The organism is Pseudomonas sp. JUb42, from assembly GCF_024807945.1.
GTDB lineage: Bacteria > Pseudomonadota > Gammaproteobacteria > Pseudomonadales > Pseudomonadaceae > Aquipseudomonas.
Genome location: NZ_JANUFD010000022.1, coordinates 1 through 57,341 on the forward strand (window position 1 = coordinate 1; position 57,341 = coordinate 57,341).

Sequence of the window (57,341 nt, forward strand, 5' to 3'; positions counted from 1 at the left end):
GCGGCGATCACCCGGGGGTGATGCTGACCTGGACCAGCGTCAAGGCCAGCGAACGCCTGTACGGCGACTTCGCCGGTACCTGGGGCCTGATCCGTCTGCTGGAAAAAGCCAAGGTGACCACACTGGACGACGGCGACAGCCGCTACCGCGTGGAAATCACCGCCCCTGATGGCCTTAACCTGACCTGGCATTTGCGCACTGAATTGGGCGCGGGGCCGTTGGCGTTGCTCAAGCTGCGTGGGTTCAAGTTGCCCCGGCAAGTTTTTCTATAAACACCGCGCCCGAGCGCTGAACGTCATCGTAATAAGGAGTTTTCATGAGCAAGGACAATAAGACGCGAGAGTACTTCGACGGCGAAATGCGCTACCTGCGCGAAGCGGCCAAGGAGTTCGCGGAGTTTTTTCCGCAGCAGGCGGCGCAGCTGAATCTGAATAAACCGGGGCCGAACGATGCCGCTGTCGAGCAACTGTTTCAGGGCTTTGCCTTTCTCATGGGGCGCATGCGCGAGAAGCTCGACGACGACCTGCCGGAGTTGAGCGAGGGTTTGGTGGACATGCTCTGGCCGCAGTACCTGCGCTCGATCCCGTCGCTGTCGATTGTCGAGCTGATGCCTGATGTGCCGCAGATGAAGGCCAGCGAAGTCATTGGCAAGGGCTTTGAAGTGCTGTCCCAGCCGATCGGTTCACAACAGACGCGCTGCCGCTACAGCACCACCCAGGATGTGCTGCTGCGACCGCTGACCCTGGAGTCCCTGCAACAGACCTATGAACCCGATGGTCGCTCGCTGTTGCGTCTGCGTTTTGCCTTTGGGGCCATGGCTGACCTGAGCCAGATCGACCTGAGCGCCATCACGCTGTACCTGAATGCCGATGCCCCGTTGGCCAATGCCCTGCATCTGGCCCTTACCCTGCATCTCAAAGGGCTTTACGTGCGTTTACCGGGGGCCGAACGCCAGCCGTTTCAAGGCCGCTTCAGTGTCAAGGGGTTTACTGATGATGATCGCCTGTGGGCCAAGGAGGACAGCGTCTTCAGTAACTATCAGCTCATGCTGGAGTACTTCACTTTCCGCGAGAAATTCATGTTCGTGACGCTCCGTGGCCTGGAGCAGATCAGTATCGCCCCCGGCACGCCGTGGTTCGAGGTAGAAGCCGTACTGAGCAAGCCCTGGCCCGGTGATTTCAAGCCGAGCGCCGAGCACATGCGCCTGCATGCGGTGCCGGTGATCAATCTGTTTGCCCTGGAATGCGACCCGCTGATCCTGAACCCGGCGCAGTCCGACTACCTGCTGCGCCAGCAGGATGGCCATACCGAGGTGTATTCGGTGGATCAGGTCATGACGACCAAAGCCGCCGAGCAGCAGGATTACGTGCCATTTACCAGTTTTCAGCACAAAGGCGGCATGTTGCGTCACCAGCAGCCTGAGCGCTATTTCCATACCCGCCTCAAGCCCGGCGTCGATGGTCGACACGAGACCTGGCTGATCCTGGGGGGCGACGGCCTGAGCGAGGACCAGCAAAATAAACACACCAGCCTGATACTGAGCCTGACCGGTACCAACGGCATGCTGCCGCGTCACGGGCTGCAAGAGACGCTGCTCGACAGCTGCGGGAAAACCGCCCGGACGGACCTGCGGGTGCGCAATCTGTGTGCACCGACCATGCCGTGCTACCCACCCAATCGCGACCGCTTTCACTGGCGTATCTTTAGCCACCTGGGTTCAAACTTCCTGCCCATGATGGATAACCCCGAGGTGCTGCGCGCCACGCTCGCCTTGTACGACTGGACAGGCAGCGAGGCCAATCGCCGCCTGGACGCCATCGTCGACGTCAATCACTACCTGCTGGAACGCTTCGAGAAAGGCTTTCTGCTGCGCGGGGTGGATATCCAGGTCACCCTGGATCGCAACGGCTTTGCCGGCGACGGCGATATCTGTCTGTTTGGCGAAATGCTCAACCGCTTCTTTGCCCTGTATGCCGACATTCATCTGTTCAACCAACTGACGTTGATCCTTCAGCCTGATGAAAAGCGCCTGAGCTGGGACGAGAATCACAGTCGACGGATTCCGGGATAATCGGCAGCCCCCCCTCATGCATCAAACTCCATGTTGAGAACTTCGACCAAACATGGAGCTTTGCGCTGCGCCCGCTCATTAATCAGAACGAATAATCCGCACTCAAGGTCGCACCACGCCCTGCCCCCGGCACGCCATAACCACGGCCGTTGTATTCAGCCCAGTAATGCTTGTCGAACAGGTTATTCACGTTCAAACGCACATCCACATCCTGAGTGGCTTTCCAGCTGACCATGGCGTCATGCAGCACATGGCTGGGCACGGTGGTCTGGCCGGCACTGGTCAGTACCGAACCCTGGCCCTTGTAGATCTTCACGTCGTCGACGTACTGCACACCGTAGCTGGCGGCAATGTCGTAGGGCAGCTTGTAGGTGGTCCAGACGTTAAAGGCATTCTGCGGGGTATTGGCCAGTTGCAGGCCCTGTTCGGAGCCGTTGTAGGCTTTGATCAGCTTGCTGTTCTCGTGGATGTAACCGGCATACACCGACCAGTTGCGGGTGATATTGCCGGTGCCGGACAGCTCGAGGCCGCGCACGCGTTCTTCACCGCCGGTAAAGGCCGTGCCCTGGGTATCGTCGACATAGGTCAGCTGGCGCTTGGTCTCGAATACGTCGCCGTTCAACTCCAGCGCACCGTCGAACAACTCCCATTTGGTCCCCACTTCATAGGTCTTGCCGGTGTCGCCCTTGGTCGAAGCAATGCTGCCGGTCTGCGCCACCGCCAGTACGCCGGACGGTTGCCGGGCATTGGCGTAGCTGACGTAGAAGCTGCCGTTATGCACCGGTTTGTAGACCAGGGCGGTATGCACACTGGTGAGCTTTTCCGACTGATCGGAATCGCCCAGGTCGGTCCAGGCAGCGGTCTGGCTGGCACGGCTTTCGTTATCCAGCACGCGGGTATCGAAGTGGTCCTGACGCACGGCCAGATGCAGCTGCCAGTGCTCGTCGAACTTCAGGGTATCCAGGGCATAGAAGGCTTTATCGACCTGCTCCACTGACTGCTTGGCAGACGTGTAACTGTTGGCACTGTAGGGATATTTCGACCAGTCGTTGCTCGCCACTGGCAGGTTGCCCTGGGCGGTGCGGTCGGCGGCTGTAAGGGCACCGGTCTTCGAATCCAGCGTCTGCTTGCTGATATCGAAACCGCCAACCAGGGTATGACCGATGCCGAAGGTGTCGAAACGCCAGGTCAGGTTGCTCTGGTTGCTGAACGTTTCGTTGGTCTGTTCACGTCCCGGCGTGTTGACGTTACGCCGATACAGGCCTTTGCTCACCTGCAGCCCCGGTGCGCCGGAGTTGGCGTCGCCGCCCGGCGTAGTGACAAAGTAGTCGTGGTCCAGGTGGAAGTAAGTGAACTGGGTGTCGAAACTCAGCGCATCGCTGAAGTCATGGGCGAACTTCATGTTCAGGCGATGGGATTCGTTGTCTTCATAGTTGAGGTTGCGCCAGCCCCAGTAACTGTTCCAACTGGCCCCACCGGCGCGGCTCGGGCTGCTGCCGTTGCTGCCGTTGACCGTGGGGATGCCGTAGTCCGGATCGCTGTTATCATGAATATATTCATAGCCAACGGTGAAGCGGGTATCGGTGCCCAGCCCCAAAGACAGGGTCGGTGCAAAGCCGTAGCGCTCGTCTTCGACCCAATCGCGGCCATCGACGCCAGATTTGTTGCCCATGATATTGACCCGGAACGCCGCACCTTCGCCGAGTCCGTCGAGGGTGTGGTTGATATCCAGGGTGCTTCGCCGATAGTTGGCGGTGCCGACGCCTGCGCTCAAATGGTTGAAGTCATCCAGTTGCGCCGCCTTGGTCACCAGGTTGACCGCTCCGCCGGTAGCGCCGACGCCCCAACCTGCGGAACTGGAGCCCTTGAGGATTTCCACCGAGTCGGTATTGAAGAAGTCATTGCGCGAGTATTTGGCCGGATCGCGCACGCCATCGCGGTAGATATTGCCATCAGCGTTGAAACCGCGAATGGTCAGGCTGTCACCTACCCCGCCACCGCCTTCGCCGGAATTGAAGGTAATGCCCGGCACGTTGCGCAGGGCGTCCTTGAGGCTCTGGGCATTCTGCTCCTTGATCAGTTGCTGGGAGATCACCGTGACGCTCTGCGGGGTATCGAGCAGCGTTTCGGTCATCTTCGCCGAGCTGGCGCGGTCAGTCTTGTACGCCGCTTCGCCTTCGCTTTCGATGGTGGTGGCCGGCAGATTGGTCACCCCTGGGGTCGTATCGACCGAGGTATCGACCGCGCCATGGCTGGCAGCCCAGGCCGACATCGGAATGGCCATGAACGTGGCCAGGCCGACGGCAGGCGCGAGGGTATAGGCACGCAGGGGCACGGCCCCATCAAGGTCACGGCGCTGGAGATTGAGAGTGGTTAAAGAGGAAGACATCGGATAGCCCTTGCGAAGGAGAACGGGTCGTATTCACAGAGGCAAAAGTCTATCAATCCGGTTCCCCGACCAACGGCGAGTTTTGTATTGCAACTGCCCTGTGCGCAGCACTCAACACAAACCATTACATTTCCAAGACGCCAGCGCCTTCAGGAGGTAGCATGGCCGTCGATTGCCATCCATCGTTCAAGGCTCTCAACGCTCGCGCATGAAAGACGTCGCTATTGTTCTGTACCCCGATTTCCTGTTACTCGACATGGCCGGTCCTGTCGAAGTGTTTTCCATCGCCAACCGTTATCTCGACCCGGCCCATCAATACCGATTGACCACTATCGGCACCGGGCCGAGCCTGATGCGCGCCTCCAATGGTGTTTCGGTGCAGGCCGATACCTGCATCGACAGCGACCAGGGCAACTATGACCTGCTGCTGGTGCCCGGTGGCCCAGGCGCCTATAACGAGCGCCACCCGGCCCTGCAAGCCTGGCTCAACACGGCGGTACCCCGATCCCGGCGCTACGGCTCGATCTGCACCGGGGCCTTTATTCTTGGCCACGCAGGCCTGCTCGATGGTTTTCAGGCCACCACCCACTGGAACTACATCGACCGCCTGACCAAGGCCTTTCCCAAGGCCCTGGTCGGCACAGACCAGATCTATATCGAAGACCGCCAGTTGATCACCTCCGGCGGTGTCACGGCCGGCATCGACCTGGCGCTGGCCGTGGTGGCCGAAGACCACGGACGCAAGGTCGCGCTGTCGGTGGCCAAGGTGCTGCTGGTGGCCATGAAGCGCCAGGGCGGCCAGGCCCAGTTCAGCCCGATGCTGGCGGCGGTGTCCGCCGAGGACTCGCCCATCACCCGGGTGCAGAACCATGTGCTGGATAATCTGCAGGAAGAATTCAATATCGAATGCCTGGCCCATCTGGCGCAGATGAGCACCCGCCACTTCACCCGCATGTTCGCCAAGGAAGTCGGTAGTACCCCCACCGAGTTCATCCAGAGCGCGCGCATCGACCGCGCTCGGCAACTGCTGGAAACCACCGACCTGCCCCTCAAGACCATCGCCTGGCGCAGCGGTTTTGGCAGCGTGCGGCATATGCGCCTACTGTTCAGCGACAAACTGGGCCTGACACCCAGTCATTACCGGCAGCAATTTGGCTGATCGCCAAGAAGTTGTACGACGAATGGTGGCAAAATGTTTATTCGCGATTAAACCCAACCAAAACAGATGTTTAGTTGTACAACTTTTGCCTTATTGAGAAAAACCTGCTTGCCGCTCAAGGAAGAACGGCAGGATCTGATCTAACCTTCGCCCAAGCATTTGGTCACAAAAAAACCTGTGGCCCGATTATCAAATTCAAGGACGAAGTAATGCATTCGAGTTCTTCTATTTCCGACAACGTCCCGACAATCTCCAACCCTACCTTCGCCTGGTTACCCCTTCTGCTCGCCGTACTGGGCGCTGCTGCCGTCCTGCTGACGGGAGGCGTCAATGCGCAACCCCTGGGCCTGGCCGCTGGCCTGCTGGTCCTTGGAGCCCTGGCCAGCCTGTGGGGCGCCAGTCAGCAGCGTCAGCAACTGGCAGCCCTCACCAGCCATCATCACAGCGCCAGCCAGTCTTCCCGGCAAAGCGCCAGCCAATCGCAAAACAACGGCCTGGCCGCCATCTGCCTGAAGACCGTGCCGATCTGGTCCAAGCAGATCGAAAGCTCCCGGGCCCAGACCGAAACCGCCATCGTCGAGCTGAGCAACCGCTTCTACGGTATCTCCAATCGCCTGCAGGAAACCGCCAACGCCTCGCAACTGGCGGCAGGTGACCTCGCTGGCAATAGCGCCGACGGCGCCCTGCAGGTGCTGGCCCAAAGCGACGATGAGTTGTTAAAGGTGATCGATTCGCTCAAGGCCACCCAACACAGTCGCGACGAGATGCTCGCCCAGGTCAACAACCTGACCGACTACACCGGCGAGTTGCGGGCCATGGCCGCCGATGTCGCCGCCATCGCCGCGCAAACCAACCTGCTGGCCCTCAATGCCGCCATCGAGGCCGCCCGTGCCGGGGAGGCCGGACGCGGCTTTGCCGTGGTCGCCGATGCCGTACGCACCCTGTCCAGCCAGTCCAGCGAAACCGGGCAGAAGATGTCGGCCAAGGTTGACATCATTAACAGCGCCATCACTCAGCTTGTGCAGGCGGCAGCGAGTAGCGCCGGGCATGACAGCGACTCGGTGACCGAATCGGAAAACAGCATCCAGCTGGTGCTCGAACGGTTCAAAAGCATCACCCGACGTCTGTCGGAATCCGCCGGTCTGCTGCAGGAAGAAAGCGCCGGTATCCGCAATGAGATGACCGAGGTGCTGGTCAGTCTGCAATTCCAGGATCGGGTCAGTCAGATCCTCAACCATGTGCGCAGCAATATGGAGGCCCTGCACCAGCATCTGCTCGACGCCCGTCAGGACCCGGAAAAACTCGATCAGATCGACGTCAAAGCATGGCTGGCCAACATGGAGTTGACCTACGCCACCGAAGAACAGCGCCAGAACCACCACGGCAGCGCCGCCGCCTCGACGACTCACGAAATCACTTTTTTCTAGTTTCCAGGAGCGCTAACTCATGGCCAAAAACGTAATGGTTGTCGACGATTCCAGCAGTGTCCGCCAGGTCGTCAGTATTGCCCTGAAGAGTGCCGGTTACGACGTGATCGAAGCCAGCGACGGCAAGGACGCCCTGGGCAAACTCACCGGGCAGAAAGTCCACCTGATCATCAGCGACGTGAACATGCCGAACATGGACGGCATCACCTTCGTCAAGGAAGTGAAGAAGCTGGCCAGTTACAAGTTCACGCCGATCATCATGCTCACCACCGAATCCCAGGAGTCGAAGAAACAGGAAGGCCAGGCCGCCGGTGCCAGGGCCTGGGTGGTCAAGCCCTTCCAGCCTGCACAGATGCTGGCCGCCGTGGCCAAGCTGATCATGCCCTGACCGGCAGGAGCCGTTGCCATGTCGATTACCTGCCAAAGCCATGACGGCACCGCCCGGGTCAGCATCGAGGGCGAAATGACCATCTACACCGCCGCCGAGCTTGGCGCCGTACTCCTGCCGCTGCTGGCAGACATGCAGAACAACAGCGACGACCTGGCCATCGACCTGTCCCAGGTCACCGAGATGGACAGCGCCGGGGTGCAACTGCTGATGCTGAGCAAACGCGAGAGTCAGCGCGCCGGCAAGGCCCTGCACCTGGACGGGCATAGCCAGGCGGTGCTGGAGACGTTCGAACTATGCAACCTGGCGCCCTACTTTGGCGATCCGCTGATTCTCGCTCCAGATGAATGAATAGGGTGGAAACTCATATGTGGGAGCGAATTCATTCGCGAAGAGGACGGTACATTCGACAAACCCTCATCGTTTGAAACACCGCATTCGCGAATGAATTCGCTCCCACAGTGAGCCCCCGTAGCAGTCTTCATGCAGCGTTCGAACACACAAAAGTGAGTCTGGATATTTGCAGTCGTCCCGCTTTTAAAGGATGTAACCGTGGGCATTAATCTCGACCAAGCACAACAGACCTTTATCGTCGAAGCACGCGAGCTGTTGCAGGAGATGGAAGAGTCCCTGCTGCGCCTGGAAACCCACCCCGACGATCCGGACATTCTCGGCGCGATTTTCCGCGCCGCCCACACCATCAAGGGCTCGGCCGGTTTATTCGGGCTGGACGCCATCGTCGGTTTCACCCATATCGTCGAAGATGTGCTGGACCGTCTGCGCGATGGCGAGATACAGGTAAATACTGCGCTCATCGCCCTGCTGCTCAAGTGCGGCGACCATATGCTCGAACTGATCGAAGTGGTCGCCAGCCAGGGCCGCAGCCTCGACAGCACCGCGCTCGCCCGGGAAGAAAGCCTGCGCCAGGGCCTGCAGCAATACCGCAGCGCCAGCACCGCCATGACCACCCAAAGCCCCGCGCCGGTGCCTCAGAACACCGAGGTGCAGACCATCGGCGGCGATACGGTCAGCTCGGACCTGTGGCATATCTCTCTGCGCTTCGGCCCCGATGTGCTGCGCAATGGCATGGACCCACTGTCGTTCCTGCGTTACCTCAATACCCTGGGCGAAATCGTCTATATCACCACCCTGGCCGATGCCATGCCTGTCCTCGATGAGGTCGATGCCGAGAGTTGCTATCTGGGCTTCGAGATCGACTACCGCTCCAATGCCAGCAAGGCGGAGATTTCCGAGGCTTTCGATTTTGTCCGCGACGATTGCCTGATTCATATCCTCGCCCCCCACAGCCGCATCGAAGAATACCTGCAACTGATCGAAGCCCTGCCGGAGCACCCGACCCGCCTAGGCGAAATTCTCACCAACTGCGGCGCGCTGACTGTGCATGAGCTGGAACAAGGCCTGCGCACGCAACGTCAGGCTACGAGCCAGGAGGTTACGCCGCAGCCGTTGGGCGAAATCCTGATTGAGCAACGCGCCGTTGAACCAGTAGTGGTGCAGTCGGCCCTCGACAAGCAAAACGGCATGCAGGAGCAAAAAACCAAGGAGGGGCGCTTTGTCCGGGTCAACGCCGACAAGCTCGATGAACTGATCAATCTGGTCGGCGAACTGGTAATCGCCAGCGCCGGGGCCAGCCAGTTGGCCCGCACCTGCCAGAACGATCCCTTGCAGGAATCGGCCTCGGTGGTCTCGGGTCTGGTCGAGGAGATTCTCGACGGCGCCCTGGGCCTGCGTATGATCCCCATCGGCGATACCTTCAACCGTTTCCGCCGGGTGGTGCGCGACGTCAGTCAGGAACTGGGCAAGGATATCGACCTGCTGATCAGCGGCGCCGATACCGAACTGGACAAGACAGTGGTGGAAAAGATCGGCGACCCGCTCATGCACCTGCTGCGCAACGCCATGGACCATGGCCTCGAAGCGCCCCAGGCTCGACTCGCGGCGGGCAAGCCGCTCAAAGGCCTGTTACGCCTGAATGCCTACCATGACGCCGGCACCATCGTCCTGGAAATCGCCGACGACGGCGCGGGCCTCAACCGCGAGCGCATCCTGGCCAAAGCCCAGGAGCGCGGCCTGGTGCCGACGGGTGCCAACCTCAGCGACCAGGAAATCTATAATCTGATCTTCGAGCCGGGCTTCTCTACGGCCGAAGCGGTGACCAACCTGTCCGGGCGCGGTGTCGGCATGGACGTGGTCAAACGCAATATCACGGCCCTGCGCGGTAGTGTCGATCTGGACAGCCAGCCGGGCCTCGGCACTACGGTGCGCATCCGCCTGCCGCTGACCCTGGCGATCATCAGCGGCTTTCTGGTCAACGTCGATCAGGCGATCTACGTCATTCCCCTGGACATGGTGCAGGAATGCATCGAACTCAACGAAGCCGATCACCCGTCCCGGGAAAGCGGCTATCTGGACCTGCGTGGCGAGGTTCTGCCCCTGGTCAGGTTGCGTGACCACTTCGGTCACGAGGGTGAACCCGGCGGCCGACAAAACGTAGTGGTAGTGCGCAGTGCCGAACAAAAGGCCGGGCTGGTCGTGGATGACCTGCTGGGCGAATTCCAGACCGTGATCAAACCCCTGGGCAAGCTGTTCGGCGCCCTGCGCGGGATCAGCGGCTCGACCATTCTCGGCAACGGCTCGGTGGCGTTGATTCTCGACGTGCCTTCGCTGCTGACCCAGATCGTAAGCATGGAAAACCGTAACGCCTCGCTTCTTTCCCGCCCGGCTGCCAACAGCTCCCTCCAAGGAGGAATTCCTCAATGAAATGGTTCTATGACCTGAAAATCGCCACCAAACTGATCACCTCGTTCATGATCGTGCTGGTGCTGACCGCTGCCATGGGCGCCTTCGCCATCTATCAACTGAGCCAGGTCAACCAGACCGCCACAGATCTGGGTACCAATTGGATGCCTTCCATGCGCATGGCCTCGGGCATGCGTTTCTATGCGGCCAATTACCGGATCAAGGAATACCGCCACCTGGCCAGCGAATCCGCCGAGGAGAAGGCCGCCGTCGAAGTCGAAGCGGCCGATTCGAAAAAGCAGATCGATACCCGTATAGAGTCCTACGCCAAGATGCTCTCCAACCCGGACGACAAGGCTCTGCTCGACACCTTCGTCAATGACTGGAATGCCTATCAGGCGGCCAGTGCCAAGATGATCAGTGAGTCTCGGCAAAACCGCCACGAAGAAGCCACTAAGGTGCTTACCGGCGACTCCCGCCGCCTGTTCGACGCAGTGACCACCGACCTGCAAAAAATGGTCGAACTCAACGCCAGCGGCGGCAGCGAAGCCACTGATCGCGGCAATAAACTATATGCCGACTCGCGCCTGTCGATCATCGTCGTACTGATAGTCACCCTGCTGGTCGGCTTCGGCCTGGCGCTGTTCATTGCCCGGATCATTTCCCGGCCCCTGCGCGAAGCCGCCGAAGTCGCCGGGCAACTGGCCGAAGGCGATCTCAGTGCGCAGATCGAGGTGCGTTCGCGGGATGAAACCGGCCTGTTGCTGGCTGCCATGCAGAACATGATCACCAAGCTGTCGCATATCATCGGCGAAGTACGCAACACCGCCGATAACCTGGCCAGTGCCTCCGAGGAGGTCAGCGCCACGGCCCAGTCCATGAGCCAGGCCACCAGTGAACAGGCGGCCAGCGTCGAAGAAACCAGCGCCTCCATCGAGCAGATGAGCGCCAGCATCAATCAGAACACCGAGAACGCCAAAGTGACCGACGGCATGGCCAGCAAGGCCGCGACAGAAGCCACCGATGGCGGCGAATCGGTGCAGCAGACCGTGGTGGCGATGAAGAAAATCGCCCAGCGCATCAGCATCATCGACGACATTGCCTATCAAACCAACCTGCTGGCCCTCAACGCCGCCATCGAAGCCGCCCGCGCCGGGGAGCACGGTAAGGGCTTTGCCGTGGTTGCTGCCGAAGTGCGCAAGCTGGCTGAGCGCAGCCAGGTCGCCGCCCAGGAAATCGGCGAGCTGTCTTCCAGCAGCGTCGAGATGGCGGAAAAAGCTGGCAAGCTGTTGGGCGAAATGGTCCCGTCGATCAACAAGACCTCGGATCTGGTCCAGGAAATCAGTGCAGCCTCGGAAGAACAGGCCGCCGGTGTCGCCCAGATCAATACGGCCATGAATCAACTCAATCAGGTCACGCAGCAAAACGCTTCCAGCAGCGAAGAACTAGCCGCCACCGCCGAAGAAATGAGCAGCCAGGCCGAACAGTTGCAGCAGGTCATGAGCTTCTTCCGCCTCGAGGTTGGCGGCAAGGGTGCGCAGCCTTCGATTCAGGTGAAAAGCAGCGAAAACCGCAAGCCACCCAGGGCGCCACAGCCGCCGGTGGCACGGCAGCCGAACTTCGCCTATCAAACCGCCAGCGGCCCTGACGAAGCCGACTTCACCCGGTTCTAAAGGAAGCTCAAGCCATGGGTGCACTTGCCACGACCAGCCAGAAACTGCCCGCAGCCCGGGAGGAAGAGGCGCAATACCTGACCTTCATGCTCGGCGGCGAAATGTTTGCCATCGCCATCCTCGGCATCAAGGAGATCATCGAGTACGGCAACCTCACCGTAGTGCCGATGATGCCCGCCTTCGTGCGCGGGGTGATCAACCTGCGCGGCGCGGTGGTGCCAGTGGTTGACCTGTCGGCGCGCTTCGGCCGACAGAACTCGGATATCACCCGGCGCAGTTGCGTGGTCATCATCGAAGCCGCAGGCGATAACGGTCAGCCCCAGGATATCGGCCTGCTGGTAGATACGGTATCGGCGGTGATGGAGATCGCCGCCAGCGCCATCGAACCACCGCCCAGCTTCGGCGCACGGATACGCGCCGATTTCATCAGCGGCATGGCCAAAGTCGAGGGCAAGTTCGTGATTGTCCTGGACGTGGACCGGGTGCTGTCCATCGACGAGATGTCCAGTCTCGCCGCCGGTAACCTCGTCGCCGAACCGCCACCACAGGGATAAGTGGATGAACGCCATGCCGCTCAATGACAGCGAGTTCCACAGCTTCCAGCAATGGCTGCACCGGGCGGCGGGCATCAACCTGTCGCCGGCGAAGAAGGCGTTGGTTGCCGGGCGCTTGTTCAAGCGCCTCAAGCATTACGAACTGGACAGCTATGGCGAGTATTTCAAGCTGATCATGGGCGGTCAGAGCGAGCATGAATTACAGGTCGCCCTGGACCTGCTGACCACCAACGAAACCTACTTTTTCCGCGAACCCAAGCACTTCGATTTCCTGCGCCAGCACATCCTGCCCAAGGCCACGCCGGGGCGCACGTTCCGCCTGTGGAGCGCGGCCAGTTCTTCAGGCGAGGAGCCCTACAGCCTGGCCATGACCCTGGCCGAAGGCCTGGGCACCACGCCCTGGGAAATCGTCGGCTCGGATATCAGCAGCCAAATGCTGACCAAGGCCCGCAGCGGCCACTACCCGATGGAGCGCGCCGCTACCCTGCCCCAGCCCTTGTTGGTCAAGTACTGCCTCAAGGGCGTCGGCCCCCAGGCTGGCACTTTTCTGGTCAACCGGGCGCTGCGCAATCGCATGAAGTTCGTGCAGATCAACCTCAATGAAGCCTTCCCGGAGATGGGCGAGTTCGAGGTGATCTTCCTGCGCAACGTGATGATCTATTTCGACCAGGAAACCAAACGCAAAGTCATTGCCCGCATGCTGCCGCTGCTCAAGCCCGGTGGCTACCTGATGATCAGCCATTCGGAGAGCCTCAACGGTATCAGCGACGCCTTCAAGCTCGTGGCACCGTCGATCTATCGAAAACCATGAAAACGTCCCTGGCCTACCCCCGCGTCTATTTGTCCCCCGGCGACTTCCACTTCGCCACGGAGCCGACGCGCATCAGCACGGTGCTGGGTTCATGCATCGCCGTGACCCTGTGGCATCCGCAGCGGCGCATCGGCGCCATGTGCCATTTCATGCTGCCCAATCGCCGCATTCGCGGCAACCGCCTCAGCGGCAAGTACGCCGACGAGGCCTTCGAGATGTTCATGCTCGAAGTCGAATCCCATCGCACCCTGCCCGGCGACTATGAGGTCAAGCTGTTCGGCGGTGGCGAGATGTTCCCGCGCCACAAGACCGCGCTCGTCAGCGCGGTCCCCGACATGAATATCGAAGCCGCCCTGCAACTGGCCGAGCAATACCACCTGAACGTCACCGCCCAGGACATCGGCCGCACCGGCCATCGCAATATCGTTTTCGACACCTGGAACGGCGATGTCTGGGTCAAACACAAGCCATTGCATCAGTGCTGAAGGTCGTCATGAAAAAAATCAGAGTGCTGCTTGTCGACGATTCCGCCGTGGTGCGCCAGGTACTGATGGCGATCCTCGACAAGACCCCGGATATCGAAGTGATGGGCGCGGCGTCCGACCCCATTTTCGCCATCGACAAACTCGCCAGGGAGTGGCCCGATGTCATTGTCCTCGACGTCGAGATGCCGCGCATGGACGGTATTACCTTTCTCAAAAAAATCATGAGTGAACGCCCTACGCCGGTGATCATCTGCTCGTCCCTGACCGAGAAAGGCGCCGAGACTACCTTGCAGGCCCTGAGCGCCGGGGCGGTGGAAATCGTTACCAAGCCCCAGGTCGGCCTGAAGAACTTCCTGCTGGAGTCCGCTGCGATACTGGTCGCGGCCATCCGCGCCGCCGCCAGTGCCAACGTCAAGAATCTGGGCAAACGCAGCGTGCCGCGTCTGGAACCCCAGGCCAAGCTCAATGCCGATGCCATCCTGCCTGCCGGGCATAGCCAGGCCATGGTGCAGACCACCGAACGCATCGTCGCCATCGGCACGTCTACCGGCGGCACCCAGGCTCTGGAAGCGGTGCTGACCGCCCTGCCACGTGTCAGCCCCGGCATCGTCATCGTCCAGCACATGCCGGAGAAATTCACCGCATCCTTTGCCGAGCGCCTTAACGGGCTGTGCCAGATCGAAGTGCGCGAAGCCAGGAACAACGACCGCGTCCTCCCCGGCCTGGCCCTGATCGCCCCTGGCGGCAAGCACATGATGCTGACCCGCAGCGGCGCTTACTATCACGTACAGGTAGTGGACGGCCCGTTGGTCAACCGTCACCGACCCTCGGTGGACGTGTTGCTGCGTTCGGTGGCCAAGTTCGCCGGGCGCAATGCCACCGGCATCATCATGACCGGCATGGGCGATGACGGTGCCCGGGGCATGAAGGAAATGTTCGACGCTGGCGCCGACACCGTGGCCCAGGACGAGGCCTCCAGCGTGGTGTTCGGCATGCCCAAGGAAGCGATCAAACTGGGCGGCGCCAAACGCATCCTGCCCTTGGGCGAGATGCATCGAGCGGTGATGGGCCGGGCTTAGCCATCTGAGTCGTGGTAAACGCTTGTTTACCGAACGGCTGCTGCCAGACTGGTGTGATTGTGTGGGAGCGAGGCTTGCCCGCGAATCAGCCGACGCGGCAGGTCAGGAAAACCGCGTTGCTCCCTTCACGGGCAAACCGACTCCTGCGGCCCTGCGTTTACCCAGCCAACAACGCCGCATACCGCTGCAGATCGATATTGCCCCCGGTGACAATCACCCCGACCCGCTTGCCCTGCAATTGCGCCTTCAACTCCCGCACCGCTGCAAAACCCAGGCAGCCGGTAGGCTCGACCACCATCTTCATGCGCTCGGCAAAGAAGCGCATGGCCTCCACCAGTTGCGCATCGCTGGCGGTGTAGATGTCGTTGACGTCGCGACGGATGATGTCGAAGGTGTAGTTGCCCAGGTATTGCGTCTGGGCGCCGTCGGCGATGGTCACCGGGGTGTCGATATGCACGATGCTGCCGCTGCGCAGGGAGCGCTGGCCGTCATTGCCCGCTTCCGGCTCGACGCCATAGAGCTTGCAGTCCGGAGCCAGGGCACGGGTCGATAACGCAGTGCCGGACAGCAGCCCGCCGCCGCCGAGGCAGACGAACAACGCATCCAGGCGGCCAACTTCCTCGAACAGTTCCTTGGCTGCGGTGCCCTGCCCGGCGATCACATCCGGATGATCGTAAGGCGGGATCAACGTGAAGCCGTGCTCTTGAGCCAGTGTGCGGCCGATGGCTTCGCGGTCTTCGGTGTAGCGGTCGTACTGCACAACCGTGGCGCCATAGCCGCGGGTAGCCGCAACCTTCGCCGCCGGGGCGTCATGGGGCATGACGATGGTCGCAGGAATACCCAGGATCCGCGCCGACAGCGCCACGCCCTGGGCATGGTTGCCCGAGGAGAACGCCACCACCCCGGCCTTGCGCTGGAGCTCGTCGAATTTCGCCAGGCTGTTGAAAGCCCCGCGAAACTTGAACGCGCCCATGCGTTGCAGGTTCTCGCACTTGAAGAACAACTCGGCACCCACCTCCTCGTTGGCCGTGCGCGAGGTCAGCACCGGAGTCTTGTGGGCATGGCCCTCGATCCGGCCAGCGGCGGCCAGCACGTCTTCATAGGTGGGCAGAATCAGGTTTGTCACGGGTACCTCCAGCGAATGAGGGGTGGTTTGAATAACAACACAGGCGCAAATCCTGTGGGAGCGAGGCTTGCCCGCGAATTGAGCGGCGCGGTACACCAGGCACGCCGCGTCAAGGCCTTCGCGGGCAAGCCTCGCTCCAACGAATAAAAAAGCCGGGAAGCCAGACGATAATCCGCAAGTTACAATTTGTCCAGTTATGACAAAACGTCAAAACAAGCCCATCTGCCCGCCAATCAACGTACTGAAATCATCATCGACAAACGGCAGGATCGCGTCCGCCAACGGCTGTAGCTGTCGGGTGACGTAATGCTCGTAGTCGATGCCGGACTGGCGTACCTCAAGAGGTTCCGGCCCGGCCAGGGTCATGACGTAGCTGATCCAGCCACCATTCTGATACTGCCGTGGACGCCCCTGGCGATCGTTGTACTCGTCGGCCATGCGCGCCGCACGCACGTGGGGCGGTACGTTGCGCTCATAGTCGTCAAGGCGCCGGCGCAGGCGCTTGCGGTAGATCAACAGGTCATCCAGCTCGCCGTCCTGGGTACGGCGCACGTATTCACGGACATAGTCCTGATACGGCTGGCGCTTGAAGATGCGCAGGTACAGTTCCTGCTGGAATTGCCGGGCCAGGGGCGACCAGTCGGTGCGCACGGTCTCCAGGCCCTTGTAGATCATTTCCTCACGACCATCGGCCAGGGTCACCAGCCCGGCATAACGTTTCTTGCTGCCCTCCTCGGCGCCGCGCACGGTGGGCATCAGGAAGCGCTTGAAGTGGTTTTCGTACTGCAACTCCAGCACGCTGGTCAGGCCGTATTGCGCTTTCAGGTGTTCGGCCCACCAGGCATTGACCTTGGCGACCAGGGTGCGGCCGATACGCCCGGCGTCGGCTTCGTCATGGGGCTTTTGCAGCCAGACGAAGGTCGAGTCGGTATCGCCGTAGATCACCGTGTAGCCTTCGGCCTCGATCAACTGCCGGGTGCGGCGCATGATTTCATGGCCGCGCAGGGTGATGGACGAGGCCAGGCGCGTATCGAAGAAGCGGCAGCCACTGGACCCGAGCACGCCGTAGAAGGCGTTCATGATGATTTTCAAAGCCTGGGACAGCGGCTGGTTCTTCTCGCGCTTGGCCACCTCGCGGCCTTCGGCGACATTGGCGACGATGGACGGCAGGCAGTGGCGGGTCCGGGAAAACCGCGCGCCACGAAAGCCCGGCACCGAGTCGGCATCATCAGGGTGGCGCAGGCCTTCGATAAGCCCCACCGGATCGATCAGGAACGAGCGGATGATCGACGGGTACAGGCTCTTGTAGTCCAGCACCAGCACCGACTCATACAACCCCGGCCGCGAATCCATGACAAAGCCGCCGGGGCTGGCCTCGGGCATGCGCTCACCCAGATTCGGTGCAACAAAACCCTGGCGATGCATCAGCGGGATATACAAATGCTCGAATGCCGCCACCGAACCGCCGCTACGGTCGGCGGGCAAACCGGTGACGGTGGAGCGTTCCAGGAGGAAGGTCAGCAACTCGGTCTTGGCGAAAATCCGCGTGACCAGCTCGCAGTCCTTGAGGTTATAGCGCGCCAGGGCGGGCTTGTCCTCGGCGAACATGCGGTTGATTTCATCCATGCGGTGATAAGGGTTGTCGATGGCCTTGCCTTCGCCGAGCAGGGTCTGGGCGACGTTTTCCAGACTGAACGAAGGAAAGCTCCAGGTCGCCGAGCGCAGCGCTTCGATGCCATCGATCAACAGACGCCCGGCCGCTGAAGCAAAGTAATGATTGTTACGGCTGCCGTGTTCGCGCCAGCCCATGCTCTCGCCGCCACGGCCCAGGCGCAGCGGCACGTTGAGGCGCTGGGAGTGTTCGTGAAGCACGCGCAGGTCGAACTGGATCACGTTCCAGCCGATGATCGCGTCGGGGTCGTGCAGGGCCATCCAGTCATTCAGCCGTTCCAGCAATTCAGCGCGGCTGTCGCAGTAGTCGAGCTTGAAATCCACTGCTGAATCGTCGCCATTGGCCGGGCCAAGCATGTACACCTGACGCTCGCCGCAGCCTTCAAGGGCAATGGAATACAGCTCGCCACGGGCGGTGGTTTCGATATCAAGAGAAGCCAGGCGCAACGTCGGGCGATAGGCGGGAGCCGGTTTTATCTGCGCATCGATCAGCACGCCGTTTTCATCCGGGGTGCCGTCAAACTGCACCGGGGCGGTGATAAAGCGCTCCATCAGATAACGTTCGGGCGGGCGAATATCGGCTTCATAGACATCAACGCTGGCCTTGCGCAGCAGCTTTTCGATGTCCATCAATTGCCGGTGTTGCGGGCAATACAGGCCCAGCACCGGACGATGGCGGAAGTCGCAGAGCTGCAGGGTGCGCAGCTCGACGCCCTGCTCACCGCGCAACGCCGCCTCAGCCCGCTGCCGATGCTCGGCGGGGATGAACGCCACCGATGTCTGCAGCGGCAGGCGGATCAGCCGCGGCCCCTGGTCGGTGGCCAGCCATAACTCGACTTGAGTTCCGGCCGGCGTATCGCGCCAGTGGCGGGTCAGGACAAAACCTGTGTTTGCATCCAACTTTGCAGCCTCGACACCCTATCAGGGCGTCGATTCTACGTGCATGGGCCCCGCCCGTGTGGTCTGTCAGACGCGGAACCGCTTGATCAGGCCATGCAGGTTGGCCGAAAGCCCGGAGAGGCGCTGGCCGGCATCGCTGGTCTGGTGCGCGCCTTCGGAGGTCTGCTTGGCCAGATCGCGGATATTGACCAGGTTGCGGTCCACTTCCCGGGCGACCTGAGCCTGCTCTTCCGAGGCGCTGGCGATCACCAGGTTGCGCTCGGTGATCTGGCTGATGGCATCGGTGATCTGTTGCAAGGCCTGGCCCGCCGTGCGCGCCATTTCCAGGGTGACATTGGCCCGCTCGTTGCTGTTCTGCATGGCGGTCATGGCCTGATCGGTGCCCTGCTGAATGCCGCCGATCATCTGCTCGATTTCCAGGGTCGATTGCTGGGTGCGATGGGCCAGGGCCCGCACTTCATCGGCGACCACGGCAAAACCACGCCCGGCGTCACCGGCCCGCGCCGCCTCGATGGCAGCGTTCAGCGCCAGCAGGTTGGTCTGCTCGGCCACCGAGCGAATCACATCCAGCACATTGCTGATGCCACGCACCTTCTCGGCAAGTTCGCGGACGTGGTCAGCGGTGTCATGCACGTCATTGGCCAGGCCGCTGATGGAGTCCACCGTACGATTGACCTGCTCGCGGCCTTCACGGGCGGTGCGATCCGATTCACGGGAGGCTTCGGAAGTGGCCACGGCATTGCGCGCCACCTCGTCCACGGCAGCGGTCATTTCGTTGACCGCCGTGGCCGCCTGCTCGATTTCCTGATTCTGCTGATGCAGGCCCTTGTTGGAGTCTTCGGTCACCCGGTTCAGCTCCAGGGCCGCCGACGCCACCTGATCGGAGGATTCGGCAATGCTCTGGATGGTCAGTTTGAGGCTTTGCTGCATGGTCCTGAGCGAGGCCAGCAGGCGTGCCGGCTCGTCGCTGCCGTTGGCCTCGATATCCTGGGTCAGATCACCCGAAGCCACGTTTTCCGCGGCACGTACCGCCTGGGACAGCGGCGCAACAATGCTGCGGGTCAACAGAATGGCCAGTACCCCGGTCAACACGACCGCCAGCACCAGGGCAACGATCACGCCCATCTGTGCAAAGGCATATTCACGCTCCGACAACTCGGAAAACGCCGTGGCGCTGCTGCCACTGAGCTTCATCAACTTGTCCAGTTGCACGCCCAGCTCTACCGACAACTTGGTGTAATCACCACCGAGCAACGTTTTGAGGTTAGCCAGATCGCCCGTGCCGGACAGCTGGACCAACTTCATGTGAATACCGACATAGGCATCCAGCGCCTGGCGAAAACTTTCATACTGGGCGCGCTGGGCATCGCTGTTGATCAGCGCTTCATAGTCTTTCAGACCACCCTTGAGTTGGCCGATCAGTTCATCGGCGCGGGCGATAGTGCTGCGCAATTGCGCATCTTCACGGTCGACCAGAATACGGAACGAAGTAATACGCAAACGCAACATGCGGTCGTTAATGGTGCCCAGGGCCGCATAGGTCGGCAGCGTGGTATCCATGGCAATGCGCGTCGCGCCGCGCAGGGTCTTCATCTGGGCCAGGGCGAACAGGCCCAGCAGCACCACCAGCAGGGCCACCAGGGAAAAACTGAAAAACGCCCTGGGTGCGATATTCAAGCGCCGAATAAACATGAGGGTAGCCTTATCGAATATTGAAGTTATGGTCGATTGGAGCTTTAGTTGAAATGAACGAACTTTCTCTTATCGGCATTAGTTCGAGATTCTTTAATAATGATTTAGCGTAAACCCCTCAAGAACGCGGCGTTCGGCCAGACAATACGCTTATTGGACTTATTGTCCCTGTGGGACCGGCTTTAGCCGGAAAAAGCGCCTTCCCGGCTAAAGCCGGTCCCACAGGTAGTTAAATTAACTTATCAGTTAGTTAGATAACGTCACGCCAATAATGCTGGCGAATCAACACTGCCAACGCCTGCACCGGCGCCGACAACGGCCCCGCCGCCATATGCAATTCAATGGCAAAATCCGGCAGCACCGGCAACCCGGCTTCCGCCCCCAGTATCCGCAAGTTCCCCGGCATGGCCGACGCCAGCCAGGTGGTCAGGGCCAGGTCGCTGCGCACGGTGGCGGCGGTGGCTTCGATGCTGTTGTTGTCGTACAGCACCTTCCAGCCAATATCCGCCGCTTTCAGCGAGTCATACACCGCCGGGCGAAACACGCAGCTCTGGCTGACAAAACTCAAAGGCAAAGGCCTGCGCAGATGCACATCACCAGGCCCGGCGACCCAATGCAGCCGGTCCACGGCCAGGCGCTCGCCACGGGACTCTTCCAGCACGCACTCGCGCACGATCAGGTCGGCCTCGCCGTTCTCCAGGGACTGGGACAATTCCACCGATGAGCCGGTGACAAAAAACACTTCGACGTCCGGGTACTGCTCGGTAAACGCCGTGAGGATCGGCGGGAAATGCGTGCCCACCAGGTCATAAGGTATGCCGATCCTGACCAACTCCACTGCCGCCTCACCGGTGAGTCGTGATGTCAGGCGGTCATTGGCGCCGATAAAGGCAATGGCCTCGGGCAGCAGCATCTCGCCTCGCGCGGTCAGGCGACTGCCCTGATTGCCCCGCTCCATCAACGCGCAGTCAAAGAAGGTTTCCAGGCGCTTGATGCGCTGGCTGATACCGCCCTGGGTCAGGTGCAGCAGGCGCGCCGCCGCCGTGATACTGCCGCTTTGGGCCGTCGCCACGAATGCCCGAAGCAAGCCCACATCGATATCCCGCGCCACGACTCACCCCATTAGCAACGTTAATGGCGCCACTATAAACATTCGTTATGTAGAAGAAAGTGCTTTGTTTAGGGTGATGGCTCAACCGAGAGGAGTCACTCATGTTTTCCAGCGATCACCCCGTCAACATTGCCCAGGCCTTGCAAGGTCTGACCGACTACTGGAGCCCCAAGGTGGTCGGCCAGGTCAATGACCAGTACATCAAAGTCGCCAAGCTCAAAGGCGAACTGATGTGGCATGACCATGCCGACGAAGACGAGACCTTCATGGTGATCTACGGCGAACTGAAGATCGAACTGGAAGACCGCGACATCACCCTGCGCCCCGGCGAGTTCTACACCATCCCGAAAAAGGTCCGGCACAACCCGGTGGCCGCCGAAGAATGCGGCATCCTGCTGATCGAGACCATGACCACCAGGCATACCGGCAGTGAGGTCACGGCGCGGACGGTGCCGATTGAGGCGCAACTCGGTCGCTGAAGCCCAAAATCAGGCGTTGGCCGACCCCGACCAGATCACCGAATAGCGATCGATATCCTCGCGCAAGGTCCAACCCTGGGCCGCCCAATAAGCGGCGGCCAGGTCATTGGTCTTGAGCACATCGACATGGCTCTTGTGAATGCCCAGGGCCGCCAGTTCGTTCAGGCATCGCTCCACCAGCACCCCGGCGATGCCCTGGCGGCGGTATTCGGGCAAGACGATCAGGTGTTGCAAATAACCGCGCCGACCGTCGTGGCCGGCCATCAGGCAGCCGCACAGGGCCTGATCGTCCACGGCGACGAAGCTCAGGCCGGGGTTGCGCGCCAGGTAGCGTTCGGTGGACTCCCGGGAGTCGGCATCGCGGATGGAAATCCCCGGCGTACGCTGCATCAGGCTCAGTACGGCGTCGTAGTCGGCGGTGGTCATGGGGCGCAGGGTAAAGCTCATGGCACAAACCTCATCTCAGGAGCCGCTGCCTTCGGGCAACAGGCTGCGATCGAACATAAACGGCGTATCGGACCGCGGCGTATGCAGGAACAACTGCTGCGGGCGGCCCATTTTCGGTTGATTTTTGTCGCCGGTATCCTGCACCCAGCCCTCTTCCTTCATGCGCTCCAGGCGCTTGCGGATCGAGGTGTTATTGACCCCGTAGCCCAGGCAAGCCTGCACGGCATTCAGGGCATCAAGCACGGTGAAGCGCTCCGGTGCCAGGTACAGCGGCAGGTTGCTGTACACCGCCTTGGACGCCAGGCGTTCGCAAGCCAGTTGCACCAACAGATTGTGATCGAAAGGCAGGACGATGCGGCGCTTGATGACTTCGCCGATATCGACAAAGCGCAATTGCCCACCACCGGCTTCAGCCAGCGGGCTGAGCAGTGCCAGGTAATAGGTGCTCATGGACCAGCCCCGAGGGTCGCGAAAAGCGTTGCCCTCGGTGCCGACCTGCTCCAGATGTTGCGGGCTGACCTGAGCTTTCTCGCTCAGGGCGCGGTCGGCGGCAGCGGCCAGGGTATTGTCCGGGGTACGGCCATTGACGATCACCCCCGGCAAGGCCCATTCACCCTGATGGGGTTCACGGTCACGCAGGTGCAGCAACACTTGCAGTCCCTTGTGTTCCGGGTCCAGTCGCAGGGCGACTATATCGACACTGGCCAACACTTCTACGCTACTCAATATGCACTCCCATAAACCATTAAATCCCTGCTGACTTCCGGTGGACACCATTCGGGCGGTACCGCGCGCCCCTGGCGCACCAGTGCGCGGATCGCCGAACTGTGCACGGACAATTGCTCATCAGCCACCAGCAGGCCAAATTCCTGCAACAGCTCATGCCCCCGATAAAAGCTACCGACCCGCTGACGATTGTCTTCGCCGATCACCAGGGCGGTCTCACTGCGGGCCACACCCCACCGCGCGCTAAGGGCACAGAGCAGGTCGTAGCTGTAGATCACCGCGCCGCCCTGCCCCAGCTCTCTCTCCAACGCCGAGCAGATGACTCGTTCACAGCCAAGCCGCGCGACCAGCTTGTCGATCCAGCTGCAGCGCAGGTCAAAGTCGGCCATGCGCTTGCCGTCGGCGTGACAATAGCTGGGCACAATCACCAGGTTGTCGGCGCATTCGAGCATACGCAAGATGACGCTGACGTGGCCGCTGTGCAGTGGGTCGAACGCGCCGCCGTAGACCGCCAGACGAAACCTGCGGGGCGATTCGGCTGTCGAATCCACCGCCTCACTGACCGCCTTATTTTGCTCACCAGATAAAATATGTCCAGTCACGTTTTAATCCTTCATCAAATTAAGTATTGACATACATATTACACCTGATGAATTATGTGTCCAGACCCGAACGAGGAGACACCGCCATGAAGATCGCCAGCTTTGACGTCGATGCCCAGAACGGCTTTACCGCCAACGTCCCCGCCGAATTGCCCGTCGCCGGCGGCGAACTGATTGCCCCGGCCCTCAACGAAATGGCCAGCCGCGCCAGCCTGCGCCTGGGCAGCAAGGACGCCCACGCCCCCAACGCCGCGTGGGTCGTGTCCAGCCATGCCGAGATGTTGCAGCCCCTGGCCCTGGCCAACGCCGACCTGACCTGGGTCAGCCACTGCGTCCCCGGCACGCCCGGCTTCGAATTGCTGGACGGCCTGCCCGCCCCGGTGGACTACGACTTCTTCGTCTGGAAAGGTATCGAGCCGGACATGCACCCCTACGGCGCCTGCTACCACGACCTGGCCGACAAGCGCTCCACCGGGGTCATCGAATACCTCAAGGTACAGCGCGTCGGAGCGGTGATCGTCGGTGGCCTGGCCCTGGATTTCTGCGTCAAGACCACCGCCCTGCAACTGCGTGCCGCCGGCTTCGAAGTACTGCTGTACCTGCCCGCCTGCCGGGCCATCTCCGAGGAGGGCGCAACCAGAGCCATCTCTGAAATGAGCGATGTCGACATCCGCCTCTGCGACACCCTCGACACCCTCGATGCCTTTATCAAACGGATCAAAGGACCACAATCATGAGCGAGAGCGTATTTGGCCCGGCCATTATCCAGAACCTGCTGGATACCGATTTCTACAAAATCACCATGATGCAGGCGGTGCTGCACAACTACCCCAACGCCGAAGTGGAATGGGAGTTTCGTTGCCGCAACAGCGAAGACCTGACCCCTTACCTGGCCGAGATCCGCTTCCAGATCGAACGCCTGGCCGAGGTGTCGATCACTCAGGACCAACTTGCCTATCTGGAGAAGATCCCGTTCATCAAGCCGGACTTCATCCGCTTCCTCAGCCTGTTTCGCTTCAACCTGCGCTACGTGCATGTCGGCATTGATGACGCCGGGCAACTGGCGATCAAGCTGCGCGGTCCGTGGTTGCATGTGATCCTCTACGAGATCCCGCTGCTGGCGATCGTCTCCGAGGTGCGCAACCGCTATCGCTACCGTGATGTGGTGATCGAGCAGGTGGGTGAGCGGCTGTATGAAAAGCTCGACAGGCTCAAGCGCGAAGCCTCGGCCACGGAATTGGCCGGTTTTCAGGTGGCGGATTTTGGTACCCGGCGACGCTTCTCGTACCGCGTGCAGGAAGAAGTGGTGCATATCCTCAAGCGCGATTTTCCCGGCCGTTTTGTCGGCACCAGCAACGTGCACCTGGCCCGGGAATATGACCTCAAGCCCATCGGCACCATGGCCCACGAATGGTTCATGGCCCACCAGCAACTCGGCCCGCGGCTGATCGACAGCCAGGTGGCGGCGCTGGAATGCTGGGTCAAGGAGTACCGCGGCCTGCTGGGGATCGCCCTGACCGACTGCATCGGCATGGATTCCTTCCTCAAGGACTGCGACCTGTACTTCGCCAAGCTGTTCGACGGCCTGCGTCATGACTCGGGTGATCCGCTGACCTGGGCCAACAAGGCCATCCAGCACTACGAAAAACTCGGCATCGACCCGATGAGCAAGACCCTGGTGTTCTCCGATGGCCTGGACTTCCCCAAGGCCCTGGAGCTGTACCGCCAGCTCAGTGGCCAGATCAATGTCAGCTTCGGCATCGGCACACGCCTGACCTGCGATATCCCAGGGGTAGAACCGATGAATATCGTGATCAAGATGACCGCCTGCAACGGTGCGCCGGTGGCGAAGATCTCCGACAGCCCCGGCAAGACCCAATGTCGCGACGAGAACTTCGTGGCCTATCTCAAGCATGTGTTTCAGGTTGTATAGCAAGCCCCTGCGGGAGCGAACTGTGGGAATGAACTCATAGGGGACCAGGGAAAACTGTGGGGGCGAATTCATTCGCGAAAGCGCTCTTGCAGATCAAGAAGATGCATCGAATGTGCTGGCCTCTTCGCGAATGAATTCGCTCCCACAATTCGCTCTCACAATTCGCTGCCACACAACATTTCACCCAGATCGTTATATGTCGCTTTCCAGGAGAAACCCGCATGAACAATCGCCAGACCGAAATCGCCCAGGCCCTCGACGTTGTCGCTCCGTTCACCGACGCAACCCAGGTCCAGGCCGAGATCCGCAAACGCATCGACTTCATCAAACACACCCTGAGCAACAGCGGCATGACCTCGCTGGTGCTGGGCATCAGCGGCGGTGTCGATTCGTCGACCGCTGGGCGTCTGGCGCAGCTGGCGGTGCAGGAGCTGCGTGAAGAAACCGGCAATGCCGCTTACCAGTTCCTCGCCGTGCGCCTGCCCTACAACACCCAGCACGACGAAGCCGACGCCCAGGCCGCGCTGGCCTTTGTCAGCGCCGACGAGACGGTCACGGTCAATATCGCCGCCGGGGTCGCGGGCATGGTCAGCGCCATGCCAGAGCTGGCCGTACTCACCGACGCCCGCCGCGACTTCGTCCTCGGCAATGCCAAGGCGCGCATGCGCATGCTCGCCCAATACACCCTGGCCAACGCGCGCAACGGGCTGGTCATCGGTACGGATCACGCAGCCGAAGCCGTCATGGGTTTCTTCACCAAATTCGGTGACGGCGCCTGCGACCTGGCGCCCTTGAGCGGTCTGGTCAAAGGCCAGGTACGACGCATCGCCGCCGAACTCGGCGCCCCGGCCATACTGGTCGAGAAAACCCCGACCGCCGACCTTGAAGACCTGCGTCCGGGGCTTGCCGATGAACAAGTGCATGGCGTCAGCTACGCGCAGATCGATGGCTTCCTGCAGGGTGAAAAAGTGCCGGATGAGGCGTATGGAATCATCGTTGCCGCCTACGACAAAACCAAGCACAAGCGGGAATTGCCTATCGTGCCAGCAAGCTGAGGCAAGCCTGGGATATAGCGCTACAAACGCGGCCCCCCTGCGGGCCCGGCTTCAGCCGGGCCCGCAGGTCTCATTTCAACCATTGAGTCGAGGTTCGATACACAGCGTAGGCTAGATGTCGATAGCCCAACTATTTATATTTTCGCAAAGAACTTGTACCTGGCCACCTTGGTCTGATTCTGTAACTTCTGCAAAGGAATTCAGAACTCCCATTCCGCCCCTCTCTGCTTTAAATCGCCCCCAACCTATTTTATCAATGCAGCGCCCTGCGGAGGGTTGTATCGCAGACACCTTATGGCCCGCTGAAACTTCCAAACATTATTCGCCTGTGTATTTTCTGCAAGGGATTCAGAAATGCGTGCGCTGTCGTGGGTATTGGCAATAGGGTTAAGTATTACTATATATGGCTGTAGTTTTTTCGATATAAAGCCGCGTTCGATCGCCTATAGCGACGGCGTGCATGACGGCTGCGAGGTCAGGCACAGAGGCGGTTCCTATACCGACCGGGACAGCAATGCGAGAGCGCAACTGCAGGCTGAGTATCACCGGGGCTGGAGCGCCGGTTTCGACTCATGTGGTCACTCCAGTTTTGATGACTGGCCACCGCGTTCGCATAACGAAGATAAAAAGTGCAAACATAAACATAAGCGCTGTTAGTTAAAAGTATTGCCTCTATAACAACGCAAACCAAGGTAGATGCCAACGTGTTGGCGAGGCGGCGTGCCAGAAACTCCGTCTCGCCAACACGTTTGCCCCTGCCGATTTAACTCCCACAGAGAAAGTTGCCCGGCCCCGTCGCACTACCCCCTTCCAACAACGGTATCTGTGCCTCATCTTTCAGATTCACTCCCGACAACTGCCGCACCCAGGCCTCGCGCATCAGGTAGAGCAACTTGTGCGCCGCCATGGCGTAGCTCAGGCCTTCCAGGCGGACGTTGGAGATGCAGTTGCGCGAGGCATCGTTGAGGCCGACCCTGGGCGCGTAGGTAAAGTACAGGCCGAGGCTGTCCGGGGAGCTGAGGCCTGGGCGTTCGCCAATCATGATCACCACCATGCGCGCACCGAGCAGCTGCGCCACTTCATCAGCCACCGCCACCCGGCCCTGCTCGACCACGGCGATGGGCGCCAGGCTCCAGCCCTCGGCGGCGGCCAGTTCACTGATGCGTTGCAGCATCGGCGGCGCATGACGTTGCACGGCCAGAGACGACAGACCGTCAGCGATCACCACACACAGATCGAAGCCTTTGCCATCGAGTGCCTTGAGCTGTTGCACCGAAGCCGCATCCAGACGCCGCCCCAGATCAGGACGTTGCAGGTAGGTATTGCGATCCGCCGCCGAGCTGTGCAGCGCCTGGGTGGCGTGGCCCTGAGCATGGATCAGCTCGCTCAGCCCGGCGACATCCATGGGCAGGTGCACGGCATCCCTGGCCTGAGCGTGGGCATACTGGAAGTCCAACTGCGCCGCAGTCGGCAGACTGGTCCCGGCGCGGCCTAAGGCAATCCGTGCCGGCGTGAGGGCACGCAGCTGGCGCCAGGGGTCGCCACGTTCGGGGAGGTTCTCGTCGCTCATGGAGGGTCCTTACTTCAGTTGCGCCAGGGCCTGGCTGAACAATGGCGGAACACCGGTGCCCAGGCGCAGTTGACCGTCACGCTGGTGCAGGATGTCCATGCGTTCAAGCCAGGCCTCGAACTCCGGCGCCGGGCGCAGGCCCAGAGTCTTGCGCGCATAAAGCGCATCGTGAAAAGACGTGGTCTGGTAGTTGAGCATGATGTCGTCGGAGCCGGGAATACCCATGATGAAATTGATCCCGGCCACCCCGAGCAGCGTCAGCAGCATGTCCATGTCGTCCTGATCGGCTTCGGCATGGTTGGTGTAGCAGATATCGCAGCCCATGGGCACACCCAGCAGCTTGCCGCAGAAGTGGTCTTCGAGCCCGGCGCGGATGATCTGCTTGCCGTTGTACAGGTACTCCGGGCCGATAAAACCGACCACGGTATTGACCAGGAACGGATCAAAATGCCGCGCTACGCCGTAGGCCCTTGCCTCGCAGGTCTGCTGATCGACGTTGTGATGGGCGTTGGCCGACAGCGCACTGCCCTGGCCGGTTTCGAAATACATCAGGTTCTGGCCCAGGGTACCGCGCTTGAGGCTCAGCCCTGCTTCATAGCCTTCCCGGAGGATTTCCAGGCTGATACCGAAACTGGCGTTGGCCGCCTGAGTCCCGGCGATGGACTGAAACACCAGGTCCAACGGCACACCACGCTCGATGGCTGCCACCGATGAGGTGACGTGGGTGAGCACGCAGGACTGGGTGGGAATGCCGTAGTGATTGATCACACCGTCGAGCATCTTCAGCAGTTCGCTGATGGCGCTGAGGCTGTCGGTGGCCGGGTTGATGCCGATCATGGCATCGCCGTTGCCGTACAGCAGGCCATCCATCAGGCTGGCAGCAATGCCGGCCGGATCGTCGGTGGGATGGTTGGGTTGCAGGCGAGTCGACATGCGTCCGCGCAGGCCTACGGTGTTGCGGAAACGGGTGACCACGCGGATCTTTTGCGCGACCAGTACCAGATCCTGCACACGCATGATCTTCGACACTGCGGCGGCCATTTCCGGGGTCAGACCTGGCGCCAGGGCACGCAGGCTGGCTTCATCGGCTTCATCACCGAGCAGCCAGTCGCGAAAGCCGCCGACGGTCAAGTGGCTGACCGGGGCGAAGGCGGCGGCGTCGTGAGTGTCGATGATCAGGCGAGTGACTTCATCGTCTTCGTAGGGGATCAGCGCTTCGTTGAGAAAGCGTTTGAGCGGCACGTCGGCCAGGGCCATCTGCGCGGCGGCGCGCTCGGCATCGCTGTCGGCAGCGACCTCAGCCAGATAGTCCCCGGACCGCGCCGGGCTGGCCTTGGCCAGCAACTGGCGCAGACTGTCGAAGCGCCAGGTCTGGCCACCGACGGTGTGCATGAAGCTCATGACCTACCTCCTCTTTCATCCAACGCCACATCACTGTTTGAAGGAACAGAATTATTGTGGGAGCGAATTTATTCGCGAATGCGGACTTCAGCCAACGACGATTCTGAATGTACCGACCTCTTCGCGAATAAATTCGCTCCCACTGAACTCTCCTCTGCCTTACTGGCCTGCTACGGCCACAACCTGCCCGTCACGATTACGAATGAACCGGCAGAACAACGCGCCAACAATCATCAGGCCAAGGAACACCGAGAAGATCAGCAGGTTGAACCAAATCATCGCGATCAGGCAAACCACCGCCAATACCAGCGCGATACCCGGCACGATCGGATAGCCCGGGGCGCGGAAGGTGCGTTCCAGGTTGGGTTCGGTTTTGCGCAGGCGGAACAGGCTGATCATGCTGACGATGTACATGACGATGGCACCGAACACCGACATGGTGATCATCGCTGCCGTCAGGCTCATGCCCTGCAGGTTGACTACGCCGTCGCTGAAGATCGCCGCGATACCCACCACACCACCGGCCAGAATGGCGCGGTGCGGCGTCTGGAAGCGGTTCAGCTTGGCCAGGCCTGCTGGCAGGAAACCGGCACGGGCCAATGCAAAGAACTGGCGCGAGTAGCCGAGAATAATGCCGTGGAAACTCGCCACCAGACCGAACAGACCGATCCAGACCAGCATGTGCATCCATTTCGAATCACCACCCACCACGCCTTTCATGGCTTGTGGCAGCGGATCGTTGATATTGGACAGAGTGCGCCAGTCGCCCACACCACCAGCGAAAACCATCACACCCAGGGCCAGGATCACCAGAGTGAGGATGCCGCTGATATAGGCACGAGGAATCGTGCGCTTGGGGTCCTTGGCTTCTTCGGCGGCCATGGCGGCGCCTTCAATGGCCAGGAAGAACCAGATGGCGAAAGGAATCGCTGCGAAAATACCGCTCACTGCGCCCATGGAGAAGGTGTCCGCACCGGACCAGCCGCCCAATGCGAAGTTGCTGAAGCTGAACGCTGGCGCAACCACGCCCATGAACACCAGCAGTTCCAGCACGGCCAATACGGTGACAATCAGCTCGAAGGTCGCGGCAATGCTGACGCCGACGATATTCAGGCTCATGAACACCACATAAGCACCTACCGCCGCCCAGCGTGGATCAATCCACGGGAACTGCACTTGCAAGTACGAGCCGATGGCCATGGCAATGGCCGGTGGCGCAAAGACGAACTCGATCAAGGTCGCAAGGCCGGCGATGGTGCCGCCGCCGACACCCAGGGCGCGCAGGCTGTAGGCGAACGGGCCACCGGCGTTGGGGATGGCGGTGGTCATTTCGGTGAAGCTGAAGATAAAGCAGGTATACATCACCGCGACCATCAGCGTGGTCACCAGGAAACCCAGAGTACCGGCGGTACCCCAGCCGTAGCTCCAGCCGAAGTATTCCCCGGAAATCACCAGGCCCACGGCTATACCCCACAGATGCAGGGTCCCCAAAGTCGGTTTGAGTTGCGAAACAGTCATGGCGTGGCCTCTTTGACGAACGGGCGGAATGTGCTCGTTTTTCAGGATAACCACAGCCTGCGGCGCAAGACTTGACGTTGCAGGACAGTCGTTGTCATGCGCGGTCAATTCGGCGGGCCATGCACTGGGATGGCGCGAATACAGGCTCAGTGAACGCCTGTGCACCGTATGGGAACACTGCTACCGAAGACCGCAGATGCGCAAAGTCCGGGGACTGTGAGGGTGTAGCCAAGTAACCCTATGTTTCAAGGCGTGCCAACGATGGCTCTGGCAGACGCCAAGATGAAAGCGGAACAGGTTTTGCTTGAAAACTTTTCATGTTTCTCCTTTGGCTACTGTTCCCATGTCCCACGCGATCTTCCCGTCCCCGCCCCTGAGCACACAGCCTGCCAGCAATCAGGGTGTCCTGTCGGCGGCGGCAAACGGCCTGGGCGCGTTCATCACCGACTTCGGCGGCGATCTGGACCGGATCTTCGGCCGCGCGGGAATACAACAGGAACAGCTGCTGCATCCGACCTTGAGCCTGTGCCTGTCAAACTATTGCGAAGTGCTTGAGGAGTCAGCCCGGCAGACCGGTTGCGACAACTTCGGCCTGCACTACGGCCAGCAATTCCAGCCGCAGGCCCTGGGCCTGCTGGGCTATGTCGGCCTGTGCTCGGAAACCCTTGAAGACGCCCTGGTCAATTTCGCCCAGGCCTTCCCCTTCCATCAGCACAGCACCGCGATCCAGTTGCTCGATGAAGGCGAGTGCTACCGCTTCCATTACCAGATTCGCCATGGCGCCATCGTGCAGCGGCGTCAGGATGCTGAGTTGACCATGGGCATGGCCACCAATCTGCTGCGCCATGTACTGGGCAATGAATGGGGCCCGCGCGAGGTCACCTTCGAACATGACCGCCCCGAGGACGGCCAGGTCCACCGCGACCTGTTCCAGGCCTCGGTGCACTTCTCCCAGACGGCCAACTCGATCCTGATTCCCAAGGCCGAGATCGCCGGCAAGAACATGCCGGGCCGCGATCCGGTACTGCTGATGCTGGTCAACGACGCCATCCGCCGCCTCGGTGCCAGCAGCGGCGGCGACCTGCTCGAACACGTCCGCCAGGCCATTCATAACAGCCTTGATCTGGGCGAACCGGCCCTGGACGAAATCGCCCGGCAGGTGAGTACCAGCGAATGGTCCCTGCAACGGCGCCTGCGCGATCAAGGGGTGAGCTTCAGCCAACTGGTCGATGAAGTGCGTCGCGAGGCTGCGCTATGGTATCTGCGTCAGGAGCGCCTGAGCGTTTCGGAGCTGGCGCTGGTGTTGGGTTACTCGGAAACCAGCGCGTTTTCCCGGGCGTTCCGCCGCTGGTTCGGGGTGAGTCCGCGGCAGTGGCGAACGTTAGATTAATTTAAATCCGTTTTCGTTGGAGCGAGGCTCGCCCGCGAAGAAGCAAATATAAGCAACATGTCTGGTTCTAACGGCACCTTCGCGGGCAAGCCTCGCTTCAACGTCACCGACTCACTGATAGCTCCTCAGCCCTGCTCCACCCTCCCCCCAACGCCTTGATCAGCCCGACATTGGCACTCAACTGCCGGGTCTGCAGATCCAGCACGCTGCGTTGCGCCTGCAGCGATGCGGTCTGGGCCACCACCACATCCAGATAGCCAATCGCGCCTTGTTTATAGCGTTCCAGCGACAGGTTTTCCGTGTAACGCGCCGCTTCGGCCGCTGCACGTTGGTCTTCCAGAGCGCTGCCGAGGCCGTCGATAATGGTCAGGTTATCTTCCACCTGCTCGAACGCACCCAGCACCACTGCGCGGTATTTACTCCCGGCCTCCTCGGTGGCAGCCCGGGCCGAGTCGACTTGGGCCTGGCGCGCGCCAGCATCAAACAGGGTGGTGACCAGCGCCGGTCCGACGGCCCAGAACAGATTGGGCGCGGACAGCAGGTTGGCGAACTCGTCACTCTGGTAGCCGCCCTGGGCACTCAGGCTGATGGTCGGGAACCAGGCGCTGCGGGCCACGCCGATGCGCTTGTTGGCGGCAGCGATACGTCGTTCGGCGGCGGCGATATCCGGGCGTCGTTGCAGCAGGGTCGAGGGCACGCCCACCGGCACGCCGGGCAAGGCAATCGCCGTGGTGTTGACCGGCAAACTGAACTGCGAGGCGGAAACGCCCACCAGTGCGGCAATCGCATGTTCCATCACCGCTCGCTGTACCTGATTCTGCTTGAGCTGCGATTTGGCGGAAGACAGTTGGGTACTGGCCCGGGCCACATCCAGCCCGGAGACAATGCCGCCACCGTGCAATCCTTCGGTCAGGCTGACGGCCCGGGCGAAGGCCTCAGTGGTGGCGCTAAGCAACTGGCTCTGTTGATCCAGCCCGCGCAGTTGAATATAGCTGTCGGCCAATTGCGCCTGCAGGCTCAAACGCGCAGACGCCAGGTCGGCCTGGGAGGCCTGGGCCTCGTCTGTGCCCGCAGCCACGGAGTCGCGCACCCGGCCCCAGAGGTCGACTTCATAGTCGACCTGCAAACCCAAAGTGGCGGAGTCATAGACATTCGCGGTGGTGCTGGAGCGCAATGGCCGGGTATCCGATTGGCGAATCCGCTGACCATTACCGATGCCCTTGATGGTCGGAAACAGGCCCGAGCGCACTTGGGTAACCAGTGCCTGGGCCTGGCTGTAATGGGCCAGGGCTGCGCTCAAGGTTGGGTTATTCAGCAGCAATTGCTGTTGCAAGGCATCCAGTTGCGGGTCCTGATAGATGCGCCACCAGCCATCGCGGCTGATGCTGTCGTTGGGCGTGGCGGTGCTCCAGGCGCCCTGGGTGCGGAACTCGGCCGCGACCGGGGTTTGCGGCACCTTGTACTCCGGGGCCATGGAGCAGGCGCCCAGACCGAGCATCGCCAGTAACAGCAGACTGTATTTAGCCATGGGGTTTGGCCTCGGTTGCTGCTTTTGACAGCTGCACGCTGTCGCTGTCGATCAGGCCGTCAGGCGGTGTGTCGATGACGCGATCAGAGGCCAGCAAGCCGCTGCCGATCTCTACGCTGTCGCCAAAGTCCCGGGCGATGGTCACGCTTTTGAACAGCACATGGTTTTGCTGATCGAGGGTCGCCACGCGCATGCCATGATCGTCAAAGACCAGAGCACTGGCGGGCAGGCGCAGGACGTTGCTCTGCACCGGCAGGTCAAACTGCACGCTGGTATAGGCCCCTGGCAGCAGGCGCCCGGCGGCGTTGTCCACTTGCAGTTGCACGAGAGTGGTCCCGGATGACGCCGTCACCGAGTCCGCCGAGGCAATCACCGTGGCGTTGAACTGCTCCTGTTTGTACTCAGGCACATTCAAGTGCGCCTTGGTACCGACCCGCACCTGCGGCGCGTAACTTTGCGGCACCTGCACATAGACCCGCAGGCGGCTGACATCGGAGACCGCGAACAGCTCCTGCCCGACACCGCCGCTACCGGCGTTGATCAGGGCACCGACATCGGTGGAACGCGACGTCACCACACCATCGAAGGGGGCAGTCAGGCGCTGGAAGCCTTTGGTGGCGATCAGTCGCTCGACATTGGCATTGGCGGCATTGACCTGGGCCTGGCGTGCGGCGAGGTTGCCGACGCGCTCGTCGACGTCCTGTTTCGACACCGAATCGGAAGCAAGCATGGCCTGCCAGCGCTTGGCGGTTGTGCTGGCCAGCGCCGCGTTGGCCTGGGCCGTAGCCAGATCGGCCTTGGCCTGAAGCAGTTGTTGATCAAGCTCGGGGGTGTCGATTTCCGCCAACACCTGACCGGCCTTAACCTTGGCGCCAATATCAGCTTTCCAGGACTTCAGGTAGCCGCCGACCCGGGCGAAGATCGAGGCCCGGGACCAGGCTTCCAGACGTCCCGGCAGGTTCAGCACGCCGCCTTGGGCAGGGACGCTGGGGCTGATCAGGATGACGCTGGGCAGGGCCTGATTGTCGGTCCAGGTCTTCAGCTTGCCAGATTCACTGGCCCGGACGCTGATGCCGTAGAACACGATGGCGGCCACGGCGCCTGCGCCCAGCAGCAGGACGAGCATCGCGCCGCCCTTGCCCCGGCGTGGGGCGGGTTGAGTTGGCAAAGTATCGATGGACATGTCAGAAACCTCGGGCGGTGTTCGCCGCAACAGAAACGCGGCCATGCCGGGCATGGACCAGACTGAAAATGATAGGAACGAGGAACAGCGTGGCGATCGTGGCAAAGCTCAGGCCGCCAATCACCGCACGGCCCAGGGGCGCATTCTGCTCACCGCCCTCGCCCAGGCTCAGGGCCATGGGCGCCATGCCGATGATCATGGAGATGGCAGTCATCAACACCGGACGGAAGCGGGTGAAGCCGGCTTCCAGCGCGGCCCGCAGCGGGTCGCCATGTTCAGCCAGACGTTCGCGGCAGAAACTCACCACCAAAATGGCGTTGGCCGTGGCGACCCCCATGCACATGATCGCCCCGGTCAACGCAGGGACTGACAACGGCGTATGAGTGACGAACAACATCCAGACGATACCGGCCAGCGCCGCAGGCAACGCGGTGATGATCACGAACGGGTCGCTCCAGGACTGGAAGTTGACCACGATCAGCAGGTAGATCAGCACCACCGCCCCCAGCAAACCGAACAGCAGACCACTGAAGGCACTGTTCATGGTGGTCACCTGGCCTTGCAGCGCCACTTTGGAACCCTTGGGCACGTCACTGGCGTGGGCGGCAATGATCGCCTGGATATCCGCCGTCACCCCGCCCAGGTCGCGGCCCTGGGTCGCAGTCAGGATTTCCACCACCGACTGGATATCGGACTGGGTCACCACCGAGTTGCTATGACTACGCTCCACCGTCGCCAGGCCGCCGAGGATCTGCCCGTTATTACCCTGGCCAGCGGCCGTCAGCGGCAGGTTATGCAGCGCCGCCAGAGTGTCGAGGTTGTACTGCGGAGTTTGCAGGACGATGGGATAGGACACGCCATTGGCCGTGTTCAGCCAGAAGGTCGGCGCCACCTGGCTCGATCCCGCCAGGTTGACCACCAGGCTATTGGTGATATCCCGCTCGCTGATGCCCACCAATTGCGCACGGGTGCGGTCGACATTGATCTTGAAGGTCGGCAATTGCTGGGACTGTTGCAACCGCGCATCGGCCACGCCCGGCACCCGGCGAATCTCTCGCAGCAAGGTGCTGGCGTAAGCGAAGTTGGCGGGCAGGTTGTTGCCGGTGATCTGCAGATCAATGGGCGCCGACGAGCCGAAGTTAAGGATCTGCCCGACGATATCCGGCGGCGGGAACGAAAACACCGCATTGGGGAACTCTCGGGGCAGTTGCTCGCGCAAATGACGCACGTAGTCGGCGCTGGGTTGATGGTCTTCCTTGAGACTGATCTGGATATCGCTGTCCTGGGAACCCACCGTGCCGGTGTTGTTATAGGCGGTGTTGATACCGCTGATGGACAGGCCAATGTTATCGACCACGGTGTTCAGGTCGGCCGGATCGATGATCTTGCGCACGCTGTTCTCGATATCGAAAACCAGCTGCGCCGTGCTCTCCACGCGCATGCCGACCGGCGCACGGACGTGCATGAGGATCTGCCCGGAATCCACCGCCGGGAAGAAGTTGCGCCCAAGGAACGGCACCAGCGCAAACGAGGCGATGACAAAGGCAAAGATACTGATCATCACCACTTTGCGATGGCGCAGAGCGCTGTCCAGCAGGTCGTGATAGCCGCCGCGAACCCGCTCGAAACGTGCCTCGAAACCGCGCTGGAAATTCACCAGCGGGTTGCGACTGAGCGCCTTGCCCTCACCTTCGCCATGCAGCACATGGGGCTTGAGCAGGAAGTTGGCCATGGTTGGCACCAGGGTACGCGACAGGATGAACGAGGCGATCATGGCAAAGATCACCGCTTCGGCCATGGGTACGAAGAGAAAGCGCGCCACGCCTTCGAGGAAAAACATCGGCACGAAAACGATGCAGATACACAGCAGCGAGACAAAGGCCGGGGTGACGATCTGCACCGCGCCGTCGAGGATCGCCGTCTCCACCGGCTTGCCCTGTTCCAAGTGCCAATTGATGTTCTCGATAGTCACCGTGGCGTCGTCGACCAGGATACCCACCGCCAATGCCAGCCCGCCCAGGGTCATGATATTCAGGGTTTCGCCGAGCGCCGACAGCGCGGTGATGGACGACAGGATCGCCAGGGGAATTGACACGGCAATGATCACCGTCGAACGCCAACTGCCGAGGAACAGCAGGATCATCAGACTGGTCAACGCCGCCGCGATGAGCCCTTCCCTGGCCACGCCGCTGATGGCCGAGCGCACGAACAGCGACTGGTCGCCGATCAGGTCGATATTCAGGTTATCGGGCAGCAGGCCCTTGGAGTCGGCCAGCTTGTCCTTGATCCCGGCGATCACGCCCAGGGTCGAGGCCGAGCCGGTCTTGAGCACCGGGATCAGCACCGAACGGTTGCCGTTAACGTGGACGATATTGGTCTGCGGCGGGCTGCCGTCCTTCACCGTACCGACGTCACGAATCAGCACTGTGGTGCCGTTGGCGGTCTTGATCGGCAGATCTTCGAGGTCCTTGTAGGCCGTGGGTGAGTTGTTCAGTTGCAGGACATATTCGGCGCTGCCGATCTTCTCGGTGCCCACCGGGGTAATCTGATTCTGGGTTGCCAGGGCATTGGCGACGTCCTGGGCAGACAGGCCACGGGCCTGCATGGCGGCCGAGTCCAGGTCGATCTGCACCTGCCGGGTCTTGCCGCCGAACGGATACGGCAGGGAGGCGCCGGCCACGGTGGTGAGCATCAGGCGCACGGTATTCAGGCCGATATCGCCGAGCTTCTGCTCGCTGAGGCCATTGCCGGACAGCGCCAGCTGCACGATAGGTACGGTGGAGGCGCTGTAGTTGAGGATCAGCGGCGGCACGGTGCCCGGTGGCAGGTTGCGCAGGATGGCCTGGGACACGGAGGTCAATTGGGCGTTGGCGGTACTGATATTGACCCCCGGCTGGAAGAACACCTTGACGATGCCGTAGCCGTTCAGCGATTGCGCCTCGATATGGCGGATGTCGTTGACAGTGGTGGTCAGCACGCGCTCAAAAGGCGACGTGATGCGCCCCGCCATCTGGTCCGGCGGCAGGCCGGTGTACTGCCAGATCACCGCGATCACCGGGATCTTGATCTCCGGAAATATATCGGTCGGCGTTCGCCAGGCCGCCAGCGGGCCGATGATCAGAATGAGAATTGCCAGAACAACGAACGTATAGGGTCGTCGCAATGCGACACGCACAAGGCCGAGCATAGAGGTGATCCAAGCAGAGGGAATGAGCCGCCAGGAAAAGGTGGCATATGCCACAATAATGATATTACTGGCATACGCAAGTAATTTGTTTCAGGTTATGTCTACCTGACCGCAAGGACAGAAACCGCTTGTTCGAGACTGCCTCGCGTGCATAATCGTGGCTTAATCCTGTTGTGATTGCCGACCTCGCAGCCGCAAACACAGCCCGAATTTTATTTGGAACGGGATCTGTAGGTCTGTGTTTACCGCGCGACAGCGCAGTTGATAGGAGAGCCAATACTTTTGAAACTGACTGACTCCTGCCCCGCCCAGAGCATGGCCAGCAGCTGCGCGAACGGTTCGGTACGCCGGGCTTCCCGGCGCCTGGGGCAAATCTATGACGAAGCGTTTACCGACACTGGCCTGAAAGCCACCCAGTATTCGCTGATGTCCCATATCGCCCGGGGTAACGAGCCGAAGATGCGTGATCTGGCTGATGCACTGGTCATGGACTTGTCTGCCCTGAGCCACAGCCTCAAGCCCTTGGTGCGCGATGGTCTGGTCGAAGTACTAGTGGACGAGCTGGATCGGCGCAGCCGGCGGGTGTTGCTGACCGAAAACGGCTGGGCGAAATACCGCGAGGCCCAGCAGATTTCCGAGCGGGTATCGTCGATTTTCGAGAAGGCCTTCGGTATCGAAGAGACCGTCAAGCTGCGCAGCGCCCTGGATCTGATCTCATCGGAAACCTTCGCCCAGTCGCTGCTTGAGGAGCTGCACGCGCCGCTCGAGTGAGCCTGTTCAGCCCCCGGCCAGCGCTGCTTCGGGCGCGCCAGCGGCATTGGTCGAAGCACCAGAGCGAAAGCGCTGGCGATACTCCACCGGGCTGATGGCCAGGCGTTTGACGAACACCCGGCGCAAGCTATCGGCACTGTCAAAACCGCACTGATTGGCAATTTCCTTCATCGACTGCTCGGTGGCCTCCAGGTAGCGCCGAACCGCGTCGATCCGCGCATCAGCGAGAAACGCCATGGGCGGCAAGCCGGTTTCCTTGGTGAACAGCCGCGACAGATTGCGCGGGCTCATGTGCACGCGATCGGCCAGGGACACCAGGCTGTGATTCAGATGCAGGTTGGTCAGCATGTAGTCCTGCACCGCTTCGACATGGGAGTCCACCCCGCCCTGCATGTCCAGCAAGGGACTGAACTGCGACTGGCCACCGGCACGACGCAGGTACACCACAAGGTACTTGGCGACATCGATGGCCATGCGCTTGCCGAAGTCCTCCTCGATCATCAGCAGCGACAGGTCGATGCCCGCAGTCACTCCGGCGGTGGTGTAAATCGTGCCGTCCTTGACGTGAATATGGTCGGGGTCGACATGGGCGGACGGGAACAGCTCGCTCAAATGCGTAGCGTCCATCCAGTGAGTGGTCACCGATTTGCGCTCAATCAGGCCCGCAGCGCCCAGGGCAAACACGCCATTACAGATCGCCGCGAGGCGCCGGCAGCGCTTTTCCTGGACCTTGAGCCAGTCGCACAGGGTCGAGTCGGCGTACACATCGAAAATCCCCAGCCCACCCGGCACGATGATGGTGTCGAAGTGCGGGCAAGGGTCAAAAATCGTTCGGTCGGGAATCACCGTCAAGCCACTGGACGACAGCAGCGGACTGCGCGTGGTGCCCACTGTCAGCATCTCGTATTCACACTCGCCGTTGCTCAGGACCTTGACCTGGGCGAAGGCATCCTTGGGACCGGCGATATCCAGTAGCTGGAAGCCGGGAAACAACACCATTCCCACGCTGATCTTGCGCATAAGGACTCCTGTGCAACGATTGTCGATTCAATGACCGGTCGCGTCCGGACAGGCCCGCGACCGATCGCTACTCATCCTAGTGGAGCAAATTCACCCGCAGGTACAGCTGGCGACTGACGGCGGAACCACCAGGCCGCCACCCCGCCCATGGCCGCCCAGAACACGGCATTGACCAGCAAGGTGGTCAGGCGAAACTGCGCCTGCAGCGCTTCGGGCGCCAGGGAATGGTGCTCGGCAGGTTGCGGTGCGCCGATCAGATGCGGCAACACCAGCAATACCATGGCGATCACCTTGAGGCTCCAGTGCCGGCCGAACACCAGCAGGGCCAGGCCAAGGGCCGTGGCCAATGCCGTGGCGCCCCACCAGTCCTGCCGCGAGGAAAGCTCTGCAGCCGCCGTGCCAGGCAACTCGGGCGGCAGGCCTGCTGCCGGTGCCAGGCAGAAGGTGGCGTAACCGGCCAGGCCCCATAGCACGCCCTGCCAGACCCTGGTCGGCGCCCGCAGATTGAACAACGCGGTGAGCATCAGGGCAAAACCGATGGCGACCACCAGATCACCGCCAAAAGTGGACAAGGTACGCTGCCAGCCGTCCTGCGGTGTCCAGGCTTCGGCATCGTGTTGGTGCTCATGGCTGCCAGCGGCATGGTCATGGGCAGGCTGCACCGCCACTTCGGCGTGCTCATAGGTTTCGGCCTGAAGAATCAGCGGCGTGACCCACAGGCTCTGCATCAGGGTCAGCAGCAATGCCGCGATGGCGCCTGTGTAACAGGCCGTGGTGACTATGTGTTTGAACATGCTCATGCTCCTCTGGGAACGACCATCAATGGCACGGAAAGCCCGAACTGTGGCGGGTGTCGTGGGCGGCGTTGTGCACCAGATCCAGGTGCGAGAAACCGGCGAAGTACACCAGCGACAGGCCCATCAGGATCGAGCCGAAGGTGACCAGCAGGCGGTTGCCACGGCTGTGGGTGGCGGTCTGGGTAAATACAGTGCTGCTCATGGGATGCTCCTCAAAAATCAGTGAATGTCGGGTTTCAGGGCGCCAAGGCGCATTTCCAGTTCACGGGTGTCCAGTAATGAGTGCTCGTGCAGCACCTTGATCAGGGCCTCAAGGAAGCGTTCGTAGTAGTCCCACGGCGGCTGGTTGCCACAAGGCAATTGCTCCCAGGTGGCGATGGAATCGATCAGGTTCTGGCGAAACGCCTCCCACTCGAAATGCCCCTCCTTGGACAGGGCCAGCGCCATGCCGTAAAGGCTGCGCTGCCAGTCCTGGGCGAAGTGCAGACGGCCCTGGGAGCGCGGTGGCGAGTCCTTGTGGCCGAGCATGCTGTTGGCGGCGAACTCTTCGAATCGGGTAAACATCGGCAACTCCTCAGGCGGCGGACAGTTGCACCAGAGCCACGCCCATCATCGATTCGGGGGTAACCAGATCGGCCAGTTGCGCCTCGCTCAAGTGCCCGGAATTGGCAGGACGCTCAGGCACCACGAACCAGCGGATCTGCGCACTGCTGTCCCATACCTCGACCTTGGTTTCGGCGCTCACCGGTACGCCGAATTCGCGCAGCACGGCCCGCGGCTCACGCACGCCGCGGGCGCGGAATACAGGGTCCTTGTACCAGTACGGTGGCAGGCCGAGGATCGGCCACGGGTAGCAGGAACACAGGGTGCAGATGATCAGGTTATGCACCTGGGCACTGTTGGCCACCGCCAGCATGTGCTCGCCCTCGGCACCGTCCATGCCCTGAGCCAGGTTCAGTTCGGCAATGGCCTTGGGCGTGTCGGCCAGCAGGCGTTGCTTATAGGCTTCGTCGACCCAGGCCCGAGCGACGATCTTCGCGCCGTTGAACGGCCCGGCCACGGTTTCGAAGTGGCTGAGCACGGTGTCCACCGAGTCGCTGCCGATCACGCCTTTCTCGATCAGCAAGGCCTCCAGCGCCCGGACTTTCGCCGCGCTTTGGGCCTCACGTTGTTGTTCATACTCGAAGAGCTGGCTCATGGAAAACTCCGCTGCAAGGGTTCGGTTAAACGGCTGGTTGTAGGTAGGCTTCGAACAGGTCGGCGTAGATCGTGGTGTTGGCCTCGCTCTTGCCCTCGCCCCAGATATCCGCAGCGTTAAACGCTACGCGATACACCGGCATCGGCTCGCCGATGCCATCCGGCCCGGTGTTGACGAAGTAAGCAAAGGCCCCGGCATAGACCTCGACAATGGTCCCCGGCTTGTTGCGCAGGTAACCCGGTAGACGGGTGTGGTCCACCGCCACGGGGTCGGCCACTTTCACGCTGGCGCCATTGCGCAACAGCGGTTCGCCTGCATAGGGACGCAAGCCGGAATCGCCTTCGTGCAGGTAGCGCACGATCTGCTCACGAATGGCGGGGCTGGGCTGATCCGGCAGCGGTGCATCGGGTTGTTTGCGGTAGTGCTGCGCCCTGCTCTTGAGGTCTTCGCCAGAGATATAACCCTGGTCAACGAAGAAGCCGGAAATGCCCATCAGCCACTTTTCGTAGTAGCGAAACTTGAAGTAGTCGAACGGCTGCATGCCTTCGGCGCCAGTGCGCAGGGAGGCCCAGGTCCAATCGCTTTTGAACGCAGTCGGCAGGCTGTCCACGGGGTACTTGGGCAAGGCGCCGCTCAAGTGCGCGCTCTCGGCCATCATCACGGTGTGGATGCCGAAGATGCGTTTTTCCCATTCTTCGACGAATACCTGTTTTTCGACGCTCACGGGGCCAAGGTTTTCCAGGCCGCCCAGGTAGTGTTGTAGTTTCATTCGGTACTCCGGTGTGCTGTGACAGAAATCAGGCCAGTTGTGGGTCGGGCTTGCTGGTCAGGGCGTCGCCCAGACGCTCGGAGACATAACCGAATACCGCGCCGGTGATCAGTGCCGCTGCGGCGATCAGTGCCGGGTTGGCCAGGCCGGAAGTCGTCATGGGTTTGCCGCCCACAGCCGTCGTACCCACAGTCGAGGCAAAGCCCCAGACAATCGCCGGCAGGATGCTCAGCAGCGGCACCTTGGAGGCCTGGACCATGCCCGCGCTGCCAATCCCCACCAGAATGGCGATGAAGAACGGCGCCTCACTGACCGTGGCGATGCCCAGCAGCACCAGGGAGCTGATCACCAGCCCGGTGAGATTGGAGGCGACGCTGCGGACAAACCCGGCACTGCCGCCGCCGACGATGAAGAACGACGCCCAGGCAATGAACGTGACCCACACCGGTACGGGAAACACCGTGGCCGTGATGTAGGTGTCCAGTACCGCGAGGAGGCCGATGCTGACGGTGTAGGCTTCTTGCTTTTTCATGGGACGATTTCCTGACAGGAGGTTGGCGTTGTTGTTGGCAGGCTGAAAAACAAATCAGGCGGCTTGCAGGCAATCGAGAAAGCCTTGCAGCAGGTGTTCGCTGTCCAGATCGCGACCGATGAAGACAAAGCGGTTGAGGCGTTCTTCGTCGCTTGCCCAGCGCGGCCCCGGCACCGCTTCCAGCAGCATGTGCACGCTGTGAAAATGGAAACGTCGGGCTTCGCTGGCGAAATTGAGCAGGCCTTTCATGCGCATCAATTGCTGGCCGTTGCTCTGCACCAGCTGGTTGATCCAGCGGTTGAAGCGCTCGGCATCCAGGGCACCGGCCGAAATCACGGAACAGGAGGAAATGGAGGCGTCGTGTTGGTGGTCATGACCCTCGTCGTCGAGGATGTCCGGCTCGATCATCAGCAGGTTGGGCAGAGAGAAACGCTTGGTGCCCAACAGCTCATTCACCGGCACTTGCGAATGGTTGGTCTGTACGACCGTCGCCGTACTGTTGAGCAACTTGATCTGCCGACGCAGCGCCGCCAGCCGGGCCTGACTGACCAGGTCGGTCTTGTTGAGGATCAGGGTGTCGGCGAAGGCGATCTGCTCGCGGACGATCTCATCGTCCAGTTGCCCATCCAGATGCAGGGCATCGATCACGGTGACCACCGACTCCAGCTCTACGCGAGTGCGCAGGTCCGGGTCAGCGAGGAAGGTTTGCAATACGGGTGCAGGGTCGGCCAGACCCGAGGTTTCGATGATCAGGCGATCCAGGCGATTACCCGCCAGAGCCAGCATCTCCTTGACGCTGCTGACCAGGTCGGCGCGTACCGTGCAGCATACGCAGCCATTGTTGATCTCGATAAGCGCTTGCTGCTCCGAGACGATCAACTGGCCGTCAATGCCCACTTCCCCGAATTCGTTGACGACAACGCCGATCCGGTAGTGCCGGTTCTGTTGCAGCAGATGATTGACCAGGGTGGTCTTGCCCGCCCCGAGAAAACCGGAAATGACCGTGACCGGGATTTTTCCAATCGACATGATTCACACCTTGTAGTGGCCGTGTTTGGCGCCGCCGGATTCAGCGGCTTTCGGGCTACAGGTGCGATTTCCAGTCCGGTTTTTATCGGCTGTCCACGCCGGTCACGTTGTTGTCACGTTTGGTTGGGTTATATGGCCAGAATGGTCGGCACGGGCAGAAACGGACAGCTGGCTTTTTTTGCGGAGGGCGTCAGGCGGGGGAATGTATTGATCGGGGGCACTGTTTCGGGGCGGATGCACTGATTTGAAGTCGTTGGAGCGAGGCTTGCCCGCGAACCAGGCGGCGCGGCGTGTCAGATGCACCGCGTTATCGTTCTTCGCGGGCAAGCCGCGCGACCACAGAATCACGCGGCACTGCTATTCGCTTTTAGAACACCAACTTGTAGCCAATCAAAACCAGCATCGTCGCCAGGCAAGGCCGTAGCACCTCATCCGAGATACGCCCGCTCAACTGGCTGCCCACATAGATACCCGGCAGCGAGCCCATGAGCAGGAAGCCGAGCACCGACCAGTCCATATTGCCCATGCTCGCATGGCCCAGGCCGGCGACCAGAGTCAGGGGCACGGCGTGGGCGATTTCGGTGCCGACCAGACGGCGTGTAGGCAGCAGCGGATAGAGGATAAACAGTGCCACTGTGCCCAGAGCGCCCGCGCCGATAGACGTCAGCGCAACCATGATGCCGAGGATCAGGCCGGTGACAACGGTCATCACATTGAGGCGTCGCCCGCCGGGCTGGTAGTTGCCGCCAGCGCGCTTGTGGGCGAAGGCCAGCAGGCGCTTCTTGAAGAAAATTGCCAGGGCGGTGAGCAGCAGGACCACGCCCAGGGCCTGTTTGATCACGCTGTTCAGGGCCGTCGGCGAGGTTTGCAGCTCGCTGAGGAACCACAGGGTCAGAGCTACGCCAGGCACGCTGCCCATCGTCAGCCAACCGGTAATGCCCCAGTCAATATTGTCGTTCTTGCGATGCACCAGCACGCCGCCGGATTTGGTAATGGCGGCATACAGCAGGTCGGTGCCGACCGCCGTCGCCGGATTGATGCCGAACCACAGCAGGATGGGCGTCATCAACGACCCACCACCGACACCGGTCATGCCAACGATAAAGCCCACGAGCAAACCCGCAACCACCAGACCTGTACTACCGAAATCCATCGTGATGCCTTATCTAATGCTGCTATTGCATGGAAAAACGCGCAGCAGCATAACGACTTTCCTCAATAGCCCTTAGAACGATGCGGTCTAACTTTATAACCGGGTCGACTTTCATTTGACGCAGTCTTTTGGCTGCGGGCATGATCAGTCCATGACTTTCATTCAGTTCACCTCGACCACTACCACCACGACCGCCCCTGGCGGGCCGCCGGTGTGTACGTGAGCTGAACAAACGTATTACCCAAGGCCCCGCCAGCAATGGACGGGGCCTTTTTTGTGCGCCGTCCGGACTGGTTCATGAAAAGGAGATCCACATGTCCGTATCCGCCCCCCGCCGCGCCCTGCTGGTCATCGATATGCAGGTCGGCCTGTTCCACGGCGCCGAGCAGCCTTTCGAGGGTGAGCGCATCCTCGCCAACATCAACGCGCTGTCCCGCAACGCACGGCAGGCAGGTTGCCCGGTGATTCTGGTACGCCATACCGGCTCCGACGGCTCGCCAATTGCCGCAGGCAGCCCGTTCTGGCAACTGGTGCCAGGCCTGGAGATCGATGCCAGCGTGGATATCTTTATCGACAAGAGCCGCCCCAGTTGCTTTCAGGGTACGGGGCTTGCCGAGCGGCTTGTCGAGGCGGCAGTCACTGAAGTGGTGATTTGCGGGATGAAAACCCAGTACTGCGTCGACAGCACCTGCCGGCAGGCCCGGGACCTGGGTTTCCAGGCGGTACTGGTGGCGGATGCCCACACCTGTATGGACACCCCGGCGCTCTCGGCCGGGGCGATTATCGAGCACCATAACCAGACCCTGAACGGGCCTTTTGTGAACTTGCTGAACGCCAGCCAAACGACTTTCTGATACAGGCAATTCAGTGCAACTTCGCCCCATCGATCCTGTCGATACTTAACATCGGCAGGAGCGCCCTTCCGCTGAAAATTCGTGAGCGTACTATCTATTCCAACATCACACGTAATCGAGGAGCCTGACCATGCTGGTACATCTACTGACTTGCCTGACACTGACAGCCCTGACCGGTTACGTGTTTTCCCTGATTCTGTTCAGCCCGCTGAGCAACGCCGACAACGCCCATGAAGATGAGCACGACCACGGCCCACAGCGCGCGTAAGCCTTATCAAACTGTTTGAATGACTGGCCCGGAGTATTCGATATGCCTCAAACCCTCTCTTTGCACGTCTCGTTCCCCAACTTCGGCAGAAACTACTATTCCCAGCACGTCGTCTATAACCGCAAGTCAGCTCTGGTGGTCGACGACCGCTTCGATGACTTCCTGATGTCCTCAGCTTCGCTGCACTTCAATAATGCGGTGATCGGCCTGAACGACCAGTTCCGCTTTCTCAACGACATCCTCGCCCATCATCTGCTGGAGCAAGAAGCAGAACACCGCCCTCATCATGCACGGCAGGCCAGTCAGGGGTTGCAGGCCTGAAGCCTAGCTATCACATCGCAAATACAACGCAATTATCTAAATTGAAATGATAGTTTTGTAGGAGCTGCCGAAGGCTGCGAAAAGGTCTATCTGATACACCGATTTCGCAGCCTTCGGCAGCTCCAACAGATCAGCGTTTGCCGCACAACAGCGCGGCGTCGAAATGGCGCTGCTATCCCCCAGATATCAGGCCCAACCATCCTTGCGCTTGCGCCCACGGGTCAGCGCCGGAAGGATCAGCCCCAGCAACAGCCCTCCACCGGCAATCGAGCCACCGTAGACCATATAGCGCATCAACACCTGGTTGTTCTCGTCCCCCAGTTTGGCCTGGGTGGAGCGTAGTTCCGACTGGGCGGCACTCAATTGGTCATTGAGGGTCTTGGTGCGATTTTCCAGGTCATCGATCATGGCTTTGCGCGAGTCCATGGTTTCCTGCATGCCCTGCACCCGGGTCTTCCAGGTGCTATCGATATTGTCGAGCTGGCCGGTCAGGTCAGCGACTTTCTGGGTCAGTTGCGGAAGGCGTTCGGCCTGGCCGGGGACGTCCTGCAAATCAGCATTGGGAATCCACACGGTGCCGCCGCCTTCGCCGCGAACCTGGCTGTAATCGCCCTGGGTGCTGATCAGATCAACCTTCTGCCCGGACTTGAGGGTGCCGACGATGCGATAGCCATCGGTCGGCCCGCTGCGTACGTATGTGCTGAGGGTGTCACTGACCCAACGTTCGTTAGTGGCGGCCTGGGCTGCACTGACGCCGAAGGTGGTCAGCAGGCAGATGCCCAGCACGCGCCGCGATTGGCTGGAAATACGGGAAAAAAGTCGAGAACGGTGACGAGACATAGGCATGGTGATCTTCAATAAAAAGTACACAAGGCGCCGAAACCCGGGCCGATTGACGATAGAGCCACCTTCACTAGCTGGCTGTTTGTGCAGGGAAGTACGCTGAAAATCCTCCCTGACGACTGACCGGACAGCCACGCCACCCGATCGATCCGCACACTGACAGACCATACAAATCGTTTCAGGTTCATTGATCGGTCTGCCGCATATCGCGTAACCGGCTATGCTGGCGCGCCCTTTTCTTCCCGGTTTTGCTGAGGCCGCCCCATGTCAGAGCGTGAAATCATCATCCCGCCATCCATGCAACCCATCGTCGAACGCGCCGGTTACGCACCTGCGGTCAGGATCGACAAGACGATCTACTGCGCCGGCCAGGTCGGGCGCACAGCAGCGCTGGAGGTGATCGCCGAGCCCGAGGCGCAATTCGTCGCCTGCTGGGAAAACCTGCGTGAAGTGCTGGCCGCTGCAGGCTGCACCTTCGAGGATGTGGTGGAAATGACTACTTACCATGTTGCCATGAGCCAGCACATGGCGGTGTTCCGCGAGGTCAAGAACCGCCTGTTCCCCCGCGGCCTGTGCGCCTGGACCTCGATTGGCGTCAGCGAACTGGCCCATCCGGGGCTGTTGGTGGAGATCAAGTGCATCGCGGTACAACCCTCGTAAGCAGGGGCCCGGAACGTTTACAGTCACCGCGCGTCAGTTAATGCGCCAAGGCAAGCGTCTTGGAGTTGCAATGTAGCGGCCTGACAGTGATATCGTAATGAAATCATCGCTCTAGGCCGCCCTGGCGCTACAGCCTTTATATATCCATGTAATCAGGGTTTTTCCATGCCTCATCGCCCAGCGCCGTTTCCCTTGGACGAAGCCCGTCGCATTGATGCCCTCGAACATTTCGAGATTCTCGACAGCGAGCATGAGCAGGCTTTCGACGATATCGTGCAACTGGCCACCGCCCTGTGCGAGGTGCCGATTGCCCTGGTCTCGCTGGTCGACCGCGAACGCCAGTGGTTCAAGGCCTGCATCGGCCTGGATGTCGCCGAAACCCATCGCGATCTGGCGTTCTGCGCCCATGCCATCCTCGAACCGGACAGCCTGTTGATCGTCGAAGACGCCACCCGGGACCCACGCTTTCAGGAAAGCCCGTTGGTGCTGGGGCCGCCGTTTATCCGTTTCTATGCCGGTGCGCCGATTATTACCGAGGGCGGTCATGCCCTGGGCACCGTCTGCGTCATCGATACCGTGCCGCGCACCCTGTCCGACGTACAGTACAAAGCATTGCAGGCATTGGCCCGGCAAACGGCAGCGCTGGTGCAACTGCGCCTGCTCAATGAGCAACAGGCTGAACAGACCCGCGTGCTCAGCCGCCAGATCATCGAAGCCCTGGCCGATGGCCACGACCAGAATGCACCGCTGCGGCAAAAACAGCGCGTGGCCTCGGTCGGCCAGTTGACCAGCGGCATCGCCCATGACTTCAACAACCTGCTGCAATCGATCAGCGTCAGTTTCCAGTTGATCGAACGCAAATCCCGCCAGCCGGATGACGTTCTGCGCTGGGCGGCCATGGGCCTGCAGGCGGTGGCCAAAGGTGCCAGCCTGATTGGCCATCTGCTGGCGTTCTCCCGCGACGCAGCGCCCGACCCGCAAGTACTGGACATCGGCACGCGCATCGACAGCATGCGCGACCTGCTCTGCCGCGTGCTCGGCCCCGAGGTGCAACTGGACTTCGTGTTCTACCCGATTCCGCTCAAGGTGCTGTGCGACGCCACGCAACTGGAAGCAGCGATGCTCAACCTGCTGATCAACGCCCGCGACGCCATGGGTAATGTCGGCCAGATCCGCGTGTCCACGCACGCCCTGAATCTCAGGGGCGACGCGGAGCTGCCGGACGGACGCTATCTGGAGCTGTCCGTCAGTGACAGCGGCCCAGGCATGAGCGCAGAAGTGGCCGCGCGGGTCTTCGAGCCATTTTTCACGACCAAAAAGGACGGCAAAGGCACCGGCCTGGGCCTGGCGCAGGTCTATGGCTTTGCCCTCAAGGCCGGGGGTATCGCGCGGGTACACAGCGAGCCGGGCAAAGGCACGACGCTGCAACTGCTGCTCAAGGTAGTCGACGACGAGCCGACCCTGATCAGCGCCGAATCCGACCCCGCCCAACCAGCCAATATCAAGGCCCACGCGCATATCCTGCTGGTGGACGACGATCTGTTGATTCGCAACAGCCTGGGCGAGCTGCTGGCTGACAGTGGCTACGATGTCTCCACGGCCAGCACCAGCAGCGGCGCCATGCAGGTCATTGAGCAGCGTGTCCCGGACCTGGTGGTCACCGACTACGCCATGCAAGGCTTCAGCGGTGCGGATTTGGCGCGCATGCTCCATGAGGTCATGCCTGGCTTGCCGATCGTATTCATGACCGGCGATGCCGATCTGGACTCAGTACGCGACAAGATCGGCGCCACGGCACCGTTGCTGCAAAAGCCGGTACTGGTGGAGGATTTGGTGGCTACGGTAGAGAGGTTGTTGGCGTAGTAGCCGCAATCCTGTTCAGGCAGGAGCAAATGATGTGAAAGCGGATTTTGTGGGAGCGAATTCATTCGCGAACAGACCGGTACGTTCGATGAATATTCATCGTCTGGAGCGCCGCTTTCGCGAATGAATTCGCTCCCACATCATTCGCTCCCACAACTCCAGACACCCTTAGTTCCCACCCAGTTTCCAGATCTTGCGCAAAGTCAGATCTTGAACCGCCCGACAAACCCGCTGAGTTCCTCGGACACCGTTACCAGCGAGTGCGAAACGGTCTTGGTCGCCCCCACCACCTCGGCTACCTTGCCGGCATCACTGCTGATACCGACGATATGGCGGTTGATGTCCTCGGCCACCTGGTGCTGCTCTTCGGCGGCAGTGGCGATCTGCATGTTCATGTCCTTGATCACCGTCACCGCGTTGTGCACCCCGGCAAACGCCGCTTCCACCTGGGCGGTGTAGGCCACGGAAGCATTGGACTGCACCAGGCTTTCCTGCATTTCCTGGGTCACGCTGCGGGTGCTGTCCACCAGTTGGGTCAGCAGCGAGTTGATCTGCTCGGTGGAGTCACTGGTGCGTTTGGCCAGGGCCCGCACTTCGTCGGCAACCACCGCAAAGCCACGCCCCTGATCCCCGGCCCGAGCGGCTTCGATAGCGGCGTTGAGCGCCAGCAGGTTGGTCTGTTCGGCAATGCCCTTGATGGTGCCGAGGATGTCGTTGATGGCGTGGGTGTCCTTGGCCAGGCCTTCGATGGAGCCGGAAGCCGCCTGGATGCGCTGCCCCAGTTGCTCGACCTGCTTGATCATCAAGGCAATGACTTTCTGCCCGACACCGGCCTGATCCTCGCCCTCCTTCGCCGCAGCCGCCGCGTTGCTGCAGTTCTGCGCCACTTCGTTGGAGGTGGCGACCATTTCGTGGAAAGCGGTAGACAGCATGTCCACTGCCTGGGCCTGACGCTGCGCAGCGTTATCCAGCGTCGTGGCCTGCTGGCCGATGCTGCCGGCGCTTTGTTCGACACTCTGGCTGGAGGAACGAATATCGCGGATCAGCATCTGGATTCGCGCCATGAAGGCGTTGAAACCTTCGGCCAGCACAGCGGTTTCATCCTTGCCACTGGTGTCCAGGCGCCGGGTCAGGTCGCCCTCGCCGCTGGCGATGTCTTTCAGGCTGCGGGAAGTCTGATTGATCGGTGCAATCAGCTTATTGGCCAGGGTCCAGCCCAGGGCCACGAAGACCAGAATCAGCACGATGCCCATGCCCATGATCATCAGGGCGATGCTCTTGGCCTTGGCGGCGACTTCAGAAGACTCGATCAGGCCGATGTATTTCCAGCCCAGGCGCTCGGAGTGATAGACGTTGGCGGTGTATTGCTTGCCGTTGAGCGTCACTTCGGTGCGGCCCGAAGTCAGCCCGGCCAGTTGCTTGTAGCCGTCGCCAAGACTGTCGAGCATCTTGAAGTTATGCGCTGGATCGCTGGGGTCAGCCAATACGTTGCCGGTGTCTTCGACCAGCATCAGGTAACCGCTCTGGCCGAAGTGCACGCGCTTGACCGATTCGGTCAGCTGCTTGAGCGACACGTCCAGGCCAATCACACCATAACCGCCGGTGGCATCGGTGAAACGCTGTACGGTGGAGATAATGGTGGCGTCATCTTCCGGGAAGAAATACGCCGCCGTCCGTACCGGCTTGCCATTGCCGGACATGCCCGTGGTAAACCAGCCGCGGGTGCGCGGGTCGTAGTTGGCCTTGATGGTGCTGGCCGGATATTGCAGGTAGCCGCCCTGGCTGCTACCCATATAGACGTAGGCATAGGCCGGATGCGCCTTGCCGACCTGAGTGAAGTTGGCATACACCTCACCGGCCTTGCCGGTGGTGGGTTCCTGCAACTGGGAGGCCTGGCCGATGCTCATGTAGTTGGGCATGGTGCCGTCTACGCTTTTGAGCAATGCACTTTCCGACATCGCCATGGCATTCTCGGCGACACCGCTCAAGAAGACATTGAAGCCGTTGTCGACCTCGGCCATCTGCTTGCCGCTGCTTTCGTCGAAGTAGGCCTGTTCACGCTCCATCACCATCCTGGAAACGAAGAGAGTGATGATCAGAATCGGGATGATGGTTATTGCGATAAATGCCGCAATCAGTTTGTTTCGTATAGTCATCAGAATGCACCCGACTTCGATAAATGTGGTGTTGCCCACTTGCTGCAAGCAAGTCTCATACCGCTCCCAGGCGCACATTGACTCCCTGTGCTGCGGCGTCGTTTCCTCAACCACACGGAGTCGTCCCTGAAACGCTGAAAGCCTTTTATACCGCCGCCTCGCGCCTTTTTCGGGCACAGCCCGCAGGGCATTCAACAGGTTATTTGTTACCGCTTTACACCTTCCATTGGATAGACTGCGGCCGACCGCATATCCACCGCCCAGGGACCGCCATGATTCAGCTCCGCCCCATGACCTTTGATGATTTCGAGCGCTTCTGGCCGACCTTTCACGCCGTGGCCAGCGCACAGCAGACCTACGCCTATGATCCGCAGCTGAATCAGGAACAGGCTCGCCAGCTATGGATGGACCTGCCGTTGCACACTTGGCTGGCCGAAGATGAACAAGGCCAATTGCTCGGCAGCTATTACCTCAAGGCCAACGCCGCAGGGCCAGGCAGCCATGTCAGCAATTGCGGCTATATGGTCAGCGAGGCGGCTCGAGGCCAGGGCGTGGCACGGTTGATGTGTGAACACTCCCAGCAACTGGCGCGAGACAGCGGTTTCCTGGCGATGCAGTTCAATTCGGTGGTTTCCAGCAATGAAATAGCGGTGGCGCTGTGGCAGAAACTCGGCTTCGAGATCGTCGGCCGCCTGCCACGGGCCTATCGACATGCCCAATTGGGGCTGGTGGATTGCCTGGTGATGTACAAGTGGCTGGGTGAGCAAGAGACTGACGCGCAGCCTGCTCAGCCCAAGTTGATTGGGCGCAAGAATATCGAGTCAGTGATTTCGCGGCCCCGTAGACCTCGCTGATTATTACTCGTAGGACCGGCTTTAGCCGGGAGGGCGCTCTCCCGGCTAAAGCCGGTCCTACGAGGATCGCATCGGCCCTTAAAACGGCGTAATCAGATAAGCACACCGCCGCGCGCCCTGAAGCAAGTGCTCGGTGCGCTCCACCCGCGCCTCCAGCACTTGTTCGAAGGTCTGTAGTTCCGAACGGCAAAAACCCTGGCAGGTGGTCGCCGCCGCGCAGATCGGGCAGTGGTTTTCCACCAACAGGAACGAACCGTCATCCCGGACGCTGAAGTCCGCCATATAACCTTCCCGACTGCGGATCTGCGCCAACAACTCGACCCGCCCTGGCAAGTCAGCCGCCTTGGCCAGTTCCCGGCGATAGACATCGCGACTCTGCTCTTCACGCACACTGATCAAGCGGTCGATGGCCTGTTCGCCAAAGGTCTCGCGCACGGCATCAAGCAGCTGCACGGTGAGGCCGCCGTGACCATCGGGAAAGCGCCCATGCCCCTTTCCGGTCAGTTGCCAGAGCTGCGCCGGGCGACCTACCCCTCGCGCCTGGGAAAACGATTCGACCAGCCCCGCCGACACCAGCTTGACCAGTTGCTGGCGCGCCGCCTCGGCGGTCATGCCCAACACGCCCCCGGCATCCACCGCCTGTTGCGGCCCGCGCATCTTGAGCAGGTGCAGCAACCGATCGGCGGTGGATTGCGCCTCCTCCGAATTTAACAAGTGATTACTTGACAAATATCAGCCCACCCAGCCTAAATAAAAAAAGAAATTACTTGTTTAAAAGATAAAGCATCGCGCAGGGGATGGCAATTGCGCGGGGCTCATGCACTCAAGGAGGCGTCATGTCCACCGTACACGCACAAGCCAGTTGGGGAGATTTATTGTCCGGGCGCAACGCGGCCTGCTCCATTGCCCTGTCCGGGGGCGTGGCACTGCATGCAATCAACATCTATATCGCCACTACGGTATTGCCCTCGGTGGTCGGCGAGATCGGCGGGCTGGGCCTGTATGCCTGGAACACCACCCTGTTCGTCGTCGCCTCGATCCTCGGTGCGGCCCTGAGCGGCAAGGTGCTCAGCCGCCACGGTGCAAAAAATGCCTACAGCCTGGCGGCGTTGCTGTTCGCCAGCGGCAGCCTGATCTGTGCCTTGGCGCCGAACATGCCCAGCATGTTGGCCGGGCGGACCCTGCAAGGCTTCGGCGGCGGCTTTCTGTTTGCCCTGGGTTACTCGATGATCCAGACCGTCTTCGACGAAAAGCTCTGGCCCAGAGCGATGGCCCTGGTCTCGGCGATGTGGGGGGTGGCCACCCTGCTCGGCCCGGCCATCGGCGGGATCTTCGCCGAACTCAACGCCTGGCGCGCTGCCTTTGGGGTATTGGTGCCGCTGACGCTGATTTATCTGCTGTTCGTCTGGATGATCCTGCCCTCCCGTCCCCGCAGCGAAAAAGCGTCGAGCGCGCTGCCGTTAGCGCAGCTGTTCCTGTTGGCAGCCTCGGTAATGGCGGTCAGCGCCGGCAGCCTGGCCGATGACAGCACCTGGAATATCACCGGCATTATGGTCGCGGCCGTGCTGATCGCCTGGCTGGTACGTCTGGAGCGCACGCGCCCTTCGCGCCTGCTGCCAAAAGGTGCGCTGCGCTTCGATTCAGCGCTGTTTCCCTTGTACGCCTGCGTCGGCCTGCTGGTTATCGGCATGACCAGCGAGACCTTCATTCCCTACTTCCTGCAACACCTGCACGGCCAGACCCCACTGCTGTCCGGCTATCTCGCGGCGTTGATGGCCGCTGGCTGGACGGTGGCGGAAATCATGAGTTCGGGCTGGCAGGGTCGGGGCATCCGCCTGGCCATTATCAACGGCCCGATACTGGTCCTTATCGGCATGCTGACGCTGCTGTTCAGCGTACCACTGCACGGCCAGGGCGCCTGGGCAATACTGGCGGCGGTGGGGTCAGGGCAGTTTTTGGTGGGCTTTGGCATCGGCCTGGGCTGGCCGCATCTGCTGACGCGGATTCTGGTAGTGGCTTCGGAACATGATCAGGACACTGCCGCCTCGTCCATCACCACGGTGCAACTGTTTACCACGGCCCTGGGGTCTGCCCTGGCCGGGATGATTGTCAATCTGGGCGGTTTGAATACGCCGGGGGGTATCGAAGGCACGGCGAATGCGGCCTTCTGGTTGTTCGCACTGTTCAGCGTCGCGCCAGGGCTGGCAATTGCCAGCGCCTGGCGTGCGGCGAGACAGTAAAAGATCTCACGACAACACCGAAATGCTGGGTCAACTTGCTGGATGTGGGAGCCGGCTTGCTGGCGATCGAGTTCACAGCACTCGCGATAGCGTCGGAACCTGATACACCGCCATCGCCAGCAAGCTGGCTCCCACAGAACCTCATTCCAAATCAGGAGTTATAGGGCCTTCATAATAACGGCCCCATCACCCCCTGCTGATCAGTAACCCAACGAAAGCCCGGTATTGCGCCGTGGATCATTGGCGCCATAGAAGCGGTTGTTACCCACAGGTTTGCCACCCAGGGACGGGGCGCCGACCAGAATCGCCGCCAGATGGTTGGCAGGTTGTGCCCCGGCGAACTTGTGGCCCCAGCTCTCCATAAGCTTTTTGGTGTCCGGGCTGAGGGCATAAGGTTCCAGGTTGGTCGAATCCGGCATCCATTGCTGGTGGAAGCGCGGCGCATCGACGGCTTCCTGGATGGTCATGCCATAGTCGATCACGTTAAGCATGGTCAGCAGGGTCGCGGTAATGATACGGCTGCCGCCCGGGGTGCCGACGACCATCACGGCCTTGCCATCCTTGGTCACGATGGTCGGGCTCATGGACGACAGTGGCGTCTTGCCCGGCGCGATGGCATTGGCTTCACCCTGGACCAGGCCGTACATGTTCGGCACACCGACCTTGACAGTGAAGTCGTCCATTTCGTCGTTGAGGATCACCCCGGTCTTGCTGGCCATGACCCCGGCACCGAACCAGTCGTTGAGGGTGTAGGTCACCGATACCGCGTTGCCCCACTTGTCGACGATGGAGTAATGAGTGGTGTTGTTGCCTTCATGGGGCGAAACGCCCGGCTTGATCTCGCTGGAAATCCCGGCTTTCTGCGGATCGATCGCGGCGCGCAGCTTCGCGGCGTAGTCCTTGTCCAGCAGATGGCTGACAGGATTTTTGACGAAGTCCGGGTCACCCAGGTAACTGTTGCGGTCGACATAGGCGTGGCGCATGGCCTCGATCTGGTAATGCGTGCCCTGGGCCGAACGGAAGCCCAGATCCGGCATCGGATAGCCTTCGAGGATGTTCATGATTTCGCAAATGATCACCCCGCCAGAGCTCGGTGGTGGTGCCGAGACCACATGGTAGCCGCGATAATCGCACTCGATGGGCGCCAGTTCACGGGTCTTGTAGTGATCAAGGTCTGCCTGGGTAATGATGCCCTTGCCGGCCTGACTGGAATCGACAATAGCCTTGGCTACCCAGCCCTTGTAGAAACCGTCACTGCCTTTCGCGGAAATCTCCCGCAGAGTCTTGGCCAGGTCTTTCTGCACCAGTTGCTGCCCGACCTGCATCGGTTCGCCCTTGTTCAGGAAAATCGCGCCGGAGTCCTTGCTGTCCTTGCGGAATTCTTCAGTGGCGGTGGACAACAGGTCGACATCACCCTGCTCCAGAGCAAAACCCTTCTCGGCCAGTTGGATGGCCGGGGCTATGACCTCGGCGCGTTTTTTCGTGCCGTACTTGCTCAGCGCCATTTCCATGCCCGACACCGTACCCGGCACACCCACGGCCAGGTGGCCCTTGGCACTCAGGTTCGGCACCACGTTGCCGTCCTTGTCCAGGTACATATTGGCAGTCGCGGCCAGCGGGGCTTTTTCGCGGAAGTCGAGGAACGTCTTGCGGCCGTCAGCCAGCTGGATGGTCATGAAACCACCACCACCGAGGTTG

Annotated in this window: 52 protein-coding genes and 2 pseudogenes (1 of these 54 running past the window's edge); 25 read left to right on the forward strand and 29 right to left on the reverse strand. The window is 60.9% G+C overall.

Annotation, left to right across the window (positions count from 1 at the left end; translation table 11 throughout):
* Together M2401_RS31730 and tssF are read left to right on the forward strand one after the other, a co-directional pair.
* The coding region (locus M2401_RS31730; protein WP_310504168.1) for a type VI secretion IcmF C-terminal domain-containing protein at positions 1-272 on the forward strand (272 nt) is incomplete at its 5' end.
* A gap of 44 nt (positions 273-316) precedes the next feature.
* On the forward strand, positions 317-2,071 hold the full coding sequence (gene tssF, locus M2401_RS31735; RefSeq protein ID WP_259110222.1) for a type VI secretion system baseplate subunit TssF: 1,755 nt from the start codon (positions 317-319) through the stop codon (positions 2,069-2,071).
* An 82-nt stretch (positions 2,072-2,153) separates the two neighbouring features.
* Here the strand turns inward: tssF and M2401_RS31740 are convergent, their stop codons facing one another.
* Positions 2,154-4,460, reverse strand: a complete 2,307-nt coding sequence (locus M2401_RS31740) for a TonB-dependent siderophore receptor (protein WP_259110224.1) — start codon at positions 4,458-4,460, stop codon at positions 2,154-2,156.
* 208 nt (positions 4,461-4,668) lie between these two features.
* On the opposite strand from M2401_RS31740, the gene M2401_RS31745 reads away from it, so the two are divergent.
* The 10 genes from M2401_RS31745 (at position 4,669) to M2401_RS31790 (ending at position 14,796) form a co-directional block, all read left to right on the forward strand.
* Positions 4,669-5,619, forward strand: coding sequence for a GlxA family transcriptional regulator (locus M2401_RS31745; RefSeq protein ID WP_259110226.1), 951 nt, complete (start codon positions 4,669-4,671; stop codon positions 5,617-5,619).
* A gap of 764 nt (positions 5,620-6,383) precedes the next feature.
* Complete coding sequence (locus M2401_RS34865) at positions 6,384-7,046, forward strand: methyl-accepting chemotaxis protein (RefSeq protein WP_409034016.1); 663 nt, start codon at positions 6,384-6,386, stop codon at positions 7,044-7,046.
* A gap of 19 nt (positions 7,047-7,065) precedes the next feature.
* Positions 7,066-7,434, forward strand: a complete 369-nt coding sequence (locus M2401_RS31755) for a response regulator (protein ID WP_259110230.1) — start codon at positions 7,066-7,068, stop codon at positions 7,432-7,434.
* Between the two features lie 18 nt (positions 7,435-7,452).
* Positions 7,453-7,785, forward strand: a complete 333-nt coding sequence (locus M2401_RS31760; protein WP_259110232.1) for a lipid asymmetry maintenance protein MlaB — start codon at positions 7,453-7,455, stop codon at positions 7,783-7,785.
* A gap of 201 nt (positions 7,786-7,986) precedes the next feature.
* Positions 7,987-10,215, forward strand: a complete 2,229-nt coding sequence (locus M2401_RS31765; RefSeq protein ID WP_259110235.1) for a chemotaxis protein CheA — start codon at positions 7,987-7,989, stop codon at positions 10,213-10,215.
* Complete coding sequence (locus M2401_RS31770; protein WP_259110237.1) at positions 10,212-11,867, forward strand: methyl-accepting chemotaxis protein; 1,656 nt, start codon at positions 10,212-10,214, stop codon at positions 11,865-11,867. The genes M2401_RS31765 and M2401_RS31770 overlap by 4 nt, the downstream gene beginning before the upstream one ends.
* A 14-nt stretch (positions 11,868-11,881) precedes the next feature.
* The gene (locus M2401_RS31775; RefSeq protein ID WP_259110240.1) at positions 11,882-12,421 is read left to right on the forward strand and encodes a chemotaxis protein CheW; all 540 of its coding nucleotides are present in this window, start codon (positions 11,882-11,884) and stop codon (positions 12,419-12,421) included.
* Positions 12,422-12,425: 4 nt separating this feature from the next.
* Positions 12,426-13,232, forward strand: coding sequence for a CheR family methyltransferase (locus M2401_RS31780; RefSeq protein ID WP_409034014.1), 807 nt, complete (start codon positions 12,426-12,428; stop codon positions 13,230-13,232).
* Positions 13,229-13,717, forward strand: coding sequence for a chemotaxis protein CheD (locus M2401_RS31785; protein WP_259110242.1), 489 nt, complete (start codon positions 13,229-13,231; stop codon positions 13,715-13,717). Before M2401_RS31780 ends, M2401_RS31785 begins: the two co-directional genes overlap by 4 nt.
* Positions 13,718-13,725: 8 nt before the next feature.
* Positions 13,726-14,796: a chemotaxis response regulator protein-glutamate methylesterase gene (locus M2401_RS31790; protein ID WP_259110244.1), complete on the forward strand. Its 1,071-nt coding sequence runs from the start codon at positions 13,726-13,728 to the stop codon at positions 14,794-14,796.
* 157 nt (positions 14,797-14,953) lie between these two features.
* On the opposite strand, the gene M2401_RS31795 is transcribed toward M2401_RS31790, so the two are convergent.
* The 5 genes and pseudogenes from M2401_RS31795 to M2401_RS31810 all read right to left on the reverse strand — a co-directional run bounded on the left by M2401_RS31795 (position 14,954) and on the right by M2401_RS31810 (position 21,296).
* Complete coding sequence (locus M2401_RS31795) at positions 14,954-15,913, reverse strand: threo-3-hydroxy-L-aspartate ammonia-lyase (protein WP_259110391.1); 960 nt, start codon at positions 15,911-15,913, stop codon at positions 14,954-14,956.
* A 216-nt stretch (positions 15,914-16,129) separates the two neighbouring features.
* Positions 16,130-18,493, reverse strand: coding sequence for a DNA polymerase II (locus M2401_RS31800; protein ID WP_259110246.1), 2,364 nt, complete (start codon positions 18,491-18,493; stop codon positions 16,130-16,132).
* Positions 18,494-18,559: 66 nt separating this feature from the next.
* Positions 18,560-19,618 carry a methyl-accepting chemotaxis protein gene (locus M2401_RS31805; RefSeq protein WP_409034017.1) on the reverse strand — a complete coding sequence of 353 codons (1,059 nt, stop codon included), beginning with the start codon at positions 19,616-19,618 and terminating at the stop codon, positions 18,560-18,562.
* Positions 19,619-19,708: 90 nt separating this feature from the next.
* Positions 19,709-20,185 (reverse strand): annotated as a pseudogene (locus M2401_RS34870) (MCP four helix bundle domain-containing protein); the annotation flags it as partial.
* Positions 20,186-20,435: 250 nt separating this feature from the next.
* On the reverse strand, positions 20,436-21,296 hold the full coding sequence (locus M2401_RS31810) for a LysR family transcriptional regulator (RefSeq protein ID WP_259110248.1): 861 nt from the start codon (positions 21,294-21,296) through the stop codon (positions 20,436-20,438).
* Between the two features lie 101 nt (positions 21,297-21,397).
* Here M2401_RS31810 and M2401_RS31815 point away from each other — a divergent pair, with 101 nt between their 5' ends.
* The gene (locus M2401_RS31815; protein WP_259110249.1) at positions 21,398-21,775 is read left to right on the forward strand and encodes a cupin domain-containing protein; all 378 of its coding nucleotides are present in this window, start codon (positions 21,398-21,400) and stop codon (positions 21,773-21,775) included.
* A gap of 9 nt (positions 21,776-21,784) precedes the next feature.
* Here M2401_RS31815 and M2401_RS31820 read toward each other — a convergent pair whose 3' ends face one another.
* Genes M2401_RS31820 through M2401_RS31830 form a run of 3 tightly spaced genes read right to left on the reverse strand, consistent with a single transcriptional unit; the run spans position 21,785 to position 23,550 of the window.
* Positions 21,785-22,201, reverse strand: a complete 417-nt coding sequence (locus M2401_RS31820; RefSeq protein ID WP_259110392.1) for a GNAT family N-acetyltransferase — start codon at positions 22,199-22,201, stop codon at positions 21,785-21,787.
* A gap of 36 nt (positions 22,202-22,237) precedes the next feature.
* A complete protein-coding gene (locus tag M2401_RS31825; RefSeq protein ID WP_259110251.1) occupies positions 22,238-22,948 on the reverse strand; it encodes an NUDIX hydrolase in 711 nt (236 codons plus the stop codon).
* Positions 22,945-23,550 carry an adenylyltransferase/cytidyltransferase family protein gene (locus tag M2401_RS31830; protein WP_259110253.1) on the reverse strand — a complete coding sequence of 202 codons (606 nt, stop codon included), beginning with the start codon at positions 23,548-23,550 and terminating at the stop codon, positions 22,945-22,947. The genes M2401_RS31825 and M2401_RS31830 overlap by 4 nt, the downstream gene beginning before the upstream one ends.
* Positions 23,551-23,636: 86 nt before the next feature.
* Between M2401_RS31830 and M2401_RS31835 the strand changes: the two genes are divergently transcribed.
* The 3 genes from M2401_RS31835 (at position 23,637) to nadE (ending at position 26,538) form a co-directional block, all read left to right on the forward strand.
* Positions 23,637-24,287 (forward strand): nicotinamidase, encoded by a 651-nt coding sequence (locus M2401_RS31835; RefSeq protein ID WP_259110256.1) that lies wholly within the window; start codon positions 23,637-23,639, stop codon positions 24,285-24,287.
* A complete protein-coding gene (gene pncB / locus M2401_RS31840; RefSeq protein WP_259110258.1) occupies positions 24,284-25,483 on the forward strand; it encodes a nicotinate phosphoribosyltransferase in 1,200 nt (399 codons plus the stop codon). Before M2401_RS31835 ends, pncB begins: the two co-directional genes overlap by 4 nt.
* Before the next feature lie 221 nt (positions 25,484-25,704).
* Positions 25,705-26,538, forward strand: coding sequence for an ammonia-dependent NAD(+) synthetase (gene nadE / locus M2401_RS31845; protein ID WP_259110260.1), 834 nt, complete (start codon positions 25,705-25,707; stop codon positions 26,536-26,538).
* Positions 26,539-27,301: 763 nt separating this feature from the next.
* Here nadE and eutC read toward each other — a convergent pair.
* From eutC to eat, 3 genes are all read right to left on the reverse strand, one after another.
* Positions 27,302-28,108 (reverse strand): ethanolamine ammonia-lyase subunit EutC, encoded by an 807-nt coding sequence (eutC, locus tag M2401_RS31850; protein ID WP_259110263.1) that lies wholly within the window; start codon positions 28,106-28,108, stop codon positions 27,302-27,304.
* 9 nt (positions 28,109-28,117) lie between these two features.
* Positions 28,118-29,509: an ethanolamine ammonia-lyase subunit EutB gene (locus M2401_RS31855; RefSeq protein ID WP_259110265.1), complete on the reverse strand. Its 1,392-nt coding sequence runs from the start codon at positions 29,507-29,509 to the stop codon at positions 28,118-28,120.
* 159 nt (positions 29,510-29,668) lie between these two features.
* Entirely contained in the window at positions 29,669-31,027 is a 1,359-nt protein-coding gene (gene eat, locus M2401_RS31860; protein ID WP_259110267.1) for an ethanolamine permease, read from the reverse strand.
* A 343-nt stretch (positions 31,028-31,370) separates the two neighbouring features.
* Here eat and M2401_RS31865 point away from each other — a divergent pair, with 343 nt between their 5' ends.
* Positions 31,371-32,417, forward strand: a complete 1,047-nt coding sequence (locus M2401_RS31865; RefSeq protein WP_259110269.1) for an AraC family transcriptional regulator — start codon at positions 31,371-31,373, stop codon at positions 32,415-32,417.
* Positions 32,418-32,520: 103 nt separating this feature from the next.
* Here M2401_RS31865 and M2401_RS31870 read toward each other — a convergent pair whose 3' ends face one another.
* From M2401_RS31870 to M2401_RS31880, 3 genes are read right to left on the reverse strand one after another with little or no spacing between them, the layout of a single operon-like run.
* A complete protein-coding gene (locus M2401_RS31870; protein ID WP_259110271.1) occupies positions 32,521-33,945 on the reverse strand; it encodes an efflux transporter outer membrane subunit in 1,425 nt (474 codons plus the stop codon).
* Complete coding sequence (locus tag M2401_RS31875) at positions 33,938-35,128, reverse strand: efflux RND transporter periplasmic adaptor subunit (RefSeq protein ID WP_259110273.1); 1,191 nt, start codon at positions 35,126-35,128, stop codon at positions 33,938-33,940. Before M2401_RS31875 ends, M2401_RS31870 begins: the two co-directional genes overlap by 8 nt.
* Position 35,129: 1 nt before the next feature.
* The gene (locus tag M2401_RS31880) at positions 35,130-38,315 is read right to left on the reverse strand and encodes an efflux RND transporter permease subunit (protein ID WP_259110275.1); all 3,186 of its coding nucleotides are present in this window, start codon (positions 38,313-38,315) and stop codon (positions 35,130-35,132) included.
* Positions 38,316-38,597: 282 nt separating this feature from the next.
* On the opposite strand from M2401_RS31880, the gene M2401_RS31885 reads away from it, so the two are divergent.
* Positions 38,598-39,086 (forward strand): MarR family winged helix-turn-helix transcriptional regulator, encoded by a 489-nt coding sequence (locus M2401_RS31885; protein ID WP_259110277.1) that lies wholly within the window; start codon positions 38,598-38,600, stop codon positions 39,084-39,086.
* Positions 39,087-39,092: 6 nt separating this feature from the next.
* Here M2401_RS31885 and M2401_RS31890 read toward each other — a convergent pair whose 3' ends face one another.
* The 9 genes from M2401_RS31890 to M2401_RS31930 form a co-directional block, all read right to left on the reverse strand.
* Positions 39,093-40,106 carry a GlxA family transcriptional regulator gene (locus tag M2401_RS31890; RefSeq protein WP_259110279.1) on the reverse strand — a complete coding sequence of 338 codons (1,014 nt, stop codon included), beginning with the start codon at positions 40,104-40,106 and terminating at the stop codon, positions 39,093-39,095.
* 71 nt (positions 40,107-40,177) lie between these two features.
* Positions 40,178-40,900: a CbtA family protein gene (locus M2401_RS31895; protein WP_259110281.1), complete on the reverse strand. Its 723-nt coding sequence runs from the start codon at positions 40,898-40,900 to the stop codon at positions 40,178-40,180.
* A gap of 25 nt (positions 40,901-40,925) precedes the next feature.
* Positions 40,926-41,105 (reverse strand): CbtB domain-containing protein, encoded by a 180-nt coding sequence (locus M2401_RS31900; protein ID WP_259110283.1) that lies wholly within the window; start codon positions 41,103-41,105, stop codon positions 40,926-40,928.
* A gap of 17 nt (positions 41,106-41,122) precedes the next feature.
* Positions 41,123-41,467, reverse strand: coding sequence for a nitrile hydratase accessory protein (locus M2401_RS31905; protein WP_259110286.1), 345 nt, complete (start codon positions 41,465-41,467; stop codon positions 41,123-41,125).
* A 10-nt stretch (positions 41,468-41,477) separates the two neighbouring features.
* On the reverse strand, positions 41,478-42,101 hold the full coding sequence (gene nthA, locus M2401_RS31910; RefSeq protein WP_259110288.1) for a nitrile hydratase subunit alpha: 624 nt from the start codon (positions 42,099-42,101) through the stop codon (positions 41,478-41,480).
* A gap of 25 nt (positions 42,102-42,126) precedes the next feature.
* Complete coding sequence (gene nthB / locus M2401_RS31915) at positions 42,127-42,870, reverse strand: nitrile hydratase subunit beta (RefSeq protein WP_259110290.1); 744 nt, start codon at positions 42,868-42,870, stop codon at positions 42,127-42,129.
* A gap of 28 nt (positions 42,871-42,898) precedes the next feature.
* Positions 42,899-43,402, reverse strand: coding sequence for a DUF1097 domain-containing protein (locus tag M2401_RS31920; RefSeq protein ID WP_259110292.1), 504 nt, complete (start codon positions 43,400-43,402; stop codon positions 42,899-42,901).
* Positions 43,403-43,456: 54 nt separating this feature from the next.
* Positions 43,457-44,431, reverse strand: a complete 975-nt coding sequence (locus M2401_RS31925; RefSeq protein ID WP_259110295.1) for a GTP-binding protein — start codon at positions 44,429-44,431, stop codon at positions 43,457-43,459.
* Positions 44,432-44,798: 367 nt separating this feature from the next.
* Positions 44,799-45,584, reverse strand: a complete 786-nt coding sequence (locus M2401_RS31930; RefSeq protein WP_259110297.1) for a sulfite exporter TauE/SafE family protein — start codon at positions 45,582-45,584, stop codon at positions 44,799-44,801.
* 314 nt (positions 45,585-45,898) lie between these two features.
* Here M2401_RS31930 and M2401_RS31935 point away from each other — a divergent pair, with 314 nt between their 5' ends.
* From M2401_RS31935 to M2401_RS31945, 3 genes are all read left to right on the forward strand, one after another.
* Positions 45,899-46,438: a cysteine hydrolase family protein gene (locus tag M2401_RS31935; RefSeq protein ID WP_259110299.1), complete on the forward strand. Its 540-nt coding sequence runs from the start codon at positions 45,899-45,901 to the stop codon at positions 46,436-46,438.
* Positions 46,439-46,568: 130 nt separating this feature from the next.
* Complete coding sequence (locus M2401_RS31940; protein WP_259110300.1) at positions 46,569-46,706, forward strand: hypothetical protein; 138 nt, start codon at positions 46,569-46,571, stop codon at positions 46,704-46,706.
* 42 nt (positions 46,707-46,748) lie between these two features.
* Complete coding sequence (locus tag M2401_RS31945) at positions 46,749-47,027, forward strand: hypothetical protein (RefSeq protein ID WP_259110302.1); 279 nt, start codon at positions 46,749-46,751, stop codon at positions 47,025-47,027.
* A gap of 186 nt (positions 47,028-47,213) precedes the next feature.
* On the opposite strand, the gene M2401_RS31950 is transcribed toward M2401_RS31945, so the two are convergent.
* On the reverse strand, positions 47,214-47,867 hold the full coding sequence (locus M2401_RS31950) for a TIGR04211 family SH3 domain-containing protein (RefSeq protein WP_259110394.1): 654 nt from the start codon (positions 47,865-47,867) through the stop codon (positions 47,214-47,216).
* Between the two features lie 267 nt (positions 47,868-48,134).
* Here M2401_RS31950 and M2401_RS31955 point away from each other — a divergent pair, with 267 nt between their 5' ends.
* On the forward strand, positions 48,135-48,530 hold the full coding sequence (locus M2401_RS31955; RefSeq protein WP_259110304.1) for a RidA family protein: 396 nt from the start codon (positions 48,135-48,137) through the stop codon (positions 48,528-48,530).
* A 165-nt stretch (positions 48,531-48,695) separates the two neighbouring features.
* Entirely contained in the window at positions 48,696-50,393 is a 1,698-nt protein-coding gene (locus M2401_RS31960) for an ATP-binding protein (RefSeq protein ID WP_310504169.1), read from the forward strand.
* 203 nt (positions 50,394-50,596) lie between these two features.
* Here the strand turns inward: M2401_RS31960 and M2401_RS34875 are convergent, their stop codons facing one another.
* Both M2401_RS34875 and M2401_RS34880 read right to left on the reverse strand, forming a co-directional pair.
* Positions 50,597-51,457, reverse strand: coding sequence for a methyl-accepting chemotaxis protein (locus tag M2401_RS34875; RefSeq protein ID WP_409034018.1), 861 nt, complete (start codon positions 51,455-51,457; stop codon positions 50,597-50,599).
* Positions 51,455-52,627, reverse strand: a pseudogene (locus tag M2401_RS34880) (cache domain-containing protein); the annotation flags it as partial. The pseudogene M2401_RS34880 and the gene M2401_RS34875, both read right to left, overlap by 3 nt.
* Positions 52,628-52,821: 194 nt before the next feature.
* Here M2401_RS34880 and M2401_RS31975 point away from each other — a divergent pair.
* Entirely contained in the window at positions 52,822-53,403 is a 582-nt protein-coding gene (locus M2401_RS31975) for a GNAT family N-acetyltransferase (protein ID WP_259110310.1), read from the forward strand.
* Positions 53,404-53,481: 78 nt separating this feature from the next.
* Here M2401_RS31975 and M2401_RS31980 read toward each other — a convergent pair whose 3' ends face one another.
* Positions 53,482-54,117, reverse strand: a complete 636-nt coding sequence (locus tag M2401_RS31980; RefSeq protein ID WP_259110313.1) for a metalloregulator ArsR/SmtB family transcription factor — start codon at positions 54,115-54,117, stop codon at positions 53,482-53,484.
* 122 nt (positions 54,118-54,239) lie between these two features.
* On the opposite strand from M2401_RS31980, the gene M2401_RS31985 reads away from it, so the two are divergent.
* A complete protein-coding gene (locus M2401_RS31985) occupies positions 54,240-55,643 on the forward strand; it encodes an MFS transporter (protein ID WP_259110315.1) in 1,404 nt (467 codons plus the stop codon).
* Between the two features lie 200 nt (positions 55,644-55,843).
* On the opposite strand, the gene ggt is transcribed toward M2401_RS31985, so the two are convergent.
* Positions 55,844-57,341, reverse strand: the 3' portion of a protein-coding gene (ggt, locus tag M2401_RS31990) for a gamma-glutamyltransferase (protein WP_259110317.1). 230 nt of this gene lie beyond the right edge of the window; the window shows 1,498 of its 1,728 coding nt (coding positions 231-1,728); its start codon lies off the right edge, out of view — the gene reads right to left on this strand; its stop codon occupies positions 55,844-55,846.

What these genes read in the sequence shown, in the direction of transcription:
- tssF (WP_259110222.1), top strand. Translation starts at nt 317, where the DNA reads ATGAGCAAGGACAATAAGACGCGAGAGTACTTCGACGGCGAAATGCGC.
- M2401_RS31740 (WP_259110224.1), bottom strand. Translation starts at nt 4,460, where the DNA reads ATGTCTTCCTCTTTAACCACTCTCAATCTCCAGCGCCGTGACCTTGAT.
- M2401_RS31745 (WP_259110226.1), top strand. Translation starts at nt 4,669, where the DNA reads ATGAAAGACGTCGCTATTGTTCTGTACCCCGATTTCCTGTTACTCGAC.
- M2401_RS34865 (WP_409034016.1), top strand. Translation starts at nt 6,384, where the DNA reads ATGCTCGCCCAGGTCAACAACCTGACCGACTACACCGGCGAGTTGCGG.
- M2401_RS31755 (WP_259110230.1), top strand. Translation starts at nt 7,066, where the DNA reads ATGGCCAAAAACGTAATGGTTGTCGACGATTCCAGCAGTGTCCGCCAG.
- M2401_RS31760 (WP_259110232.1), top strand. Translation starts at nt 7,453, where the DNA reads ATGTCGATTACCTGCCAAAGCCATGACGGCACCGCCCGGGTCAGCATC.
- M2401_RS31770 (WP_259110237.1), top strand. Translation starts at nt 10,212, where the DNA reads ATGAAATGGTTCTATGACCTGAAAATCGCCACCAAACTGATCACCTCG.
- M2401_RS31775 (WP_259110240.1), top strand. Translation starts at nt 11,882, where the DNA reads ATGGGTGCACTTGCCACGACCAGCCAGAAACTGCCCGCAGCCCGGGAG.
- M2401_RS31780 (WP_409034014.1), top strand. Translation starts at nt 12,426, where the DNA reads ATGAACGCCATGCCGCTCAATGACAGCGAGTTCCACAGCTTCCAGCAA.
- M2401_RS31785 (WP_259110242.1), top strand. Translation starts at nt 13,229, where the DNA reads ATGAAAACGTCCCTGGCCTACCCCCGCGTCTATTTGTCCCCCGGCGAC.
- M2401_RS31790 (WP_259110244.1), top strand. Translation starts at nt 13,726, where the DNA reads ATGAAAAAAATCAGAGTGCTGCTTGTCGACGATTCCGCCGTGGTGCGC.
- M2401_RS31805 (WP_409034017.1), bottom strand. Translation starts at nt 19,618, where the DNA reads ATGGGCGTGATCGTTGCCCTGGTGCTGGCGGTCGTGTTGACCGGGGTA.
- M2401_RS31815 (WP_259110249.1), top strand. Translation starts at nt 21,398, where the DNA reads ATGTTTTCCAGCGATCACCCCGTCAACATTGCCCAGGCCTTGCAAGGT.
- M2401_RS31820 (WP_259110392.1), bottom strand. Translation starts at nt 22,201, where the DNA reads ATGACCACCGCCGACTACGACGCCGTACTGAGCCTGATGCAGCGTACG.
- M2401_RS31835 (WP_259110256.1), top strand. Translation starts at nt 23,637, where the DNA reads ATGAAGATCGCCAGCTTTGACGTCGATGCCCAGAACGGCTTTACCGCC.
- pncB (WP_259110258.1), top strand. Translation starts at nt 24,284, where the DNA reads ATGAGCGAGAGCGTATTTGGCCCGGCCATTATCCAGAACCTGCTGGAT.
- nadE (WP_259110260.1), top strand. Translation starts at nt 25,705, where the DNA reads ATGAACAATCGCCAGACCGAAATCGCCCAGGCCCTCGACGTTGTCGCT.
- eutC (WP_259110263.1), bottom strand. Translation starts at nt 28,108, where the DNA reads ATGAGCGACGAGAACCTCCCCGAACGTGGCGACCCCTGGCGCCAGCTG.
- M2401_RS31855 (WP_259110265.1), bottom strand. Translation starts at nt 29,509, where the DNA reads ATGAGCTTCATGCACACCGTCGGTGGCCAGACCTGGCGCTTCGACAGT.
- eat (WP_259110267.1), bottom strand. Translation starts at nt 31,027, where the DNA reads ATGACTGTTTCGCAACTCAAACCGACTTTGGGGACCCTGCATCTGTGG.
- M2401_RS31865 (WP_259110269.1), top strand. Translation starts at nt 31,371, where the DNA reads ATGTCCCACGCGATCTTCCCGTCCCCGCCCCTGAGCACACAGCCTGCC.
- M2401_RS31870 (WP_259110271.1), bottom strand. Translation starts at nt 33,945, where the DNA reads ATGGCTAAATACAGTCTGCTGTTACTGGCGATGCTCGGTCTGGGCGCC.
- M2401_RS31875 (WP_259110273.1), bottom strand. Translation starts at nt 35,128, where the DNA reads ATGTCCATCGATACTTTGCCAACTCAACCCGCCCCACGCCGGGGCAAG.
- M2401_RS31880 (WP_259110275.1), bottom strand. Translation starts at nt 38,315, where the DNA reads ATGCTCGGCCTTGTGCGTGTCGCATTGCGACGACCCTATACGTTCGTT.
- M2401_RS31890 (WP_259110279.1), bottom strand. Translation starts at nt 40,106, where the DNA reads ATGCGCAAGATCAGCGTGGGAATGGTGTTGTTTCCCGGCTTCCAGCTA.
- M2401_RS31895 (WP_259110281.1), bottom strand. Translation starts at nt 40,900, where the DNA reads ATGTTCAAACACATAGTCACCACGGCCTGTTACACAGGCGCCATCGCG.
- M2401_RS31900 (WP_259110283.1), bottom strand. Translation starts at nt 41,105, where the DNA reads ATGAGCAGCACTGTATTTACCCAGACCGCCACCCACAGCCGTGGCAAC.
- M2401_RS31905 (WP_259110286.1), bottom strand. Translation starts at nt 41,467, where the DNA reads ATGTTTACCCGATTCGAAGAGTTCGCCGCCAACAGCATGCTCGGCCAC.
- nthA (WP_259110288.1), bottom strand. Translation starts at nt 42,101, where the DNA reads ATGAGCCAGCTCTTCGAGTATGAACAACAACGTGAGGCCCAAAGCGCG.
- nthB (WP_259110290.1), bottom strand. Translation starts at nt 42,870, where the DNA reads ATGAAACTACAACACTACCTGGGCGGCCTGGAAAACCTTGGCCCCGTG.
- M2401_RS31920 (WP_259110292.1), bottom strand. Translation starts at nt 43,402, where the DNA reads ATGAAAAAGCAAGAAGCCTACACCGTCAGCATCGGCCTCCTCGCGGTA.
- M2401_RS31925 (WP_259110295.1), bottom strand. Translation starts at nt 44,431, where the DNA reads ATGTCGATTGGAAAAATCCCGGTCACGGTCATTTCCGGTTTTCTCGGG.
- M2401_RS31930 (WP_259110297.1), bottom strand. Translation starts at nt 45,584, where the DNA reads ATGGATTTCGGTAGTACAGGTCTGGTGGTTGCGGGTTTGCTCGTGGGC.
- M2401_RS31935 (WP_259110299.1), top strand. Translation starts at nt 45,899, where the DNA reads ATGTCCGTATCCGCCCCCCGCCGCGCCCTGCTGGTCATCGATATGCAG.
- M2401_RS31940 (WP_259110300.1), top strand. Translation starts at nt 46,569, where the DNA reads ATGCTGGTACATCTACTGACTTGCCTGACACTGACAGCCCTGACCGGT.
- M2401_RS31945 (WP_259110302.1), top strand. Translation starts at nt 46,749, where the DNA reads ATGCCTCAAACCCTCTCTTTGCACGTCTCGTTCCCCAACTTCGGCAGA.
- M2401_RS31950 (WP_259110394.1), bottom strand. Translation starts at nt 47,867, where the DNA reads ATGTCTCGTCACCGTTCTCGACTTTTTTCCCGTATTTCCAGCCAATCG.
- M2401_RS31955 (WP_259110304.1), top strand. Translation starts at nt 48,135, where the DNA reads ATGTCAGAGCGTGAAATCATCATCCCGCCATCCATGCAACCCATCGTC.
- M2401_RS31960 (WP_310504169.1), top strand. Translation starts at nt 48,696, where the DNA reads ATGCCTCATCGCCCAGCGCCGTTTCCCTTGGACGAAGCCCGTCGCATT.
- M2401_RS34875 (WP_409034018.1), bottom strand. Translation starts at nt 51,457, where the DNA reads ATGGCGCGAATCCAGATGCTGATCCGCGATATTCGTTCCTCCAGCCAG.
- M2401_RS31975 (WP_259110310.1), top strand. Translation starts at nt 52,822, where the DNA reads ATGATTCAGCTCCGCCCCATGACCTTTGATGATTTCGAGCGCTTCTGG.
- M2401_RS31985 (WP_259110315.1), top strand. Translation starts at nt 54,240, where the DNA reads ATGTCCACCGTACACGCACAAGCCAGTTGGGGAGATTTATTGTCCGGG.